The sequence below is a fragment of the Kitasatospora sp. NPDC004272 genome (assembly GCF_053603035.1).
The window spans coordinates 1-56042 of sequence record NZ_JBSGET010000007.1 but is presented as its reverse complement, the minus strand read 5'-3'; the positions used below and the strand labels follow the sequence as shown (position 1 = coordinate 56042).

Genomic DNA, 56042 nt, shown 5'->3' with positions numbered 1-56042 from the left:
GCGGTGAGCAGCCGGACGGTGTCGGCGAGGATCAGGATCCGGCGCCGGTCGTGCCGGTCGGCGACCGCGCCGCCGTGCAGGCCGAACAGCACCGAGGCCCCGAACTGGACGGCGCCGAAGGCCCCGGCGACGGTCGGGGAGCCGGTCATGGCGAGCAGCAGCAGCGGGTACGCGGTGTCGGCGACGCAGGTGCCGAGCATGGCGGCCGCGGAGCCGGCCCAGAGGGTCTGGAAGCGGCGGTTGCGGCGCAGCGGCACCGCGGTGGTTCCCGGTCCTTCGAGCGTCGCGGTCATCCCTCGCACCCCGTTCATGTCTTCGTCCATGTTCATGGTTCAGCAACCATTCATGTCTGCGTGAATAGTTGCACGGCCGAGAATGATTGCGCAAGCGTTGACGCTGTGGCTGAATGTGAGCGTGGTGGATCGGATGAAGGAGCGCGAGGTCACGGACGTCGCGACGCTGAAGGCCCTGGCGGACCCGCTGCGGCTGGCCGTCCTCGGGGTGCTGATGAAGCGCGACCCGGAGCCGGCGTCGGTGAAGGAGGTCGCCGCCGAGCTGGACGAGGCGCCGACCAAGCTGTACCGGCACGTCAAGCAGCTGGAGCAGGCCGGGCTGGTGTACGTGGCGGAGACCCGGCTGGTCTCCGGGATCGTGGAGAGCCGCTACCGCTCGGCGCAGCACTCACTGCGGCTGTCGCCGCAGGTGTTCGCGGAGGGCGGCGAGCAGCCGGCCGTGCTGGAGGCGGTGCTGGCCGCGATGGAGCTGGTGCGCTCCGAGTTCCAGCGGTACTTCCTGGCCGGGCGGGTCGACATGTCCCCGGAGCAGCGGGCCGGCAAGTTCGCGCACGCCTCCTTCCGGCTCAGCCCGCAGCGGCTGCGGCGGCTGCGCGAACGGCTGGACGAGGCGCTGGACGAGGTGCTCGCGGAGGGCGACTCCACCGGGCCGGACGCCGTCGAGGCGACCCTGTTCGCGCTGCTCTACACGGTGGACCCGCCGGAGTCCGCCGGGGAGTGACGGACGGTCAGACGTACCGCTCCAGGATGGAGGACTCGGCGAGCCGGGACAGCCCCTCGCGGACCGAGCGGGCCCGGGTCTCGCCGACGCCCTCCACGGTCTGCAGGTCGTCGATCGACGCGGCGAGCAGCTTCTGCAGGCCGCCGAAGTGGTCGACCAGCCGCTCGATGACGGTGTTGGGCAGCCGCGGCACCTTGGCCAGCAGCCGGAAGCCGCGCGGGGAGACCGCGGAGTCCAGCGACTCCGGGGTGCCGGTGTAGCCGAGCGCCTTGGCGACGGTCTGCAGGTCGAGCAGCTCGGCGTGGGTGAGCGCCTCCAGGTCGGCGAGCACCTCGGTGACGGTGCGGCCCTTCTTGGCGGCGCGGTCCGGGAAGTAGTCGCGCACCACGAGCTCGCGCTCCGGCTCGACCCCGGCGATCAGCTCGTCCAGCTGCAGCGACAGCAGCCGGCCGTCGGTGCCCAGCTCCAGCACGTACCCGGCGATCTCGCCGGCGATCAGCCGGACCATCTCCAGGCGCTGCACCACCGCCGAGACGTCCCGGACGGTGACCAGGTCCTCGATCTCCAGCGCGGACAACGTGCCGGCCACCTCGTCGAGCCGGAGCTTGTAGCGCTCCAGGGTGGCGAGCGCCTGGTTGGCCCGGGACAGCACGGTGGTGGAGTCCTCCAGCACCCGCCGCGCGCCGTTGACGTAGATGGCGATCAGCCGCATCGAGTGCGAGACCGCGACCACCGGGTAGCCGGTCTGCCGGTTGACCCGCTCCGCGGTGCGGTGGCGGGTGCCGGTCTCGTCGGTGGGGATGTTCGCGTCCGGCATCAGGTGGACGCCCGCGCGCAGGATCTTGCCGAGGTCCTTGTCCAGGATCACCGCGCCGTCCAGCTTGCACAGTTCGCGCAGCCGGGTGGCGGTGAACTCGACGTCCAGCACGAAGCCGCCGGTGCAGAGCGCGTCCACGCTCTTGTCGAAGCCGAGGACGATCAGGCCGCCGGTGTTGGCCCGGAGCACCCGCTCCAGGCCGTCCCGCAGCGCCGTGCCCGGCGCGATCGCACTGAGGGAGGCCCGCAGCAGGGCCTCCTCGCGGGAGGACTTGTCCGCCCGGTCGATGGCTGCCACGTGACTCCTTGGGCCGACCCGAACCGTGTGCCGCGGCGGCCGGCGGTCTGTCGGACTGTCTGTTGTTGCTGCGAATGATGCCTATGAGCAGCTGAAGTCTAACTGCGTACGGCCGCCGCGGGGCGTGGGTCAGCCCAGTTCGTCCGAGTCGACCGGCTCCCAGCCGGCCATCAGCTCCTCCGGGAAGGCCGGGACGGGGGCCCGGTCGCGGGCCCGGGCGAGCGCCTGGGCGCCCGGGTCCGCGGCCGGGCGGGCGGGCGGGGCGGCGTCCGCCTTGGGCTTGGAGCGGGGGCGGCGGCCCGGGATCGCGCGCAGCGCCTCGCCGATGTCGGCGACCTCCACCACCTTCATGCCCGCCGGGACCTTGCCCGGGTCCGGCGGGACGAGGGCGTGCGTGAACCCGAGCCGGTGCGCCTCGGCGAGCCGACGCTGCACGCCCGTCACCCGCCGCACCTCGCCCGCCAGGCCGACCTCGCCGATCGCCACCAGGTTGTTGGGCAGCGGCGTGTCGGTCGAGGAGGAGGCCACCGCCAGCGCGATCGCGAGGTCCGCCGAGGGCTCGGTGAGCTTCACGCCGCCGACCGTGGCCGTGTAGATGTCCTGCTTGCCGAGCTTCACGCCGCCGTGCCGCTCGACCACGGCCAGGATCATCGCGATCCGCGGCGACTCCAGGCCGGAGGTGGTGCGCCGCGGCGAGGGGATCTGCGAGTCGACCATCAGCGCCTGCACCTCGGCCACCAGCGGGCGCTTGCCCTCCAGCGTCACCGTCAGGCAGGTGCCGGCGACGGCCTTGTCGCGGCGGGTCAGGAACAGGCCGGACGGGTCGGCCAGGCCGACGATGCCCTCGTCGTGCAGCTCGAAGCAGCCGACCTCGTCGGTCGCGCCGTAGCGGTTCTTGACGCCGCGGATCAGCCGCAGCCGGGCGTGCCGGTCGCCCTCGAAGGAGAGCACCACGTCCACCAGGTGCTCCAGCAGGCGGGGGCCGGCGATCTGGCCGTCCTTGGTGACGTGGCCGACCAGCAGCGTCGCCATGCCGCGCTCCTTGGAGGCCCGGATCAGCGCGCCCGCCACCTCGCGGACCTGCGCGGGGCCGCCGGGGGCGCCGTCCAGTTCGGCGGAGGCGATGGTCTGCACCGAGTCCAGGATCAGCAGCGAGGGGTTGACCGCCTCGATGTGGCCGAGCACCGCGCCCAGGTCCTGCTCGGCGGCCAGGTAGAGGTGGTCGGAGAGCGCGTTGATCCGGTCCGCGCGCAGCCGGACCTGGCCGGCCGACTCCTCGCCGGTGACGTACAGCGTGCGGTGCCGGTCGCTGGCGGCCTTCGCCGCCACGTCCAGCAGCAGCGTGGACTTGCCGACGCCGGGCTCGCCCGCCAGCAGCACCACGGCGCCCGGCACCAGGCCGCCGCCGAGCACCCGGTCCAGCTCCGGGACGCCGGTGGAGCGGGCGGTGGCCACCTGCCCGTCGACCTGCCCGATCGGCTTGGCGGGCGCGGAGACCGGCCCGGCCGCCGTCGTCCGGATCGGCACCGCGCCGTGCTCCTCGACCGTGCCCCAGGCGTTGCACTCGGAGCAGCGGCCGACCCACTTGAGCAGTTGGGCGCCGCACTCGGTGCAGCGGTACGAGGGGCGCGCCTTGGCGGTGGTCTTGGTACGGGCAGCCATGCGGGCCACGGTAGCGCCTCGCACCGACATCGCCCGGACGTCACTCGAACGGCGTCACCCGGGCGAACAAGGAATCGGTCCTGTTACCCGAAAGAAGGACAAACGGCCGAAACCCCCCGGGCGGCGGGTTTCGGCTGCCTACCGTCGGTCGGGTGACCACCGTCCAGCCCCACCCCGTCGGCCCCTCCCCGGTACTCCGGGCGTACGGCGCGTGCGTCGACGGGCTGTTCACCTACTGCCTGTCCGTGCTCTGCGAGCACGAAGCCGCCACCGCGGCCGTCCTGGAAGTCCGCGACCTGGCCCAGCGCCACGGCGACCGGCTCGACGACCCGGCGCTGCTGCGCGCCTGGCTGTACGCGCTGGCCCGGCACCGCTGCCTGGCCCGGCTCGAAGGCGCCGTCGAGGAGGACGGCGCCCCCGCGGGCGGGCCGCCCGGGCCCGGCGCGGTCCGCGAGCGGCGGCGCGAACTCGCCTCGCTGGCCTGGCCGGAGGCGGCCGGCACCGACCCGGAGCAGCGCGAGGCGCTGGAACTGGCGGTGCGGCACCGGCTGGACGGCACGGAGGTCGCGGCGGTGCTCGGCCTGAGCACCGGGGCCGCCGCGGCGCTGCTGGACGCGGCGGGCGCCGAGGTCGGCCGGACCAGGACGGCGCTGCTGGTGCTCGGCGTCGGCTCCTGCCCGGAGCTGGCCCAGCTCGGCGGCGTCGGCGCGGAGTCCTGGCGGGGCTGGGTGCTGGGCCCGGCGCTGCGCCGGGAGCTGGTGCTGCACCTGGTGGAGTGCCCGACCTGCCGGGGCACCGCGGAGCGGGTCGCGGGCCAGCTCGGGCACGGCCTGGCCGGGCTGCCGGGCCTGCCGCTGCTGGCCGCGCCGGGGCCGCTGTGCCCCGCCGCGGCGCCGAGCGGCGGGGCGGCGTTCCTGGCGGGCGCGGCGGCCGGCCGGCGGATCGCGCAGGGCCCGGCGGAGCCCCGGTTCGACCAGCGCGGCTTCCCCCGGCACCGGATGCCCCCGGCGGCCCGCGGCTCGGCGGTGCGGCAGCGGGTGGTGACCACCGGCGTGCTGGCGGCGGTGCTGGCCGCGCCGGTGGTGGCGCTGTGGAGCGCGCACCGGGGCGGCGGGGAGGACCACGCCTCGGCGGTGTCCTCGGTGCGGGTGGACCCGACGGTGGGGCCGGGGCAGCGCGTCCCGGTGCCGGAGCCGACCGCGGTCGCGGTGGCGGCGCTGCCGCCGGCCGCCCAGGTGACGACGATGGAGCTGGCCGGTGCGGTGACCGCAGAAACGTCCCTGCCGACGGTTCAAGGACCGGCGGTCCCGGTCCCCTCCGCCGGGGCCGCGCCGCTGTCCAGCCCGGCGCTGACCGCCGAGCCCGTCCCGCCGCCGTCCGCCGCCGCCGGGAACCGGCTGACCGTGGAGGCGGGCGCGTACGGCAGCCGCACGGTGCTGACGCTGACCAACTCCGGTGACGCGCCGCTGTCCTGGCACGCCGTGCTGGACGTGGACTGGCTGCGGCTGAGCCGGGACTCCGGCACCCTGGCCCCCGGCCAGCGGATCACCGTGACCGTCTCGGTGGACGAGTCGCGCGCCCCGCAGGCCCGCTGGACGGCGCACCTGGCGCTGCCGCCGTCCAGCGCCGTGGTGACCCTGGAGGGCGGCACCGAGCACCGCGGCGTGCCCACCCCGGACGGCCCGGCGCCGAGCCCCTCGACCAGCACCGGGCCGGCCCCCTCGCCCTCCGCCGGCGGCTCCGGACCGGCCCCGTCGAGCCCCTCGCCGTCGGCCTCCGCCCCCGCCGACCCGTCCCCCTCGGCGCCCGCCTCCCCGTCCGCCCCTGCCTCCCCGTCGCCGGCCTCCCCGTCGCCGTCCGCCTCCGCCTCCGAGGACGGCTCGCCGTCCGCGCCGCCGTCCCCGTCCGCTTCGTGACGGCGGGTCAGTCCGCCGCGGTGCGCTCGCCCGCCAGCCAGCGCTCACCGCGGGCCACGGCCTCCTCCAGCGAGGCGTCCAGGACGGGGTCGGCGGGAACGACTCCGTCCGGGCCGAGCGCCCTGGCCAGGCCGGTGTGCCCGGCGAGCCGGACGAAGGAGGGCTGCGCCCCGGCGACGATCAACCGTCCGCCGCGGGCGCCCAGCTCGTCGTTCTTCCGCCGCAGCAGCTTGACCATGCTGGACGAGGGCACGTCGGGGACGGTGCGCACCACCAGCACCAGCACCGCGGGCCCGTCGGGGGCGCGCGGCCAGTCGGCCTCGATCAGCGGGAGTTCGGCGAACAGGCTGACCCCGCTGTAGGCGAGCACGGTGACCCGGCCGGCGGGCAGTTCGGCCGGGGCGTCGGCGAGCTCCCAGTGCCCGTCCGGGGTGCGGTGGAGCGCGGCCAGCTTCGCCTGCCGGGACGCCTGCACGCAGTACAGCAGCAGCGAGAGCACCGCGCCGAGGATGATCGCCTGCTGCAGCGGCAGCTGGGTGGTGCCCAGGAAGGTGACCGCCATCGCGGCGGCGGACAGCTTCGAGGTGCGCAGCACCAACTTGACGTCGGGCACCTTGCCGACGATCAGTTCGCCGCCGACCACGATGATCAGCCCGCCGATCACCGGCATCGGGATGTGCTCGGCCAGCGGGGCCAGCGCCAGCACGATCAGCGCCAGCCAGACGCCGGAGAACACGCCCGCCCAGCGGGTGCGGGCCCCGGCGGAGACCGCGACGCCGGTGCGCGAGAGCGAGCCGCCGACCGGCAGCGACTGGAACAGCGCGCCGGTGACGTTGGCCAGCCCCTGCGCGGTGAAGTCGCCGTTGACGCTGGACTTCGAGCCGTCCGGGTTGGGCACCGAGGGGCTGATCCCGGCGGCCTGGGCGAGCGCCACCAGCGCGATCGACAGCGCCCCGCCGAGCAGGTGCCAGGTCGCCGACCAGTCGGGGGCGGTGAAGTGCGGCAGCGCGGCGGGGATGTCGGCGATGCCGCCGACCAGTTCGACGTCGGTGCCGAGCGCCGCCACGCCCGCGCTGACCAGCACCATCGCCACCAGCAGCGCCACCGTCCGCAGCCGCTTCACCGCGTGCGCCAGCGCCCACACCGCGACGGTGGCCACCGCCACCAGGGTCGCGGCGGGCTCCCAGGACCCGGCGTGCACCAGCCAGTCACCGAACTGCACCAGCTTGTTGTGGCCCTGCGGCGCGTACCCGGTGGCGTCCTTGAGCACGCCGACCACGATCTGCAGCGCGATGCCGGTGGAGAAGCCGACCATCACCGCGTTGGAGACGAAGCTGAGCACCACGCCCAGCCGCAGCACGCCCATCAGCAGCATCACCACGCCGGACAGCACGCCGAGCAGCGCCACGTTCCCGGCGTCCTTCGGGTCGAGCCCGGCGTCGCTCAGCACGCTCTGCGAGGTCAGCGCGATGGCGCTGGTCAGGGTGGTGACCATCAGCACGGTGCGGGCGGTCAGCGAGCCGACGACCGCCGGGACGACGCCGGAGAACAGGCCCGCGACCGGGTTGAACCCGGCGATCGACGCGTACGCCATGCCCTCGGGGATCGAGAACAGGCCGGTCACCAGGCCGGAGGTGACGTCGCTCGGCTTCGGCCGCCCCAGCGAGCGGGGGGACGGCAGCCGCATCAGGTCAGGCCCGCCACGGCGTCACCGACGTACTTGGCGCCCAGGACCAGCAGCAGCACCAGCATGATCGCCGAGTTGTGCGCGGACATCCACGCCTTCCAGCCGCCCAGCACCTCGGTCGCCCGCGCCCCGCCGAGCAGGTAGACGCCCAGCGGCAGCAGCGTGCACAGCGAGCCGATCAGCACCAGCAGCGCCCCGGCCACCGCCTTGCCCCCGCCGCCCGCGCCGCTGGTGGCGATGGAGACCGCGCCGCCGACCGCCAGCACCAGGTTCTTCGGGTTGGCGGCGGCCAGCACCGCCGCCAGGCCCGCCGACTTCGCCGGGGTGAACCGGTCGACGGCCCGCATCCAGCCCGGCGGCTCGGCGACCTTCCCCTCCCGGGGCCGGCCCTGCCACTGCTTGGCCGCCAGCAGCAGGAACAGCACGCCCAGCGCGAGCTTCACCCAGTACGACCAGTCGGGCGTCCCGGCGCCGGTGTCGATGCCCGAACCGGCCAGCACCACCACGGTGGTGACCGCGCCGAGCGCCACCACCCAGCCGGCCGTGAACGCGATGCCGTTGGTCCGCCCGCGCGGGGTGGCCAGCATCAGGATCACCGCGATCAGCGGCAGCGGGCTGATCGCGATGCCGACCGCCGAGGCCAGCATCTGCCCGATCGCGTCTCCCATCTCCGTCCCCCTCCTGGTCAGCGCAGCCGGATGGCCGGCAGCCGGTAGCTGCCGTCGAGCACCGCGTCCTGCGGCTGGTACATCCGCACCATCGGCCGGAAGCCGCCCTCGGGGGCGGGCAGCCAGTTCGCCGCCTCGTCGGGGGCGGTGGGGCGTTCGTGCTGGAGGTAGAGGGTCAGCGAGCCGTCCTCGCCGTGCACCAGGCCGGGGGTGCGGTCGCCGATCGAGTACCGGCCGATCCCGTTGGGGACCAGCAGGTACTCCGGGGTGCCGTACATCGTCACCGACCAGAACGCGCCCACCGGCGGGGTCCGCTCGAACCGCAGGGTGTACGCGTGCGCGCCGCTCAGCGGGACGCCGTCGGCGTCGTTGTACGTGGTGGCGTACACGGCCTCGTAGGCGTGGTTGCCCCACAGGCCGGTCCGGGCCGCGACCGCGCGGGTCAGGTAGGCGGCGCGGCGGTCGGCGATCTTCCACTGCGGCTCGTCCCGGGTGCCGGGGCCGAGGAAGTCCAGGTTGTAGTCGAACAGGTGCAGGTTGGCCGCCCACTCCCCGGTGGGGTCGCCGGTGCCGAGGGTCGCCGCCTCCACCCGCTCCCGGCCCGCCGCCAGGCCCTTGGCCAGCGCCGCCGACCACTCGGCCGGGCCGTCCAGGTACGGCGAGCGGCCCCCGTCGAGCAGGCCGATCGGGGCGAAGCGCTGCTGGAACTCCAGGTCGGGGGCGGCGGGCGGGAAGGCCGCCATCCACAGCCGGAGCTTCTCCAGGAAGAGCAGCTCCTCCGGGACGCCCGCGTCCGGCTCCGGCAGCCCGGCGGCGGCGGTGCCGCCCTCCAGCGGGGTCAGCGTCAACTGCCGCTGCAGCTCCCGGACCCGGTCCAGGTCGTCCGGGCCGGCGCAGTAGTTGCGCACCGCGATCACCGCCACCGCGGTCGGCGCGGTGATCACCGGCACGCCCTCCGGGGCGGTGCCCCGCCAGCCGGGCGGGGCGACCAGCCAGGTCTGCTCGGCGGTGCCGGACGAACGGCGGCCCGCGTAGGCGAAGTTGTTCGTCCAGGCGTCGATGAACTGCAGCACGTCGTACGCGCCGCCGGTGTCCGGGACGTGCAGCAGCAGCGGCCCGGCGGACAGGTCCAGCGGGGCGACCGAGTACACCGTGTCGTTGTTCACCGACACGAAGTGCGAGGCCGGATCGGCGAGTTCGGCGGCGTGCCCGAAGGTGTTCCACGGCGTCGGGCCGATCGCGCTCATCCCCCGGCGGACGATGGTGTCCACCATGGTCAGGTTGGCCACCAGCGGGGATCCGTACACCAGGGCCTCGGCGGCCAGCATCTCGGGGGTGGCGTCAGCCATGCGAACGTCCTTGTCTGTTCCGGTGGTTCAGTGGTGGAGGAGCGGGGGGAGCTGCCAACTTCCGTCCAGCAGCTCGGGCTTCGGGCCGTAGGCGCGCACCGCCACGAAGTACGGGCCTTCGGGGGCGGGCAGCCAGTTCGCCGACTCATGGGCGGCGGTGGGGCGTTCGTGCTGGAGGTAGAGGGTCAGCGAGCCGTCCTCGCCGTACACCAGGCCGGGGGTGCGGTCGCCGACCGAGTACCGGTCGATCTCGTTGGCGACCAGCAGCCGCTCCGGGAGCCGGTACACGGACACCGACCAGAAGAACCGGGCCGGCGGGAGCTGCCCGGGCGGGAAGCGCAGCACCGCGGGCACCCGGCCGCCCTCCGCCGACTCCAGGCCGCCGTACCAGGCCTCCTCGGCGGGCAGCCCGTACAGGCCCGTGAGGGCACCGCAGGCCCGGTCCAGGTAGCGGGTGCCGAGCTGCTCCCGGGTGCCGAACAGGGCGCTGCCGGTGACCGCGCCCTGCCCGGCCGCGGCCAGCTCCCCGCGGGCGTCCGCGATGCCCGCCAGCAGCGCCTCGCGCACCTCGGCGGGCAGCGCCGCCGGCTCGAAGTCGCCGCTGCCGACGCCCAGTTCGGTCAACCGGCCGCGCAGGTCGGCGTCGGCGGGCAGGGTCGGGAAGAAGCCCAGCAGGAAGTCCAGTAGCGAGAAGAACTCCAGGGTGCCGAGCACCTCCTCGCCCCGCCACACCGGCCACACCGGCTCCGCCGCGACCGGCCGGGGCGTTCCCAGGTGCTCGCTCAACGGCCTGAGCAGGTACCCGGCCTGCACCCGCTCGACCTCCGGCACGTCCTGCGGCCCCGCCGAGAACGTCCGCCCGAGGATGCCGACCAGGTTGGTGTCGGCCCGCAGCACCCCGTCGAAGTCCTCCGGCGGGTTCGCCCGGTGCCCCGGCCCGGCGATCAGGTACCGGCCCGCGCCGTCCCCGGTGGTCCGGGAGCCGACGAAGCCGACGTACGCGGTGTCCAGGTCGTGCACCGGCAGCACGTGGTAGCGGTCGGTCGCGGGCTTCTCCAGCACCCACGGCTCGGCCCGCAGGTCCAGCCAGGCCCACGAGTACGGGGTGTCGTTGTTGGGCGTCACCACGTCCGTGTTGTCCGGGGTGAAGGGCTGCGGGTAGTGCCGGAACACGCCGAAACCCCCGACGTACCGGGGGTCCGCGTCGTCGATCGCCTGCGGGTAGACCGTCCGGTAGTTCTCCAGCAGCGGGTACCCCCAGATCCACGCCTGCGCCGCCGTCCGCCGCACCGCCCGCGGATCCGCACCGGCCGGGTTCCCCATCTCGCCCACCCTTCTTCCCCCACGAAAGGGATCATTCAGACATAGCGGTACATCGGGATGCTATGTGCTCCCCCCTCGATCGGCACTCCGACCGGCGGCCCCCGGCCCTCTGACCGGCCGTCCGGTCAGCTGTCCGGTCAGCTGTCCGATCGGCCCTCCGGTCGGCCGTCCGGTCGGCCGTCTGCTCCCGGCGAAAAAGCTCCGCCCCCGGCGAACGCGGCGCATGGGCGGTCGGCGGCCCGGAGACCCTCCAGGGCATGGACATCCTTCTGCTCGGCGGCTCCAAGTTCCTCGGCCGCGCCTACGCCACCGAGGCGCTCGCCCGCGGCCACCGCGTCACCACCTTCAACCGCGGCGTCAGCCGCACCGACCCGCCCGGCGTCGAAGCCGTGCACGGCGACCGCGCGAACCCCGACGACCTGCGGCGCCTCGTCGACGGCCGCCGGTGGGACGCCGTCGTCGACACCTCCGGACAGCAGCCCCACGACGTCGCCACCGCCGCCCGGCTGCTCAGCGGCCGCGCCGGGCACTACGGCTTCGTCTCCTCCGTGCACGCCTTCGCCGACTGGCCCGCCCGCCCCGTCGACGCCGACTCCCCCACCCTGGACTGCCCCGGCGACCTCCCGCCCGACCAGCCCTTCGCCAACGCGCTCAAGGCCGGCTGCGAACGCGCCCTGGCGGCGAACTTCGACGGACCTGCCGCGATCCTCAACTGCGGCCTGCTGATCGGCCCGCACGAACCCATCGGCCGCCTCCCCTGGTGGCTCGACCGGATCGCCCGCGGTGGCCGCGTCCTCGCCCCCGGCGCCCCGGACCGCCCGCTCAGCCTGATCGACGCCCGCGACTTCGCCGCCTTCGGCCTCGACCTCGCGCAGCGGCGGGCCGCCGGACGCCACCTCACCACCTCGCCCGTCCGCTCGGCGACCACCGGCGAGTTCCTCGACGCCTGCCGCACCGCGACCGGCTCCGACGCCGAACTCGTCTGGACGCCGGACGCCACCCTGCTCGCCGCCGAGGTCTCCCCCTGGGTCGAACTCCCCCTCTGGGCCCCCGCCACCGAAGGCTGGCACGGCACCTGGCAGGCCGACCCCGCCACCGCCCTCGCCGCGGGCCTGCGGATCCGACCCCTGCTCGACACCGTCACCGACACCTGGGCCTGGCTCGAAGCCGGCGGCCGCGCGGAGGTCGCCTACCGGCAGCTGGACACGCCGCTGGGGATCGACCCGGAGAAGGAGCAGCAGATCATCGACGGGGTTTGAGCATTCAGGGGCTCGGGGAACGGCGAGGCCCGGTCTGCGGGCGGTTCACCACCGGAGCGCGCATCGGCTTCCGGTTCCGTTCACTGCACGCAGCAGCCCCGACCTTCGATGGGCTCCGGCCGTCAGCAGCACGGACTCGCCGTTCCCCGAGCCCCTGATTTCGCGCCCCGGCTCAGTAGGTGCGGCGGGTGACCAGCTCGGCGAGGGCCAGCAGGTCGTCGGCGCGGGCGGGGTCGGGGACGGCGGTGGCGAGGTGGGCGATCGCGGCGGCCATCCGGTCGCAGCTCTCGGCCTGGGCCCAGGTGCGGCCGCCGGCCCGGTCCACCGCGTCGGCGGCGGCGGCGAGTTCGGTGGGGCTGAGCGGTCGGCCGGTGGCGTACAGGGCGGCGAGTTCCGCGCCCGCGGGGGTGCCGGAGGAGAGGGCGTGCACGACCGGGAGGGACTTCTTGCGGGCGGCGAGGTCCGCGCCCACCGGCTTGCCGGTGACCGCGGGGTCGCCCCAGATGCCGATCAGGTCGTCGATCAGCTGGAAGGCCAGCCCGATCTCGCGGCCGAAGGCGTCCATCGCGTCGGCGGTCTCCGCGTCCGCCCCCGCGTACAGCGCGCCGAGCGCGCACGCGCAGCCGAGCAGGGCGCCGGTCTTGCCCTCGGCCATCGACAGGCACTCGGCGAGCGTGACGTCGGCGCGCTGCTCGAAGGAGCAGTCGGCCTGCTGGCCCGCGCAGAGCTCGACCACGCAGTCGGCGAGGCGGCGGACCGACCCGGCGGCGGCCGGGTGCGGGTCCTCGGCGAGGACCCGCAGCGCCAGCGAGTGCATGGCGTCGCCGGCCAGGATCGCGCCGGTGGTGCCGAACACCCGCCAGGCGGTGGGTCGGTGGCGGCGGGTGTGGTCGCGGTCGAGGACGTCGTCGTGCAGCAGGGTGAAGTTGTGCACCAGCTCGACGGCGGCCGCGGCGCGCACCGCGTCCTGCGGGCGGCCGCCGACCGCGGTGGTCGCGGCCAGCACCAGCGCGGGGCGGATCGCCTTGCCCGCGCCGACCGCGCTGGGGGCGCCGTCGGCCTCCAGCCAGCCCAGGTGGTAGCCGGAGACCAGCCGCATCGAGTCGGGGAGGGTGTCGACCGCGGCGCGCAGCGCGGGATCGACGACGGTGCGGGCCCGGGCCAGCAGGGCCATCGCCTCGGCGGTGTCGCGCCCGCCGTCGGTGGCCGCGGCCGGCGCGCCCTCGCCCTGCTGCCCGCGTTCGGGCACGGTGATGGCCATGGTGAAGTCCTCCCCCTCGGCGGCCCCGGCTGCGGGGCGGCAGGAACGCGCGCTGACGGGCCGTCAGGCGGTGGAGCGGGCGGGCCCAGGACGGTGGGCCCGCCCGGTGGTCAGTGCTGCCAGTGGGCGACGTTCACGTTCTCCAGGACGCCGATGGCGTCGGGAACGAGGATCGCCGCCGAGTAGTAGGCGCTGACCAGGTACTTGACCACGGCCTTCTCGTCGATGCCCATGAAGCGGACGTTCAGCCCGGGCTCGACCTGGTCGGGCAGCGCGCCGGGGCGCAGGCCGATCACGCCCTGGTTGTCCTCGCCGACGCGCATCGCCAGGATCGAGGTGGTGCCGTTGACCACCGGGATCTTGTTGCAGGTCAGGATCGGGACGCCGCGCCAGCTCGGCACCGTCTTGCCCTCGAACTGGATCGCCTCGGGGTACAGGCCGCGGCTGTTGCACTCCCGGCCGAAGGCGGCGATCGCCTTCGGGTGGGCCAGGTAGAACTTGGTGCTGCGGCGGCGACAGAGCAGCTCGTCCAGGTCGTCCGGGGTGGGCGGGCCGGAGTGGGTCTGGATCCGCTGGCCGTACTCGGCGTTCGCCAGCAGGCCGAACTCCGGGTTGTTGACCAGCTCGTGCTCCTGGCGCTCGCGCAGCGCCTCGACGGTCAGCCGGAGCTGGTGCTCGGTCTGGTCCATCGGCTTGTTGTACAGGTCGGCGACCCGGCTGTGCACCCGCAGCACCGTCTGGGCCACGCTCAACTCGTACTCGCGCGGCTTGAGTTCGTAGTCGACGAAGGCGGTGGGCAGGTCGAACTCGCCCTGGTGGCCGGCCGACATGCCGATCGCGGCCTCGCCCTTGTGGGTCTGCGGGAGCTGCGAGTCGGCGATGAAGGCCAGGATCTGGTCGCGCAGCGCCTCGGAGCGGTCGGCGAGCTCCTGGAAGGCGGGCCAGGCGAGCACCATCGCGGTGCCGGCCGTGGCGGCCTTGACGCTGTAGGGCCAGCGGCGGTCGGCGACGGTGAGCGCCTCGTCGCCGATGTGGTCGCCGTCCGCGAAGGTGCCCAGGACGGTCGGGTCGCCGTACTTGCCGGTGCCGATCTTGTCGACCTTGCCGTGCGCGACCAGGAGGACCTCGTCGATCTCGGCGCCCTGCTCGATCAGCACCTCGCCCGCCGCGAAGTCCCGCTGGACGAAGCGGGCGGCCAGCTCGGCCAGCAGCACGTCGTCCTCGAAGCCGCGCAGCACCGGGACCTCGCGCAGCGTGGGCGGGACGACCGAGACCTCGCGGCCGACCTGCACGAAGCTCACCCGGCCGCGGCCCACGGCGTACGACAGCCGGCGGTTGACCCGGTAGGTGCCGCCCGAGACCTCGACCCAGGGCAGCGCGCGGAGCAGCCAGCGGTTGCTGATCTCCTGCATCTGCGGGGCCGACTTGGTGGTCGACGCGAGGTTCTTGGCGGCCGCCACCGAGAGGCTGCTCTGCTGCCTCGCCTCGGGAATTCCGGCGGTGGTTTCGGTCGTCATTTCGGCGGGGCCCCTGATCGTGTCGACGGCACTTTGCGGCAACCATGCTGACGGCCGTTCAGGTGAGGCGGCAATCACTCGTGGGGGTGATTCAGGCGCATGGACGCAATAGTGCGACCAGCGCACTGGATCGATCATCCTTCGATCCGCACGCCCCTCCGCGGGGCCGACCGGAGGCTTGTCGGGGGCCTGTCGGGGGCTTGTCGGAGGCTTGTCGGAGGTCGTACAGAACGCCTTTTCCGCCCCCCGTTCCAGGCGTCCGCGCTGCTCACCCACCCCCTGTTCGAATCGCTCCGGAACAGCGCTAAGGTGGCCCCCTCACCGCGTGGTGACCGCCGCCACAGCGCAGGCGAACCGGTCGGTGACCTCCCCATTGGCACGCCCTCCTCCAGGGAGACCCTCGTGACCGCGCCCGTCCGCGTCTGGCTGAACCGCACCTACGCCGAGAACGTCTTCTTCATCGACCTGCTGCGGACCGCGCCGCGCCCGGTCCACGTCCTGGCCACCCACGTCGACCCCGACTCCCCCGTCATCGCCGCCGCCGACCTGGGCGCCCTCGAACCGGACGGGCTCTCCGCCGAGGCGTACGTGGAATTCGCGCTGGAATTCTGCGCCCGCCACGACGTGGACGTGTTCCTGCCGCGCCTGCACCAGCTGGCGATATCGCTGCGCCGCCGCGACTTCGAGGCCCTGGGCACCGTGCTGGTCTGCCCGCCCGCCTCCGCGATCTCGCTGTTCGCCAGCAAGGTCGACGGCTACCGGGCGCTGGACGCGGTCGGACTGCCCACCCCGCTGTGGCGGCAGGCCGACACCGCGTCCGAACTGCTCGCCGCCGTCGAGGAGATCGAGGCGACCGGCTCGGCCGCCTGCCTGAAGCCCGCCTCCGGCGCGGGCGGCGAGGGCTTCCGCGTCCTCACCCGCGAACCGTTCGGCCTCCACCGGCTCGCCGGGTACGTCGACGCCCGGGTCCAACTCGACCAGGTGCTGGACGCGCTGGAGCGGTCCACCGCCCCCGCCGAACTGCTGGTGATGCCCTACCTGGACGGCCCCGAGGTCTCGGTGGACTGCCTGGCCGAGCAGGACGGCCGGGTGCTGGCCGCGGTCGGCCGCACCAAGCAGGGCCGCCGCCGCGGCTTCACCGTCGACCCGGCCTACCTGGGACCCGCCCGCCGACTGGTCGAGGAGTTCGGCGTCGGCCACCTGTCGAACGTGCAGTTCCGGCACGAGCGGGGCACCGGACACCCGGTCGTCCTGGACATCAACACCCGCCCGTCCGGCGGCCTGCACCAACTCCGCGTCTGCGGACTCAACCTGCCCGCCGCGGCCGTCGAACTCGCCCTCGGCGCACGGCCGTTGCTCCCCGCCACGGACGAACTCACGCTCGGCGAGTACACCCTGGTCTCCAGCATCCAGGCGGTGCTGCCCCGGCAGTCCGCGGCCCCCGCGCTGGAACGCATCGGCAGCACGGAACGGCGTACCGCCGCCGCGGCCGTCTCCGCGTAGCGCCGCTCGCCCCTCGCCCCCGCCCGACCGCTCAGACCGTCGGCCCGGACCAGTCCAGGGTCGGCGGCAGCGCGCCCTCCAGGGTGAGCAGCCAGCGCTTCGTCTCCACCCCGTGCCACGCCCCGCCGAACCCGCCCAGCCCGTCCGCGGCCACCACCCGGTGGCAGGGCACCAGCAGCGGCAACGGGTTCGCGCCCATCATCTGCCCCACCGTCCGGGCCGGCACCCCCGGCTCGGACGGGTCGGCGAACACCCCGCTGCGAGCGGCGAGCTCGCCGTAGGTCACGGTCCGCCCCCAGCCGACCGTCGCCAGCAGGCAGCGCAGCACCACCAGATGGGGGCCGGCGGCACCGCTCCAGTCGATCGGCAGCTCCAACTCCCGCCGCGCACCGGCGAAGTACTCGTCGACCCGGGACCGCACCAGGTCGGCCCGCCGCGCATCGGTGCACTCCGGGACGGGCGTGTCGCAGAGGTAGCTCGCGGCGGCCACGCCCCGGTCCGTCACGCCGAACCGCATCGGCCCGCTGGGCAGCGGGGTCGGGACGGTCACCCAGGAGAGCTGCATCCCTTCACTGTAGGGGGCACCGCCAGGGGCACACGAGAGCACCACCAGGGGCTCGGGGAACGGCGAGGCCGTGGCTGCTGGCGGTGCACTGCCGTTGCGCGCCATTGGCTTCTGGTTCGGTTACTACACACAGCAGCACCGACCTTCGATGGGCTCCGGCCGTCAGCAGCATCGACCCGCCGTTCCCCGGGCCCCTGATTTCGCGCCCGCTTGCGGAAGAGGTCAGAGGTGGTCGCGGAGGTAGGCCGCGAGGTTGCGGGCCCAGGTGGCGAGTTCGGCGCGGTCGGGGGCCTCGCCGGCGCCCAGGGCGGCCAGTTGTTCGGTGGGGAGGCGGCCGCCGGCGGCCATCGCGGAGAGGCCGGCGAGGACGGCCGAGAGGCGTTCGGCGTCGTCGTGGCTGAGCATCACCAGGGCGTCGGTGTGGCCGATGGTCATGGAACCGGGCATCGCGTCCTCCTCGATCGGTCCTCCGTCCACCGTACGACCGCCGGGGCCCCGCTCGCCCGTTCGGCCCACCCCGATGGCCGGGGTTCGGGTGGCCGACGGACGGTCGGAGCAGGTGTGTCCGCCGGGTGACAGGGAGCGCAGATGCCAGCACAGGCCGCCGGTACGTCCCAGCCGCCCAGCCTGCGCGAGCTGCTCCGCAGCCCCGGGTACGGGCGGCTGCTCCTGGTGTCGGCGCTGGTCGGGGTGCCGGTCTCGCTGGCGGCGTTCGGCTTCGTCAGCCTGGAGCACGAGTTGCAGCACTGGGTGTGGGAGACGCTGCCGAAGGAGCTGGACTACGCGCGCGCGCCGTGGTGGTGGCCGCTGCCCGCGCTGGCGCTGGCCGGTCTGCTGCTGGCGCCGATCGTGACCCGGATGCCGGGGCGGGGCGGACACGTGCCGGTGCTGGGGCTGGGCGGGCCGCCGACGCTGCCGGTGGAGGTGCCGTCGGTGGTGCTGGCGGCGCTGGCCGGGCTGCCGCTGGGTGCGGTGCTCGGTCCGGAGGCGCCGCTGATGGCGATCGGCAGCGGGTTGGCGCTGCTGACGGTGAGTGCGGCGAAGCGGGCGGCCAGTCCGATGGTCGGGCCGATGCTGGGGGCGGCCGGGTCGACGGCGGCGATCGCCACGATCTTCGGGAGCCCGCTGGTGGCGGTGGTGATGATGGTCGAGGCGGCGGGCCTGGGCGGGGCGCAGCTGACCATGCTGCTGCTGCCGTGCCTGCTGGCCTCGGGGGTGGGCGCGCTGGTGTTCACCGGGTTCGGGCACTGGACGGGCCTGTCGATCGGCGCGTTGAGCCTGCCGTCGGTGCCGAAGGCGCAGCTGCCGGACGCGGGGGACTTCCTGTGGGGGGTGCCGCTCGCGGTGGTGATCGCGGTGGTGCTGGTCGCGGGGCAGACCCTCGGGCACCGCTCCGCCGCGTTCACGGCGCACCGGACGGCGGTCCGGACGGTGCTGTGCGCGGTCCTGGTGGGCGCCTGCATCGCCGGGTACGCGCTGGTGACCGGGCGGTCTCCGGAGGAGGCGGCGCTGTCGGGGCAGGCCACCCTCGGGCAGTTGGCGGCGGACCCGCAGAGCTGGTCGGTGGGCGCGCTGCTGGCGCTGGTGCTGTTCAAGGGGCTGGGCTGGGGCGTGGCGCTGGGCTCGCTGCGCGGTGGCCCGATCTTCCCGGCGGTGCTGCTGGGTGCGGCGCTCGGGGTGGCGGTGGGCGGCCTGCCCGGGATGGGGATCGAGTCGGGGCTGGCGGTGGGGCTGGCGGCGAGCAGCTCGGCGGTCACCCGGCTGCCGGTGACCAGCACGGTCCTGGCGGCGGCCCTGCTGGGCGGCCAGGCGGTGGATTCGATGCCGCTGCTGATCGTCTCGGCGGTGGTGGCGTTCCTGACCGCGACCTTCGTGCACCGGGTGGCGGCGCCGGACCACTCGGTGGCGCCGGAGCACGCGGAGGTGTGAGGGCGGTGTCCGGGCGGGCGGCGGCAGGTGGCGCGGCCGTCCGTGCGGGCGGCGGCGGGACGGCGGTGGGCGGTGTCCGGGTGGGCGGAGGCAGGGAACGGCCGGGCCCCCGGCCGTGGCGGGCTGCCACGGCCGGGGGCCGGTGGGTCGGGGCGGAGGGGGGTCAGCCGGTGGGGAGGGCGGTGGTGAGGGCGGCGGTGAGGGCGGTCGGGACGGTGACGACGTCGCTGAAGGAGTAGCCGCCGGTGCCGAACTCGGCGGCCGTCATGGCCCGCTTGTGGCCGTTGTCGACGACCTGCCAGACGGTGGTGCTGTCCGGGGAGAGCAGCATGGTGCCGTCCGCGGGGACGGTCTTGGCGATGGCGGCGGCCTCCCAGGTGCCGGGGACGCCGCGCAGCGGCTGCTTGTCGTAGCCGAGGGCGGTGTAGTCGGCGGTGGTGAGCGGGACGGCCTTGCCGCCCGCCATCACGTACCGGGTGGTCTCCCGGCCGGTGGCGTTGGTGACGACGGTGCCGTTGGCGAGCGGCTTGCCGGTCAGGCCGGACAGCCACTCCTCGGGGGCCCCGGTGATCGCGCCGCTCGCCCAGACGTCGGTGTACTCGGCGGCGGTGAGCGGCAGCGCGGAGCCGTTGACGGTGACGGACACCGTCGGGTCGGCGCCGCCCTTGCCCTTGACCAGGACGCCGTCGGCGGGCTCGGCGGCGGTGGCGCGGGCCAGCCACTCGCCGGGAACGCCCATCAGGGTGTCCTCGACGAAGTGGTCGGCGTTCCACTCGCCGGCGGAGATGTGCGCGGCGGCCCCGCCGATCATCACGTACCGGGCCGGGTCGTTGCCGGTCTGGTTCATCACCACCAGGCCGTCGGGCACCGGCCGGGCCGCGGCCTCCTGCAGCCACTGGCCGGGGACGGGGACCACCCGGCGGGTGTTGTAGCCGGCCGCGGTCCACTCGCTGCCGGAGATGGGCAGCGCGGAGCCGCCGATCATCACGTACCGGGCCGGGTCGTTGCCGGTCTGGTTCATCACCACCAGGCCGCTGGCGAGGGTGCCGCGGACGGCGTTCTGCAGCCAGGAGGTGGGCACCCCCATCAGGGCGCGGGTGTCGTAGCCCGCCGCGGTCCAGTCGTCGGCGCCGATGTGCAGCGCGACGCCGTCCTGGACCACGTACCGGGCCGGGTCGTTGCCGGACTGGTCCATCAGCACGGTCCCGTTCGCGGGCACCCCGGGCAGGGCGTTGAACGAGGCGTCGTCGACGGTGACGACGCGGCTGAGGTCGTAGTGGTCGGCGCTCACGTCGGACGCCTGCAGGACCAGGCCGCCGCCGCCGACGATGACCTTGACCACGGGGCTGCTCGCCGACTTCACCAGGGTGCCCGGCGGCAGGTTCGACGGGTTGGTGGCGGTGAACTGCGGGGAGATGTAGCCGCTGATGCGCTGGCCGGTCTCGGTGGAGCCGACCGCGTAGTTGTTGATGCTGTAGGTGGTGACCTGGCCGGCCGAGACCTGCCGGGTGTTCTGGTTGCCGCCGACCACGGTGATCGAGCCGGAGTTGACGGCCACCACCAGGTTGACGTGGGCGGCCCAGTCGCTGCCGGCGCTGTAGTTGTAGACCACCGCGTCGCCGACGTGCGGGGTGCTGCTCAGGGTGCCGTGGGCGACGCCGTAGTCGTAGAAGCTGGCGGCGCCGCTGGAGAGGGTGTTGGCGTCGCGGACGCCGTTGCGGGCCCAGACCCAGCCGGCGAAGTCGGCGCACCAGGACTCCTGCTTCTGGCCGGTGCTCGGGTTGCAGGAGTGGCCGCTGCCGTCGGGCGCGCTGTACCCGTTGCCGCCGATGGTGCAGGGGCCGCTGCCGAGCTGGCCCTTCGCGGTGGCGGCGATCCCGGCGGCGTCGGCGTGGGCCTGGCCGGCCGAGAAGGTGGTGAGGGCGCCGGCCGCGACCAGTGCCGCCAGGCCGACCTTGCCGGCCTGGCCGACCCGGCTGGTCTTGTCGGCCTTGCCGGCCTTGTCGAACGCGCCGACCTTGCAGAACTTGTGTTCGATTTCCATGGTGCGGTTCTCCTCGGGATTCCACGGCCTCGGGCCGTGCTGCGGAAGGGGGGTGGGTACGTGGTTGGTGCTGCGGGGTGCTGCGGGATGGTGCGAGAAGGGCCGAGAGGGTCAGAGGGTGGTGGCGAGCAGTTGGGAGGAGCCGTCGGGGAGGCCCGCGATCGCCACCCGCTGGGCCGCGAAGGTGGCGGCGCCACCGCTGCCGGGAACGGGCTGGAAGCCCGCCCAGACGCCGCCCGTGGACCGGGCCTCGTGGTAGAGCAGGTGGTCGGAGCCGACCGCCGCGACCTGCGAACTGCCGTCCGGCAGGGCGGCGATGGCCACCGCGGAGGCCGCCATGGCCGATCCGTCGAGGTGGGTCAGCGGCTTGAAGCCGGTCCAACTCCCGCTGGTCAGCCGGGTCTCGTGGTACACGTTGCCGTCGTTGCCGACCGCCACCACCTGCGAAGTGCCGTCCGGCAGGCCCGCGATCGCCACCTTGGACGCCTGCATGGTCGGCGTGCCCACGCCGTTCAGCGGCGCGAAGCCCGTCCAACTCCCGCTGGTCAGCCGGGTCTCGTGGTACACGTTGCCGTCGGAGCCGATCACCGCGATCTGCGAGGTGCCGTCCGGCAGCGCGGTGATCGCGACCTCCTTGGCCTGCATGGTCGGGGCGCCGGAGAGGCCGTCCAGCGGCTTGAACCCGGTCCAACTCCCGCTGGTCAGCCGGGTCTCGTGGTAGACGTTGCCGTCGTTGCCGACCGCCACCACCTGCGAAGTGCCGTCCGGCAGACCCGCGATCGCCACCTTGGACGCCTGCATGGTCGGCGTGCCCACGCCGTTCAGCGGCGCGAAGCCCGTCCAACTCCCGCTGGTCAGCCGGGTCTCGTGGTACACGTTGCCGTCGTTGCCGATGCCCACCACCTGGGCGGTGCCGTCCGGCAGGCCGGTGATCGCGGCCTCCGGGCCCCGGAAGGTCGGGTCCCCGGCGTAGCCGTCGAGGGCGCCGAAGGAGCTCCAGGAGCCGTTGGCGGACCGGACGTCGTGCGAGAACACGCCGTTCGGGGCGGCGGTCGCGGTCGGGGCGACCTTGACGTCCAGGTAGTCGGCGTCGATGTTCAGCGCGTAGCCGTGGTAGGTCTCGGTGACGTTGCCGGCGTACTGGTGGACGCGCTGGTGGTCGTTCCAGTACCCGGCGGGCAGGGCGCTGTCGGACGTCCCGGCGGTGCCGTTCCAGCGGGCGAAGTACACCACGTCGGGCATGGTGTAGCCGGTGACGTGCTTCGCCAGGTCGGCGATGCCGCTGTCGGCGCTGCTGTACACGCCGGAGCTGTAGCCGAGGGCGTGCAGCCGGTCGGTCCAGGCCGACAGGAAGGCCAGCACCTTGCCGCTGTTGGCGGAGGAGTACGCCTCCATGTCGTAGTAGAGGACGCTGCCCGGGCCGAAGCCGAGGGCGGTGGCGCGGTTGACCGCGTCGTTGGCGGCGTCGGCGCCCTGGCTCGCCGGGGAGCTGATCTCGCCCGCCTGGATCCCCACGTACAGCGGCATGAAGTGCCAGCCCGCGGTGGCCTGTTGGCTCACCCAGGCGGGGGTGAGGTTGGGCTGGGACGGGCAGCCCAGCCGGGCACCGCCGATGTAGACGCCGACCGCGCGGTACGGCGAGTCGGCCAGCCAGCCGGCCATCAGGGAGCTGCTGGGGGCGGCGCAGGCGTCGAAGCCCTTGCCGGTGAAGTCGGTGCCGCTCGCGGCGAGGGTCGCGGCGGTGGCGGTCAGGGCGGACCTGGCCCGGCCGGGGGCCGGGGCCGGGGCGTCGGCGGGGAGGGCGGCGGCGGTCAGGATGCCGGTCACCAGGGCCTGGTCGGTGTCGTAGGTGGCGGTGACCCGCACCGTGCCGTCGGCGGCCCCGATCTCCCGGGCGGTGGTGTTCACGGTGGTGCCGGGGGCCTCGCCGGCCGCGGGCTGGACGAGCAGGGCCTCGGTGCGGCCGACGAGGTGGCTGGGGCAGTCCTGTTCGGTGCCGGGGGCGCCGAGGTAGAGGGCGTGCCGGTCGAAGCGGACGCAGGTGCGGGGGTCGGCGGACAGGTCGATCACCGGCCAGTCGGCGGGGATCCGGAACGTCCGGCCCAGGTAGTCCACGTCCCGGGTGGGACCGGTCGCCGCCGAGGCGGCGGTGGGGACGGTGCCGAGCGCGGTGGCGGCCAGGGCCGCGGCAGCGGCGGCGGTGGCCAGGTGGCGGCGGGTCTTCATGGCGGGTTCCTCGGGTGTCGGAGCGGGTGTCGGAGCGGACGGGGCGGGCAGGGCGGGGCGGGCAGGGCGGGGCGGGCCCGCCGCCGTCGGTGCGGCGGGCCGGTGGGGCGCGTTCTTCGGTTCGGGTGCGGATGGGCTTGGTCGGAGCGGGGGACGGGAGGTGCCGGCGGCCGGGGTCAGCGGGCCGGGGCCACCCGCCGGGCGGGGCCGGTCAGTGGAAGGAGCGGACCAGTTCGGTTCCGCCGTTGGGGAGGGCGGTCAGGGCGACGCGCTCGGTCGCCGGGGTGCCGTCGAGCTCGCGGGGCACGGCCTGGAAGCCGCTCCAGGAGCCGCTGGTCATCCGGGTGCTCAGGTAGGTGCGGCCGTCGGGCGCCACGGCGGCGACCTTCGTGGTGCCGTCCGAGAGGCCCGCGACGGCCACCGCGGACGCCTGCATGGCCGGGGCGCCGGAGAGGCCGTCCAGCGGCGCGAAGCCGGTCCAACTCCCGCTGGTCAGGCGGATCTCGTGGTAGACGTTGCCGTCGTTGCCGACCGCCACCACCTGCGAGGTGCCGTCCGGCAGGCCGGTGATCGCCACCTTGGACGCCTGCATGGTCGGCGTGCCGACGCCGTTCAGCGGCGCGAAGCCGGTCCAACTCCCGTTCGCCCGGCGGATCTCGTGGTACACGTTGCCGTCGGAGCCGATCACCGCGACCTGCGAGCTGCCGTCCGGCAGCGCGGTGATCGCGACCTCCTTGGCCCGCATGGTCGGGGCGCCGGAGAGGCCGTTCAGCGGCTGGAAGCCGGTCCAGCTCCCGTTGGCGAGCCGGGTCTCGTGGTAGACGTTGCCGTCGTTGCCGACCGCCACCACCTGGGCGCTGCCGTCCGGCAGGCCGGTGATCGCCACCTTGGACGCCTGCATGGTCGGGGTGCCGACGCCCGCGAGCGGAGCCAGCGGCGTCCACGTGCCGTCGGGCAGGTGGCGGTCGTGGTAGACGTTGCCGTCGTTGCCGACCGCCAGGAACTGCGAGGTGCCGTCGGGCATCCCGGCGACCGCCCCCTCGGAGCCCTGGAAGATCGGGGCGCCGCCGAACCCGTCGACCCCGGCCGGCTGGGACCAGACGTCGTCGGCCGTCCGGACCTGGTCGAAGAACTGGTGGGGCGCCGGACCCGAGTAGGTGACCAGGGCCGCGTTGAAGCGCGCCCGCATCGGCCGGAACTCGCCGTGGCCGGCGAAGTAGGGGTAGGGGATGGCCCGCTGGACCACGCCCTCGGTGGTGAACTCGTAACCCTGGTAGGAGGTGTGGGTGCTGTCCGTCCAACCGGCGAAGAGCACCACGTGACCGTCCGGGGCCGGGTTCAGCAGGGCGTCGCCGACCGTGAGGTCGTTCTTGTTGGTGATCGGCACCAGCGTCTCGGCGGAGATGAACTGGGAGGGCTCCAGCGACGTGTCCAGCCCCCACGCCATGGACGCGTAACCGCCGGCGTCGGTCCGGTAACCGCCGTACGTCCCCTCCGGGGAGCAGCCCAGGCCCATGCCGAGCCAGGTCCGGGCCCGGGCGACGGCGTCCACTCCCCCGGTCACGTCCTCGTTCACCACGATCCCGACCTGCGGGGCCAGAACCTGCGGGTGGCAGCCGTCCTCGGCGTGCGCCGGCGCGGCGGTCAGCAGGACGGCCGCGGTCCCCGCGGCGAGCAGTGCGGCGACGCTGCGACGGGCGGTACGCGTGCGGGGCATGGCGGTCTCCTGAGCTCTTCCCGGTGGCCGGCCCCGCCGTGGCGCGGCAAAGGCCGTTATTCCTGACAATCCGCCAGAGGCGTTCACCTGCTGACAGGAAAGAGCTTGGAGCCCACACATAATCCGCCGATAACATCGCCCTAACGCGTGTCGCCAGGGTGGGGGCGGAGGCGTTCGAGGCGGACACGGGGGTACGGCGGTGCGGTTCGGCTTGCTCGGCAGCCTGCAGGCGCACGACGGCGCGCAGGACTGCCCGATCCGCGGCCCCAAGGCCCGTACGCTGCTGGCCGTCCTGCTGCTGAACGCCAACCAGCCGGTCTCGCTGGACCGGCTGATCGACGCCCTGTGGGGCGACGAGACCCCCAACACCGCCGAAGCCTCGCTGCGCAACCTGGTCGCCCGCACCCGCAAGTCGCTCGGCGACGACACCGGCGAACGGCTGCGCGCCGTCCCCTCCGGATACCAACTCCTGGTCAAGGACGAGGAACTCGACAGCGCCCGGTTCGAACTGGCCGTCCAGCGGGCCCGCGCCGCGCACGAGGCCGCCGACTGGCCCCGCGTCCTCGCCGAGACCGCCACCGCCCTGGAACTGTGGCGCGGCGAACCGCTCGCCGACCTGCCCGAGACCGCCGCCGGACACTCCCGCTGCGAACAGTGGCGGGAGAACCGGCTGCAGGCCCTGGAATGGCGCTTCGACGCCGAACTCCACCAGGGCCGCCCGCACGGACTGGTCGCCGAACTCACCCGGCTGGTCGGCGAGCACCCGCTGCGCGAAGCCTTCCACGGCCAACTGATGCTCGCCCTGCACGGCTCCGGCCAACGCGCCCAGGCCCTCACCGTCTACCAACGACTGCGCCGCGCCCTGGTCGACGAACTCGGCATCGAACCCGGCCCCGCCGTACGCGAGTCGCACGCCCGCATCCTCGCCGACCAGCCCGAACCCGCCCCCGCCCCCACCCCGCGCACCGGCCGCCCCATCCCCGCCCAACTCCCCTCCCCGCCACCGCACTTCGTCGGCCGCCGCGAACAACTCGACGCCCTGCGCACCGCCCTGCTCTCCGGCACCGACCGCCCCGGACTCGCCGTGCTCAGCGGCATGGCCGGCGTCGGCAAGTCCGCCCTCGCCGTCCACTGCGCCGAGACGCTGCGCGGCCGCTTCCCCGACGGCCAGCTCTTCCTCAACCTGCGCGGCGCCACCCCCGGCCTCACCCCGCTCGGCGTCCACCAGGCGCTCACCGCCCTGCTCCGCGGCCTCGGCACCGGCCCCGCCGACATCCCCGACGAGGCCGACGGCGCCGCCGCCCTGCTCCGCAGCACCCTCAGCGGCACCCGCACCCTGCTGCTGCTCGACGACGCCGCCGACCTCGCCCAGGTCCGGCACCTGCTGCCCTCCGGCCCCGGCTGCGGCGTCCTGATCACCAGCCGCACCCCGATGCTGGCCCTCGACGGCGCCACCCACCTCCGCCTCGGCACCCTCACCAGCAAGGAGAGCATCGCCCTGGTCGAGCTCGCGGCCGGACGCGCCACCGCCGGACGCGAGGTCGTCAGCATCGAACACGCCGACCTGGCCCGGCTGGTGGAACTCTGCGGCCGCCTCCCGCTCGCCCTGCGCATCGTCGCCGCCCGCCTCGCCGCCCGGGCCACCCTCCCCGTCCGCAACCTGGCCGACCGGCTGGAGGACCCCGAGGACCGGCTCGACGAACTCGAACTCGACGACCTCAGCGTCCGGCAGTCCCTCGGCCTCGCCCACGACGCGCTCCGCGGCTCCGACCGCAAGCTCGACCGCCGCGCCGCCGACGCCCTGGCCGCCGTCGGCGCCCTCGACCTCCCCGAGTACTCGGCCGGCCTGCTCTCCGGCGTCCTGCGGATCAGCCCCGGACAGGCCGGCGCCGCCCTCGACCGGCTCGCCGACATCGCCCTCCTCGACGAACCCCGCAGCGGCCTGTTCGTCCCCCACGACCTCGTCCGCGACTACGCCCGCGAACTCACCGCGGACCCGGCCGAACGCGACCGCAGCGTCGCCGCCGCCCTCCACTGGTACCTCGACGCCGCCGCCGGCTCCGCCCGCGTCCTCGACCCCGGACTCCACCGCAAACGCCAACTCCCGCCCGGCCACGGCCACGACGACGACCGCGACACCGCGTTCGCCTTCGGCGACAACGAATGCGCCAACCTCACCGTCCTCGTCGAACGGCTCGCCGACCAGCCCTGGGCCGCCCCCCAACTCCTCACCCTCGTCCAGGCCCTGCCGCCCTTCCTCCGGGCCCGCGGCCGCACCCCCGAACTCCTCCAACTCAACGAGATCGCGCTGCGCGTGGCCCGACGCGAACAGCACAGCGTCGCCGAGGGCATCGCCCTCGTCGACCTCGCCACCGCGCACACCGACACCGGACGCTTCACCACCGCCCTCGACCTCGTCGACCGGGCCATCCCGCTCTGGCGGCGCACCGGCCACCTCGAACGGCTCCAGACCGGCCTCAACAACCGCGCCACCATCCTCCAACTGCTCGGCCGCGACCAGGAAGCCGCCGACACCCTCCACCAGGCCCTCGACCTCGCCGTCCGCAACGACGACGCCTTCAACGAAGCCTTCGCGCTCTCCACCCTCGGCAACCTCGCCGAAGCCGACGACCCCCACCTCGCCATCACCCACCACACCCGCAGCATCGACGCCGGCCGGCGCACCCGCGACCCCGTCCTCTTCGAAACCGCCGGACTCTGCAACATCGGCAACGCCCACCTGCGCCTCGACCAACCCGCCGAAGCCCTCCACCACTACCGCACCGCGCTCGCCCGCTCCGAGAACACCCACTGGAACACCAAGCGCGAGTGCCGCCTCGGCGAGATCGAGTCCCTCCGCCGCCTCCGCCGCCTCCAGGACGCCGCCGACCGCGGCCGCGAACTCCTCGCCCTCACCACCGAACTCGCCGACACCTACGGCACCGGCCTCGCCGAACACGCCCACGGCCTCGTCCTCCGCGACCAGGGCCTCCCCCACCAGGCCCTCACCCACTGGCGCGCCGCGCTCGACCGGCTCTCCGGCACCGACAACCCCATCGTCGCCGAACTGCGCGGCCTGATCACGTTCACGGAGGCGACGGCGGGGGTGGCGTGAGGAGGTCAGCGGCGCTGGATCACCACGCCGGGCGGGAGGTGGTGGGCGTTGCGTAGCACCGCGCTCTCCGGGATCTCGATCGTCAGGCCGGAGGCTCACGCGGGACTCAGAGCAGCGCGCCGCCGTCGACGTGCAGCAGGGCGCCGTTGACGAAGGTGTTCTCCAGCAGGTGGAGCACGGACGCGGCGATGTCGTCCGGCTGCCCGATCCGGCCGACCGGGGTACCGGCGGCGGCTGCGGCGAAGAACGCGGCCCGGTCGTCCTCGGGGAGGAAGTCCCACAGCGGGGTGTCGACCAGGCCGGCCACCAGGACGTTGACCCGGACCGGGGCCAGTTCCAGGGCGAGCGAGCGGCCCATCGCACCGATGCCGACGTTGGCGGCCGCGGTGACGCTCATCCCGGAGAACGGCTTGTAGCCGCCCGCACCGGCCAGTAGGACGATCGAGCCGTCCGCGGCGAGCCGGTCGTGCGCGTGCCGGACCGCCAGCAGTTGGCCGACCAGCTTGGTGTCCAGGCAGGCCCGGATCGCGTCCGCGCCGACCTCCAGGACGGAACCGTTGGCCATCTCCCCCGGGCACAGCACCAAGTGGTCCAGCTCTCCGGTCGCGGCGAACAGCGCCCGCACGCTCTCCTCGTCCGTCACGTCCACCGGGTGGGTGGCGACGCCGAGTTCGGCGGCGGTCGCGGCGAGCTTGCGCTCCGAGCGGGACGCCACGGTCACCCGCGCACCGGCCGCGCGGGCCCGGGCCGCCACCGCCCGGCCGATGCCGGAGCTTCCTCCCACCACCACCACGTGCCGATCCGTCAATTCCTTGCCGGACATGCGCCCTCCCAGGGGTTTCGTACCGAACGGCGCTCCAACTGCGCCTGCGCACAATCTCGTTCACCCGGGCGGTGGCGAAAAGATGGGCACTTATCCTGGGTTCCGGACCACCAGGAACCGACCGACGGGAGAGCTCCGATGAGCGGATCGCCGCAGCGCCGAAAGGAGTTGGCGGCGTTCCTGCGCAGTCGGCGGGAGCGGCGCACGCCGGAGGCCGCGGGGCTGCCGGGCAGCGGCCGGCGTCGGACGCCCGGGCTGCGCCGGGAGGAGCTCGCAGCCCTGGCCGGGGTCAGCGCCTCCTGGTACACCTGGCTGGAGCAGGGGCGGCGGATCCGGGTCTCCCGACAGGTGCTGACGGGGCTGTCGGGCGCGCTGGGGCTGGACCAGGTGGAGCGCGCCCACCTCTTCCGGCTCGCCGAGGAGGTGCCGCCCGGGGCACAGCCGGGTGCGCCGACCGGGGAAGCGACCGGGGTGACGACCGGCCCGCTGTCCGCCAACTACCGCCTACTGCTGGACCAGTTGGACCCGAACCCGGCCTTCATGACCGGCCCGCGCTTCGACGTCCTGGCCTGGAATCGGGGCCAGCAGGCGCTGTTCGACGGCTTCGACCGGGTGGCGCCCGCCGACCGCAACATGCTGTGGCTGATGTTCATGTCCCCCGAACTGCGGTCCCTGCACGAGGACTGGGAGCAGGAGGCAGCCCACACCGTCGCCCTGTTCCGCTCCCAGGCGGGCGACCGGCTGCTGCGGGCCGAGTACGCCGCGCTGGTCGCCCGGCTGCGGGAGGCCAGCCCCGAGTTCCGCGCGCTGTGGGAGCGGCACGACCTGGTCGGTTACACCCCGCGCAGCCGGACCTTCGTCCACCCCCGGTACGGGCGGTTGACCCTCGACTACGTCAAGCTGCACGCCGCCGACGGGGAGCCCACCCTGGTCGCCCACCTGCTGCCGCCCGGCTCGGCGGTGGCCGCCGAGATCGGACGACTGGTCGCCGCCGAGCGGGCTGCCAGCACGCCGTGAGGGGCCGTCGGAGGCCGTCAGGAGGTGGCGTTCCGGTAGAACGGGGCGTCGTCCGGGCCGGTGAACTCGGGGCGGTACCAGGTGGCGGGGCGGAGCGCGCCGGGGATCGCGTCGGCGACGCCGAGGACGGAGGCGAACAGCGCCATCCGCATCGGGACGCCCGCGTCGGCCTGCCGGAAGATCGCCAGCCGGGGTCCCGGTTCAGGTCGGTGGCGAGGTCGTTGGAGCCGGGACGGCTGTCCCGGGGCAGCGGGTGCATGATCACCGCGTCCTCCCGGCAGGCCCGGGAGACCAGCGCCCGGTCGACCCGGAACTCGTCGCTGTACGGGAGCGGGCGGTCCGCGAAGCGCTCGGTCTGCAGGCGGGTCGCGTAGACCGGGTCGGCGTCCTTGAGGCCGGTCTCCGGGTGGTCGCTCAGTTCGATCCGGTGGCCGCGGCGCTCGGCCAGTTCCAGCAGTTCGGCGGGCAGGCCGAGCGGTCCGGGGGTGGCGCAGACCACGGTCAGGTCCTCGTACCGGGTGACCAGCTTGATCAGCGAGTGCACCGTGCGACCGTGCCGCAGGTCGCCGACCAGGGGGATCCGGGAGCCGTCGAGGGTGCGGCCGGTGCGGGCGAACTCCCGGTGCAGGGTGAACATGTCGAGCAGGGCCTGGGTCGGTTGCTCGCCCGGGCCGTTGCCCGCGTTGACCACGGGGACGTTGGTGGCCGCCGCGAACTCGTGGACGGCGCTCTCCTCGGGGTGGCGCATCACCACCAGGTCGCCGTAGCCGCTGACCACTGGCTGGTGTCGGCCAGCGACTCGCCCTTGGAGATCGACATGATCCCGGCGCCGGTGCTGGAGACCACCGAGCCGCCCAGCCGCGCGAACGCGGACTCGCAGCTCAGCCCGGTGCGGGCGCTGGCCTCGAAGAACAGGCTCGCCATCACCGCGCCCTCCAGCACCCGGACCACCTGCCGTCCCCGGGCCACCGGCGTCAGCAGGTCCGCCAGGTCTCCCACTGGTCGAGCTCGTGCGAGAGGTGGCGCCGCGGCAGGTGGCGGAACTGCTCCGCCTCGGCGTCGCTGAGCGCGCCTTCCGGCGGCGGTGCTCCGGCGCCCTGGGCTTCCGTGCCCGGCACGATAGCGCGCGGGGCACCACCCCGCTGGGAGCCCCCTGTCGGGTTCGAACCGACGACCCCCGCTTTACAAGAGCGGTGCTCTGGCCAACTGAGCTAAGGAGGCGCGGTGGCCGTCCGCGGGATCCACGGCGGCACCAGTGGGCAGTGTACCGGGCAGGGGCGCGGGGATGCGGGTGGTTGCGGGGGTGCGGGGGGAGGGTCGCGGAGGGTGGTGTGACCGGATCGATGCGAACTGGAGGGCGGCAGAGGGCTGACAAAACGATGAACTGCCAGGTAGCGTCACGGGGAACCGTGCTCGATGCCAGTGGTCGGGACCAGTGGTCGAGACCAGTCGGCGCGGTGGGAAACATCCACCTTTACTCGGATCGTCCGGCACGTTCCTGCCGGTGAAGGAGCGAAGCACCATGGCTTCTGTGACGTACGACAAGGCCACCCGTGTGTACCCGGGTGCCGACAAGCCCTCCGTCGACCAGCTCGACCTGGAGATCGCGGACGGCGAGTTCCTCGTCCTGGTCGGCCCCTCCGGCTGTGGCAAGTCGACCTCGCTGCGCATGCTGGCCGGTCTGGAGGACGTGAACGAGGGCGCCATCCGCATCGGCGACCGCGACGTCACCCACCTGCCGCCGAAGGACCGGGACATCGCGATGGTGTTCCAGAACTACGCGCTGTACCCGCACATGACCGTCGCCGAGAACATGGGCTTCGCCCTGAAGATCGCCGGCGTGAACAAGGCCGAGATCCGCACCAAGGTCGAAGAGGCCGCGAAGATCCTCGACCTGACCCAGTACCTGGACCGCAAGCCGAAGGCGCTCTCCGGCGGTCAGCGCCAGCGCGTCGCGATGGGCCGCGCGATCGTCCGCCAGCCGCAGGTCTTCCTGATGGACGAGCCGCTGTCGAACCTGGACGCCAAGCTCCGCGTGTCCACCCGTACCCAGATCGCCTCGCTGCAGCGCCGCCTGGGCATCACCACGGTCTACGTCACCCACGACCAGACCGAGGCCATGACCATGGGTGACCGCGTCGCGGTCCTCAAGGACGGTCTGCTCCAGCAGGTCGACGCCCCGCGCGCCATGTACGACCGCCCGGGCAACCTGTTCGTGGCCGGCTTCATCGGCTCCCCGGCGATGAACCTGATCGAGGTTCCGCTGGTCGACGGCGGCGTCAAGTTCGGCGGCTCGGTCATCAGCATCGCCCGCGAGGACCTGGCCAAGGCCGGCGACGCGAAGAGCGTCGTGGTCGGCATCCGCCCCGAGCACTTCCAGGTCGTCCCGGCCGGCGGCCTCGAAGGCGTCGCGGTCACCGTCAACGTGGTCGAGGAGCTCGGCGCCGACGGCTTCGTCTACGGCACCACCCAGGTGTCCGGCGAGGACAAGGAGATCGTGGTCCGCGTGCACAGCCGCGAGATCCCGCAGCGCGGCGAGACCATCCACGTCGTGCCGGTCGGCAACGAGCCGCACGTCTTCACCACCGAGGCCAACGGCGGCGTGCGCCTGAGCCGCTGACGACGGCACCGGAGGGGCGCCGCACCTGACGGCGGCGCCCGTCCCACCGTTCTTCCACGGAACCCCCTGCCCACGGCGGTCGGCAGGGGGTTCCGGCGTTCCCCGGCCCGCCCCGTCAACCCGATGGAGGGACAAAACGGGACACCCGTCACCCGATGGGGTAACGTGGCGCGCCCGCTCCGCCACGCACCGCTACTCTCCTGTGCGTGAAACAGCTCGTGCGCCGCATCGCCCAGACCGTTGCCCTCACCCTGCCGGTGATCCTGGTGACCACCGGCACGCTCGCCGTCACCCGCGTCCCGTGGGCCCCGCCGACCGGGCTGGACCAGCAGGTGGTCGCGGCCTCCAGCGGTGACGGCTCCATCGGCCGCACCTCGACCGCGCCCGACACCGACGGGATGGCCCCGCAGGACGCCCTCCGGGTCGACCTGCTGGAGGAGTTGAAGAACCACAACCCGGGGACGGCGCTCGACCTGCTGGAGCGCACCATGCGCGAGAAGCCCTCGCTGACCCCGTACTGCAGCCAGCTGGCCGGCGACCTCGGCCGCGCCGCGGTGAAGAAGTACCAGGGCGACGCGCAGCGCGCCCGCTCCTTCGCCCGCCCGGTCTGCGACGGCTCGTTCGCCGCCGGCGTGGTCAACTGACCCACCCGGCACGGCCGGTCGGCCCGCCGACACGCCGCACGGGCCCGCCCCCGGCCGGGGCGGGCCCGTTATCGTGGCGCGCATGACAGCAGACACCGGCACCGCCCCGGGCGCCGCCGCCCCCGCCGTCACCCAGGCGGTGATCCTGGCGGGCGGGCAGGGCTCCCGGCTGCGCCCCTACACCGACGACCGGCCCAAGCCGCTGGTGGAGATCCCCGGCACCGGCCGGCCGATCATCGGCCACCAGCTGGAGTGGCTGGCCGCCGAGGGCGTCACCGACGTGGTGGTCTCCTGCGGCCACCTGGCCGAGGTGCTCCAGCAGTGGCTGGAGCGGACCGAACTGCCGCTGCGCGTCCGCACCGTGGTGGAGGCCGAACCGCTGGGCCGCGGCGGCGGCTTGCGGCACGCGGCGGCCGCCCTGCCACGCCCCGCCGAGCCCTGGTACGCCACCAACGGCGACATCTGGACCAGGTTCAGCCTGCGCGAGATGGCCGCCTTCCACCACGAGCGCGCCGCCGTGGCCACCCTGGCGCTGGCCCGGCCGCGGATCCCGTGGGGCGCGGTGGAGACCGACCGGTTCGGCAACGTGCTGGACTTCATCGAGGCCCCGCCGTCCCCGTTCCTGATCAACGCGGGCCTGTACGTCTTCGCGCCGGGCTTCCGCGAGCTGCTGCCCGAGGTCGGCGACCACGAGCGCACCACCTTCCCGCAGCTCGCCCGCGAGCGCCGACTGGCCGGGTACCAGCTGCCGCAGGGCTGCTACTGGCGGGCCATCGACACCGCCAAGGACCTCAGCGAGGCCGCCAAGGAGCTGGCCGCGCACCGCGGTTGAGCGGGGGCTCCGGAACGCCGTAGGGCCCCTCCCCGGGCGGGGAGGGGCCCTACGGCGTTCCGGGGGCCGTCAGGCGGTGCCGACGGGCCGCTGCGGGCTCATGCCGAGCTCCAGCAGCGGCGGGCCGCTGCCCAGCAGCCCGCCGATCACGCCGTGCGAGGGCTGCGCGGTGCGCGGGGTGCTCGCGGGGGCGCCGCCGGAGCCGGTGCCCCCGGCCGAGCCGCCGTTGCCACTACCGCTGCCGCTGCTGCCCGAGCCGGTGGTGCCGGCCCCGCTGCCGCCGCCGCGCTGGGTCGTGCTGCTCCCGCCCGTCGGGGTGCTCGGGGGCTGCTTCGACGACTTGGCGCCGCGGCTGGAGCCGGGCGACGGCGTCGGGGACGCCGGGGCCTTGCTCTGGCCGGTGGTGGCGCTGGGCGTGGGCGTCGGCGTCGGCGAGGGGGTGGGCGTCGGCGAGGGGCTGTTGCTCGGCCAGACCGGGGGGCCGTAGTTCGTCGACGGCTTGGCCGGCGCCTCGGTGTCGCCGGTGCGGACCGCCGCGCCGAGCAGCGAGCCGGACAGCATGGTCAGGCCCACCACCACGGCGGTGACCACGCCGCGCCGGCGCAGCATCCGCCGCCGGACCGCGCCGGGCTCGGTCGGCCCGTGCCGGCGGAACGCCTCCAGGGCGATCCGGCCGTCCAGCGAGGCGAACGGGGCCCCGGCGATCAGCAGCGGGCTCCAGGCCGCGAGGAAGATCAGGTCGGGGGTGTCGTAGACCGGCACCGCCTTCCAGCTCACGGTGAACAGCAGCGCCGCGGACAGCGCCATCGCGGTGCCCGCCGCGAGCCGCTGCCACAGGCCCAGGATGGACAGCACGCCCACCACGATCTCCAGGAAGGAGACCGCGAGCCCGGCGCCCACCGGGTGGGCCATCGCGAGGTCCAGCAGCGGCTGGGCGACCTTCCACGGGTGCAGCGAGGACAGCCAGCGCATCATCGAGCCGCGCTCGCCGCCGTCGAAGTACACCGGGTCGCACAGCTTGCTGAACCCGGCGTACACCGACAGCGAGCCGAGCAGCACCCGCAGCGGCAGCAGCACCAGGCCGAGGTCGACCCGGCGGCCGGGGTACCAGGCGTGCTTGGAGCCCTCGCCGAGCGACGGCACCTCGGGCAGTTCGCCCTCGGGCCGCCAGCTGCGGCCGGCCCCGAGCCGGACCGACTCGTCCAGCAGTTCGGGGACGCCGACGTGCGGGACCTCCCCGGAGCCGGTCGACCCGCCGGTCGGCCCGTACTGCCGGGGGACGCCCTGCAGCTGCTGGGTGTCGTCGTCCGGGCGGCCCTTGGCGGGGGCGGGCACGGTGGTCAGCCGGACGGCTTCCAGCAGCTGGGTCGCGGCGGTGTCGCCGGGCCCGGCCTGGCCGCTCCAGGCGGTGACCACCCGGGCCCTGCGGCGGGGCGCCGCGCCGGTGACCGAGGCGGCGGTGATCCCGGCCAGCGCGGGCACCGACGCGGCGGGCACCACGACCTGCGGGGTGACGCCGCTGCGCAGGCCGTACGGGTCACCGAAGGCGGCACCGGCGGGGGCGTCGATCATCGGGGCCACCGGGGCGGAGAGCCGGATCCGGAAGCTGGCCTGGGTGCTGCTGAGCCTCGACGGGTCGGACGGCACCCGGACCGTGTTGAGGACCGGTCCGTCGTCTATCCCCGCGGGGCGCTGCCCGAGGCGCAGAGGTGTTCTGGTGTCCACACCCCTCTAACCGGGTGACGGGCCCGGAGGACACTCTCCCGGGTGGATTCCCGGAGGGGATTTGAAGTGATCATGGGAAAACCGATCGGGCCCGACCGGACCCGACCGGTTCCCCCACGAAAACGACGCGCCGGCCCGCGGTCAGCGCTTGGCGCGCAGCCGGGAGGCCTCGTACAGCACCACGCCGGCGGCCACACCGGCGTTCAGCGACTCGGTCTGGCCGGGCATCGGGATCCGCACCCGCAGGTCGCAGGTCTCCGAGACCAGCCGGGACAGGCCCTTGCCCTCGGAGCCGGCCACGATCACCACGGGGCCGGTCAGCGCGTCCAGGTCGCCGATCTCGGCCTCGCCGTCGGCGGCCAGGCCGACCACCATCAGGCCGGCCTTCTGGTACGCCTCCAGCGCGCGGGTCAGGTTGGTGGCGCGCGCCACGGGCAGGCGCGCCGCCGCACCGGAGGAGGTCTTCCAGGCACCGGCGGTCATGCCGGCCGCCCGGCGCTCCGGGATCACCACGCCGTGCGCGCCGAACGCGGCGGCGGAGCGGACCACGGCGCCCAGGTTGCGGGAGTCGGTGACGCCGTCCAGCGCGACGATCAGCGCGTCCTGCCCGGAGTCGGCGGCGCCCTCCAGCAGGTCCTCGGGGTGCGCGTACTCGTACGGCGGGACCTGCAGCACCAGGCCCTGGTGGTTGAGGCCGCCGGTCATCTGGTCCAGCTGCGGGCGCGGGGCCTCCATCAGCGGGACGCCGCGCTCGTTGGCGGCCTGGAAGGCGTCCCGGACCCGGTCGTCGGTGTCGATGAACTGCTGCACGTACAGCGCGGTCGCCGGGACGCCGCCCTGGAGCGCCTCGACCACCGAGTTGCGGCCCACCACCAGCTCGGCCGCGCCCGCGCCGCCGCGGCCGCTGCGCGAACCGGCGCCGGAGCGGCGCATGCCCGCGCGGGACTTGGCGTCGCGCTCGCGCTTGAGCGCGGCGTTGGCGGCGCGCTGCTTGGGGTGCCCCTTGCGGGCCTCGCCGGGCGGGGTCGGCCCCTTGCCCTGGAGCGCCTTCCGGCTGTGGCCGCCGGTACCGACACTCGCGCCCTTCTTCGATCCGGCGTTGCGTCGGTTCCTGCGCTGGCTGTTGCCGGCCATGGCTGTACTTCCTGTCTCTGCGTCTGCTGCGTGCGTCGGGGCCGCACCCCTACAAAGGTACGGCCCCTGCGCGCCCCGGGGGGCTACTGGTCCTACTGGTTGATCGTCCAGCGCGCGCCGGACGGGGTGTCCTCGATCGCCAGCCCGGCCGCGCCGAGCTGGTCGCGGATCGCGTCGGCGGTCGCGAAGTCCTTGCGGGCGCGGGCGGCCTGGCGCTGGTCGAGCACCAGCCGGACCAGCGAGTCGACCACGCCGGTGAGCTCCTCGCCCTGGCCGGCGCCGTCGGCCCACTGCTCGTCCAGCGGGTCGAGGCCGAGCACGCCGAGCATCGCCCGGACCTCGGCGAGCCGGGCCGCGGTCGACTCCTTGTCGTCCGCGCCGAGCGCGCTGTTGCCCTGCCGGACGGCGGTGTGCACCACGGCGAGCGCCTGCGGGACGCCCAGGTCGTCGTCCATCGCCTCGGCGAAGGCCGGCGGCACCTCGGGCGCCGCGTCGACCGGGCCGCAGCGCTCCACGGCCCGCTCGATGAAGCCCTCGATCCGGCCGAAGCCGGTCTCGGCCTCGCGCAGCGACTCCTCGCTGTACTCGATCATCGAGCGGTAGTGCGGGCCGGCCAGGTAGTAGCGCAGCACGATCGGGCGCCAGCGCTTGACCATCTCGGAGACCAGCACCGAGTTGCCCAGCGACTTGGACATCTTCTCGCCCGCCAGCGTCACCCAGGCGTTGTGCACCCAGAAGTTGGCGAACTCGTCGCCGAACGCCCGGGACTGGGCGATCTCGTTCTCGTGGTGCGGGAAGATCAGGTCGAGCCCGCCGCCGTGCACGTCGAAGGACCGGCCGAGGTACTTGTGCGCCATCGCCGAGCACTCCAGGTGCCAGCCCGGGCGGCCGCGGCCCCAGGGCGTCTCCCAGCTCGGCTCGCCGGGCTTGGCGGCCTTCCACATCGCGAAGTCGCGCGGGTCGCGCTTGCCGGTCTCGTTGTCGCCGGAGGGCTGCCGGAGGTTCTCCAGCTCCTGGTTGGAGAGCGCCAGGTACTCCGGGAAGGTGGTGACCGCGAAGTACACGTTGCCGTCGGACTCGTACGCGTGGCCGCGCTCGATCAGGCCGCGCATCATCTCGATCATCTCGGGCACGTGGCCGGTGGCGCGCGGCTCGGCGCTCGGCGGGAGGCAGCCGAGCGCGGTGTAACCGTCGTTGAAGGCGCGCTCGTTGGCGTACGCGATCTTCCACCACTCGGTGGACTGCTCGCGCCCCTTGGCGATCACCTTGTCGTCGATGTCGGTGACGTTCCGGACGAACGTGACGTCGTAGCCGCGGTAGCGGAACCAGCGCTGCATCACGTCGAAGTTCAGGCCGGAGCGGATGTGCCCGATGTGCGGCGGTGCCTGGACCGTGGCACCGCACAGGTAGATCGAGACACAGCCCGGCACCAGCGGGACGAAGTCGCGTACCTGGCGGGTCATGGTGTCGTACAGGCGAAGGCTCACAGCGACCAGGGTAGTGGGCGGCGGGGGGTGCCCCGCCACCTTCCGAGCCCTTTGGCGCGCCCTCGTTCAGCCGATGTTGCCGACGATCTTGCGCGGGCTGAGCCGGACCACCACCCGGACGTCGTCCGGCCCGTCGAAGCCGTAGTCCTGGCCCCGGTACTTGCGCGACAGCTCGTCGATCAGCTCCCGGCCGCCCTCGGTGGTCAGGGTGACCTCGCCGCGCGCCTCGAAGTAGGTGTACGGGTCGTCCGCCGGGTTGACCAGCAGGCTGATCCGCGGGTCGCGCGCCAGGTTGAGGTGCTTGCGGCGGCCCTGCACGGTGGAGAACAGGATGTCGTCCCCGTCCCGCTTCACCCAGACCACGGAGGACTGCGGGCTGCCGTCGGGCTGCACCGTGGACACCACCGCGTAACTCTTCGCGTCCAGCAGTTCCTTGACCTTGCCGCTGAGCTCGACGCCCATGTCGCCTCCTACGTCCGGTTCTTGACGATCTGTCGGAACCCAGGCTAGGCGGCGGGAAGTTCGTAGACCAGCGCCGTGGCGATCGCGGCGAGTCCCTCCGCGCGGCCGGTCAGGCCGAGGCCGTCGGTGGTGGTGCCGGAGACCGAGACCGGGGCGCCGACCGCCGCCGACAGCGCGGCCTGGGCCTCGGCCCGGCGCTTGCCGACCTTCGGGCGGACGCCGATCACCTGGACGGCGACGTTGCCGATCTCGAAGCCCGCCTCCCGGACCAGCCGGGCCGCCTCGGCCAGCAGCGCCACCCCGGCCGCGCCCGCCCACTCGGGGCGGGAAGTGCCGAAGTGCGCGCCGAGGTCGCCGATCCCGGCGGCGGAGAACAGCGCGTCGCAGGCGGCGTGCGCGGCCACGTCGGCGTCCGAGTGCCCGGCCAGGCCGGTCTCGCCGGGCCAGTCCAGGCCGGCCACCCGCAGCGGGCGGCCCTCCTCGAAGGCGTGCACGTCGGTGCCGATGCCGACGCGGGGGAGGACCGGTCGGTCAGTAGCCATCGGTGGCCCTCCGGCGGGCGAGCACGGCCTCGGCGAGCACGAGGTCCAGCGGACGGGTCACCTTGAACGCCTCCTCGTGGCCGGGCACCACGACCACCCGGCCGCCGAAGCGCTCGATCAGCCCGGCGTCGTCGGTCACCTCGGCGCCCTCGGCGAGCGCCCGCTCGTGCGCGGCGACCAGCCCGGGCAGGTCGAAGCCCTGCGGGGTCTGCACCGCGCGCAGGGTGGAGCGGTCGGGCGTGTCCAGCACCGGCTCCGGGCCGGACGGCTGCGGCTCGACCCGCTTGACGGTGTCGGCCAGCGGCACCGCGGGCACCACCGCCGCCGCCCCGGCGCGGACGGCGGCGGCCACCGCGTCCACCACCTCGACCGGCACCAGCGGGCGGGCCGCGTCGTGCACCAGCACCACCCGGGTGCCCGCCGGAACGGCGGCCAGGCCGAGGCGCACCGACTCCTGCCGGCTGGCGCCGCCGGGCACCACCCGGACGTCCTTGCCGTCCAGGCCGTGGCTGTCCAGCAGCGAGACCACCTCGGCCACGCCGTCCGGCGGGGCGCACACCACCACCAGGCCGACCGCCCGGCTGCGGGCCAGCGCCCGGACGGCGTGCACCAGCAGTGGGACGCCGCCGAGTTCGCGCAGCGCCTTGGGGGCGCCGGGGCCGAGTCGCTCGCCGCGCCCGGCGGCCGGGACGACCGCTGCCGCGAGCTGTGCTGAGGCGTTCAGGTTTGGCTCCTCGGTAGTGATGGGTATGGCCCGTGCCGAGCGCGGATTACGCGAGCGGGCAGGCCCCCTTCCTGACTGCACGTTAGTGGAACCGCGCCCGCCGTTCCGCCATGTCACCGACCCCTTTCGGGCATGGCGAAGCGCCCGAGGTGCCGTTCGGGCACCACCGGGCGCTGCGTCACACCTGGCTCAACACCCCTGGTTCGACGTCTGGCTCAACGTCATTGCGGGGGTTGGAAGATCAGGAATGAACCGACTCCGCACCGAGCGGGTCGGCTCAGGAGGCGAGGACCTCGTCGAGCAGCGTCTCGGCCTTGTCCTCGTTGGTGTTCTCGGCGAGCGCGAGTTCGCTCACCAGGATCTGCCGGGCCTTGGCCAGCATCCGCTTCTCACCGGCGGACAGACCGCGCTCGCGCTCGCGGCGCCACAGGTCGCGGACGACCTCCGCGACCTTGATCACGTCGCCGGACGCGAGCTTCTCCAGGTTCGCCTTGTACCGGCGAGACCAGTTGGTGGGCTCTTCGGTGTACGGTGCCCTGAGCACCTCGAACACGCGGTCCAGACCCTCCTGGCCCACCACGTCGCGGACGCCGACGAACTCGGCGTTCTCCGCGGGAACGCGAAGCGTCAGATCTCCCTGCTGCACCTTCAGCACCAGGTAGGTCTTGTCCACACCTTTGATCTGGCGAGTTTCGATGGCCTCGATCAGCGCAGCCCCGTGATGGGGGTAGACCACCGTGTCGCCAACCTTGAACGTCATGTGACAGGACCCCTTCCGTGGCTTTCCAGAATAACACGCTTTTCGGCTGACTCGAAGGGCGTTTTCGCAGGTCAGGGCGGGTTCCAGGGCTTGACAACCACCCCCGTCGCATGCTGCGACCGGTGTTCGATCCGGGCTTCCCGCAGGTCGGAGGCGGTCTGACCGCGCGACGAAACCTCTGGTCACCGTCCCGAAACCATGATTGGATCTTGAGTTTTTGCCCCCGACGCGCCGGACGCCCCGGATCGTGATCGGACCGCGACACGGGGCCACCCCGTGAGAGCCGGATATGTGTGGTCGGTAGTCTGACCCTCGACCACCGACCGTGATCCGTTTTCCGCTGGATCGTCCCCCCATCAAGGAGAAGTCGCCGCCGTGAGCCGGAGCCTTCGACGCGGCGCTGTCGCCGCCATCGTCCTCGCCGCGATCGTCCCGCTGGCCGCCTGCGCCGCGGGCAACGACGCGAGCACGCTGCAGATCAAGCCGGACAACGCGGCGACGGCGATCGGTACCGACGTCAAGCTCAACAACATCGTGGTGGTCACCCCGAAGGGCACCGCCGGCGCGTACTCGGGCGCCGCGAACCTCACGGTCAACATCGCCAACACCGGCACCGCCGAGGAGGTGCTGACCTCGGTGAAGATCGACGACGCCGCCGCCAAGCTGACCGACGAGAGCGGCGCCGCCGTCTCGGACATCACGCTCGCGCCCGGCGAGTCGGTGCTGATCGGCGCCGAGGGCGGCCCGACCGCCTCGATCCCGACCTCGGACCTGTCGGTCGGCGGCTACGCCAAGACCGCCTTCACCTTCAAGAAGGCCGGCGAGGTCTCCGCCAACGCCAACGTGCAGCCCGCCGACGGCCTGTACGAGGGCTTCGGCCCGAAGTCGGCCGCCCCGTCCGCGGCCGCCTCCCCGTCCGCCGAGGCCACGGGCTCGGCCTCGCCCGGCGCGAGCGGCTCGCCGTCGGCCGGCGCCACCGCCAGCGGCTCGGCCTCGCCCGGCGCCACCGCGAGCGGCTCGGCCGGTGCCCCGGTCAGCCCGTCGAGCTCGGCCCCGGCCCAGTAGGACCCGTACGACGCCCCGGCCCGGCCGGGGACGGACGCGGAAGGGCCCCGCCGAGGCGGGGCCCTTCCTGCTGGGTGCGGGGGTCGCGGCCTACGGCTCGAACTTGTAGCCCAGGCCGCGGACGGTGACCAGGTAGCGCGGGGCGCCCGGGTCCGGCTCGATCTTCGCCCGCAGGCGCTTCACGTGGACGTCCAGGGTCTTGGTGTCGCCGACGTAGTCCGCGCCCCAGACCCGGTCGATCAGCTGCATCCGGGTCAGCACCCGGCCCGCGTTGCGCAGCAGCATCTCCAGCAGGTCGAACTCCTTGAGCGGCAGGTCGACCTTGGCGCCGTCCACCGTCACCACGTGCCGGTCGACGTCCATCCGGACCGGACCGGCCTCCAGCGCGCCCGGGGCGGCCGCGCCGTCGCCGCCGCCGTCCTCGCCGCGGCGGCGGAGCACCGCGCGGATCCGGGCGACCAGCTCGCGGGTGGAGTACGGCTTGGTGACGTAGTCGTCGGCCCCTATCTCCAGGCCGACCACCTTGTCGATCTCGCTGTCCTTCGCGGTGACCATGATCACCGGGACGTTGGAGCGGACCCGCAGCTGGCGGCAGACCTCGGTGCCGGGCAGGCCGGGCAGCATCAGGTCGAGCAGGACGAGGTCGGCTCCGTTGCGCTCGAACTGCTCCAGCGCGTCGGGCCCGGTGGCGGCGACCGCCACCTCGAAGCCCTCCTTGCGGAGCATGTACGACAGGGCGTCGCTGAACGACTCCTCGTCCTCGACCACCAGTACACGGGTCACGATCGGGCCTCCGGGGCAGGAAGTGTGGTTGCTGCGTGGTTTTCGGGGTCCTCGACCGGGGCCTGCCCGGCGGGGAGCCGCAGAGTGAAGGTGGAACCCTGGCCCTCGACGCTCCACACCGACACGGTGCCGCGGTGCGAGGCGGCGACGTGCTTCACGATGGACAGGCCGAGGCCGGTGCCACCGGTGAGGCGGGAGCGGGCGGGGTCCACCCGGTAGAAGCGTTCGAAGATCCGCTCGCGGTCCTTCTCCGAGATGCCGATGCCCTGGTCGGTCACCGAGATCTCGATCAGCTCGCCGTCCGCCTCGCCCAGCGCCGCGGCGCTGGAGATCCGGCGGGTGGCGAGGGCGACCCTGGTGCGCGGCGGACTGTAGTTCACCGCGTTCTCCACCAGGTTGCCGAGGGCGGCGGCCAGCTGGCCGCGGTTGCCGACCAGGTACAGGCCGGTGGTGCCGCCCGCCGCGATGACGATCTGCTTGGCCGCGGCGGTCTGCCGGCAGCGGTCGATCGCCTCGGCGATCAGCTCGTCCACCGCGACCGGCTCCGGGTCGACCTTGAGCTGGTCGTCCTGCACCCGGGACAGGTCGATGATCTCCTGCACCAGGCTGGCCAGCCGGGTCGCCTCGACCTGCATCCGGCCGGCGAAGCGCTGCACCGCCTCCGGGTCGTCGGAGGCGTCCGCGACGGCCTCGGAGAGCAGCGAGAGCGCGCCCACCGGGGTCTTCAGCTCGTGCGAGACGTTCGCCACGAAGTCGCGCCGGATCGCCTCGATCCGGCGGCGCTCGGTGCGGTCCTCGACCAGCACCAGCACCAGCCGGGAGCCCAGCGGGGCGACCCGGACCGAGACCGCCAGCGGCTCGGCGGTGCGGGCCGAGGCGCCGGGGCGGGTCAGCTCCAGCTCGATCTGCCGGATCTCGCCGTCCCGCCGGGTGGAGCGGGCCAGCGACAGCATCTGGTCCACGGCCACCTTGCCGCCGCGGACCAGGCCCATCGCGTAGGCGGCGGAGGAGGCCTTCACCACCTCGTCGCCCTCGCCGAGCACGATCGCGCAGGAGCGCAGCACCGAGAGCACGGTGTCCACGCCCGGGGGCAGCGCCGGTTCCTGGTCCAACTCCGCCGTCGCGCCGGTCCTGCTCGTCCTGCCGGTCCTGCCGCTCCTGTCGCGGGCCTGCTCGCGCTCGCTCCAGCGGAAGGCGATGGAGGCGGTGAGGCCGACGCCGAGCCCGGCTATGGCGCAGGCAGCGGCGGCGGCCACGTTCACGTCCATGCCAGTCAGCGTAAATGGTGCTCGGGCGCGCTCCGTAAGGGTGCGATCAAGGCATCGGCCTGACGTTGCCGAGAATTCACCTTCAAGCTGCCGGTGGTTCACCGCAGAGGCCGTGGGAGGTCGCCCGAACGGCCCAGTCTGGGCCGGGCAAGCCCGTGCGGGCGGTGACGCGGCTACCATTCGCGCCACCAGCAGCGGCCGCCCGCGCCCACCGCCCTCCGGCGGACCGGTCCGGGGCGTCCGGTCGGCACCGCCACCGACACCGGTACTGGAGGAGAAGAGCGCATGCGCGACGCGTACCACGAGGAACTCGACTCGATCAGCGACAGCCTGGTCGAGATGGCACGCCTGGTCGGCTCGGCGATGGGCCGGGCCACCACCGCCCTGCTGGACGCGGACCTCGACCTGGCGGAGAGCGTGATCGCCGCCGACGAGAAGATCAACGGCCTGCACCACGACCTGGAGAACCGCGCCATCGACCTGCTGGCCCGCCAGCAGCCGGTCGCCACCGACCTGCGGATCGTCGTCACCTCGCTGCGGATGAGCGCCGACCTGGAGCGCTGCGGGGACCTGGCCCGGCACGTCGCCAAGGTCGCCCGGCTGCGCTACCCGGAGACCGCCGTCCCCAACGACCTGCACCCGATCGTGCTGGAGATGGGGCAGCTCGCCCAGCGCCTGGTCGCCAAGGCCGGCCTGGTGATCGCCACCAAGGACGTCGACAAGGCGCTGGAGCTGGAGGCGGACGACGACGCCATCGACGCCCTGCACCGCGAGCTGTTCTCGCACCTGCTGGACGACCGCTGGCACCACGGCATCGAGACCGCGGTGGACGTCACCCTGGTCGGCCGCTACTACGAGCGCTTCGCCGACCACGCGGTCTCGGTCGCCAAGCGCGTGGTGTACCTGGTCACCGGCGAGCACGTGGGCGACTTCGTGGCCACCGCGGAGCCCGCCCAGTAGGACCTGCCGCCCGGGCGAGGGGGCGCACGGGGGCCGAACCGCCAGCCCCCGCGCGCCCGTTGACGTGCCGTCGACCGACGGGTTTCACTCGAAGGGACGGGCACTCCCCTCGGGCTGCCCGGCTCCGCCCGGACGAGGAGGCAGCGCGATGAAGACGACCGGCACCCCGACCACTCCCCCGCCCGGCCCGACCGCCCCGGCCCAGGCCCGGCTGCTGCCGGTCCTCGCCGCGGGCTGCGGCTGCGGCCCCGGCTGCGGCTGCGGCTGCCAGTCCGGCGCGCCCTGCCAGTGCGGCGGGGCGACCGGCGGCTGCTGCGGCGGCCACTGACGGCGGCCGCCGTCAACGGTGTTGATACCGAAGGCCGGACGGCCGGGCGCCCCCTCTGGAAGGGTGCCCGGCCGTCCTGCTTCCTCCCCGGCGTCAGGAGAAGTTGACGTCCATGCACTGGTAGAACGCGTTGCCGGTGTCCGCGATGTCCCAGACCGCCAGGATCACCTGGTGGCCGGTCAGCCCGGAGGGCAGCGTCGCGGTGTGGCTGAGCGTGGCCGGGGGCTGCTTGCCGCCCATCGGCACGGTCAGGAACGGGGTCAGGTTCAGGTTCGACCTGGTGATCTTGGTGGTGGCGTCGTAGCCCGGCTTGGTGAGGAAGTACCGGAACGACGTGGTGGCGTGCCGCGCCTCGATGCTCCAGGTCAGCGTCAGCTGCTGCCCGGCGGTCACCTTGGTGGTCGGCCAGGCGCCACCGCGCGGGTCGTCCAGCTGGGCCCAGCGCGAGTCCGCGCCGGCACACAGCGTGCCGTCCGCCGGACCGGCGTTCGGGAAGCCCTTCGGCCCCTCGACGCTCTGCGGCTCCCACTGGATCTCGCCGCACTTCTTCACCACGCCGGCCCCGCACAGCCCGGCTCGGCTGGGCGGGGTGGTGATGTAGCCGTGCGAGCTGGCCGGGATGGCGGTGGCCAGGACCGCCGCGGCGGCCGCGAAGCCGACCGCGAAGATGTTGCGCTTGCGCATGGTGCTCCTCCGTGGGGGTGGATGGAGTGCACGACCGCGGGCACGCGGAAGGCCGCGTGGGGGGCGACCAAGATTGTCATGCCCGCGCCGACAGTGCTCCCACGCTAGAAGCCCCGCCTTCCCCCCGTCAATGGTCTGAACCATTCACGAACCTTAAGAAGGCTTTGCCGAACCCGAGTTGACGGCGCGTCCGATCACCTGACGACCGGCAGTGCGTGCGCCCGGACCCGGGCCGCCCGCCGCAGGCCGGTCAGGTCACCGTGGAAGCCGCCGCCCTCGTTGCCCGCCAGGTTGAGCGGCAGGTCGAGGGTGGCGATCAGCCGCGACTCCAGGTCCCAGGGCTCGGGCCGGACCGTCCAGCAGACCCGGGCGTGCTCCGCCATCCACGCGCTCAGCTCCGCCTCACCGGCCCGGCCGAAGGTCGTCCGGCCCCGCTCGCTGACCCGGCGCAGCTCCAGGCCGAGCAGGCAGCCGAGGCTGTAGCGAAGCGTCGACCCGGCCGCGTTGCCCCGGTAGTGGTAGCGGATCCGGGTGCGCAGGCTCTGTCTGCTGGGCCGCCCCGGCGGCATCCGACGGGGCGCGATCCCGGTGTACAGCAGCCGACCGACCGGCAGCGCCGGGTGCGGGGCGGCGGTGAAGTGCCAGCCGTAGACGCCGGGTTCGGCCGGCACCGGACAAGGGGCGGCCAGCACCTCCGCGGCGGTCCAGAGGCGGTCGGGGTCGGTGAGCGGGGTGTGCACGGGGCCTCCGGCGGGGTGCGGTGGGTACGGCGGACGCGGCGGACGTGGCGGGCGTGGCGGCTCGGGCGTGGCGGTTCGGGCGTGGCGGGAACGGCGGAAACGGCGGGCGTGGCGGGAACGGCGGAAACGGCGGGCGTGGCGGGAACGGAACAGCCCCCTGGGCCGGGGCGTCGTTGCGCCGGGCAGGGGGCTGAGAGGTGTGGGCGAGGGCGAAGGGGGTGTTACTTCTTGCCCTGGTTCTTCACGGCCTCGATGGCGGCCGCGGCGGCGTCCGGGTCGAGGTAGCGGCCACCGGCGGTGACCGGCTTGAAGTCGGCGTCGAGCTCGTAGACGAGCGGGATGCCGGTGGGGATGTTGAGGCCGGCGATGGCCTCGTCGGAGATGCCGTCGAGGTGCTTGACCAGGGCGCGCAGGCTGTTGCCGTGGGCGGTGACCAGGACGGTGTTGCCCGCGGCGAGGTCCGGCACGATGGCGTCGTACCAGTAGGGGAGCATCCGCTCGACGACGTCCTTGAGGCACTCGGTGTTCGGGCGCAGCTCGGACGGGATCTCGGCGTAGCGGGCGTCGCCGGCCTGCGAGTACTCGGCGTCGTCGGCGAGGGCCGGCGGCGGGGTGTCGTAGGAGCGGCGCCAGAGCTGGAACTGCTCCTCGCCGAACTCGGCGAGGGTCTGGGCCTTGTCCTTGCCCTGGAGGGCGCCGTAGTGGCGCTCGTTCAGGCGCCAGCTGCGGCGGACCGGGATCCAGTGCCGGTCGGCCTTGTCGAGGGCGATCTGCGAGGTGCGGATGGCGCGGCGCAGCAGCGAGGTGTGCAGCACGTCCGGCAGCAGGCCCTCGGCGAGCAGGAGCTCGCCGCCGCGGGCGGCCTCCTTCTCGCCCTTCTCGTTGAGGTCGACGTCGACCCAACCGGTGAACAGGTTCTTCTGGTTCCACTGGCTCTCGCCGTGGCGGAGCAGGATCAAGCGATAGGTCGTGTCAGCCATGGGGCCAAGCCTAGTGGAGGGGGAAATCCGGTCGCTCGGGTGTCCACTCGGGATGTAATGTTCGCTCATCGGTTTCGACTCTTACCGTTCCACCCGCCCCGCGGGCGGCCGCCCCACCCTGCCCGCGGCCGTTCGGGGCCGTACCGCCCGGGAGCCTCCCCATGCCCCTCCTCGCCCGCCTGGCCGCCGAAGCACGCAGAGCGGGCGGCGGGCTCCCCCGCCAGTTCTGGTGGCTGTGGACGTCCACCCTGGTGAACCGCCTCGGCGGCTTCGTGGTCACCTTCCTGGCCATGTACCTCACCCACGACCGCGGCTACTCGGCGGCGTACGCGGGCCTGGTGGCCTCGCTGTTCGGGCTCGGCTCGGCGGTGGCCGCGATCGGCGCGGGGGTGCTGACCGACCGGCTGGGGCGGCGGCCGACCCTGCTGGCGGCGCAGCTGTCCACCGCGCTGTTCACCGCGGTGCTCGGGTTCACCGACGGGCCGGTGGCGATCGCCGCGGTGGCCTTCCTGGTCGGTCTGGCCAGTAACGCGTCCCGTCCGGCGGTCAGCGCGATGATCGCCGACCTGGTACCCGCCGCGGACCGGGTCCGGGCGTACGCGCTGAACTACTGGGCGATCAACATCGGCTTCGGCGCCTCCGCCGCGGTGGCCGGGGTGATCGCCCTGCACGACTACCTGACGCTGTTCCTGCTGGACGCGCTGACCACGCTGCTGTGCGCGGTGGTGGTGTTCGTGAAGGTCCCCGAGACGCGGCCGGAGGCCGCGCCGGCCGCGGTGAGGGAACCGCGGGTCGGGCTGGGCTCGGTCTTCCGGGACGGCCCGTTCATGGCCGTGGTCGCGGTGAACCTGCTGCTGGCGCTGGTCGTCCAGCAGGGCTCCACCACACTGCCGGTCGACATGGGCGAGCACGGCCTCTCGGCCGCCCGGTTCGGCCTGGTGATCAGCCTGAACGGGCTGCTGATCGTGCTGCTCCAGCTCCCGCTGACCAGGCTGATGGAACGGCACGACCGGACCGCCCTGCTGGTGGTCGGCGCACTGCTGACCGGCTGGGGCTTCGGCCTGACCGCACTGGCCGGCTCCTCCGCCGGGCTGTACGCGCTGACGGTGGCGGTCTGGACGGTCGGCGAGATCGTCACCTCGCCGACCATGATGGCGCTGGTCGCCGAGCACTCCCCGGCCCGGGCCCGCGGCCGCTACCAGGGCGTCTACTCGCTCTCCTGGTCACTGGCCTCGTTCGTCGGCCCGCTCGGCGGCGGCCTGCTGCTCCAGTACGCGGGCAGCTGGGCCCTGTGGGGCAGCTGCGCGGCGGCGGGCACCCTGGCCGCGCTCGCCTTCGTGGCGATCGGGCGCCGCCGCCCCCGGCCGCCGGCGGTCGACGGGACGGTCGTCCCGACCCCGGTGGAGGCGGCGGCCTGACGGGCGCTCAGCCCGCCGCGCCGCCGGCCTCGCTCTGGCGCAGGCGGACCCAGGAGTCGTGGTCGTCCTCCAGGATCGCCTGGTACTCGTCGATCAGCGGCGCCAGCCGGGACGGCTCCGGCACCGCGCTGCCGTACTCGGCCTTCAGCAGGCCGAGGCGGCGGCGCAGCGAGTTCAGCCGGTGCACGGTGTCGGAGCGCTGGATCCACAGCGTGCGGTAGCCGAAGAACGCCGCCCAGGCGGCCAGTACGGTGACCAGCGCGCCGGAGACGAGTGCCACGTCCGCCAGCCGGGCCGCCAGCGGTTCGCCGACCTTCAGGCCCAGCAGCACGGTGACCAGCGCGGACAGGCTCACGGTGGCCAGTTGCAGGGTCAGCGCCCGACGCCGGTCCCAGTCGCGGCGGCGCCGGCGGTCCTTCAGCTCGGCTTCGAGCTCGGCCTCCAGCCAGGCCAACTTCCGCTGGGCGGCGGCGGATTCGGCGGATCCGGCGTATTCGGTGTCCATGGTTTCCTCCCCGGCCGGGAGGATACCCGGATCATGCCCCGGCGGGAGGGGTCTTCCCGTCCGCCAGGTGCGCGAAGGCCGCCAGGTTGCGGGTGGACTCGCCGCGCTTGGTGCGCCACTCCCACTCGCGGCGGATCGCGGTCGCGAACCCCAGCTCCAGCAGGGTGTCGAACGGCTCGTCGGCGTTCTCCAGCACGCTCCCCAGCAGCCGGTCCACCGCGTCGGGCGTCAGCGCCTCCAGCGGCAGCCGGCCCACCAGGTACACGTCGCCGAGCCGGTCGACGGCGTACGCCACCCCGAACATCCGGGTGTTGCGCTCCAGCAGCCAGCGGTGGAACGCCTCGTGGTTCTCGTCCGGCCGCCGGATCACGAACGCGTTCACCGAGAGCGTGTGGTCGCCGACCCGCAGCGCGCAGGCGGTGGAGAGCTTCCGCGTCCCGGGCAGCGCGGCGACCACCGTGTACGGGTCGGCGGCGGCCGGCTCCCAGGCGACACCCGCCTGGTCGAGCGCGGTGCGCAGGAGGGTCAGTGCGTCGTCCTTGGCAGCCATGCACCCCACGCTAGCCTCCTGGCCGGCGGGCCCGCGTGCCCAGGGGCTCAGGAAGAACGGCGAGAGGCGCAACAGGGGCTCGGGGAACGGCGAGGCCCAGGCTGCGCGAGGTTCACTGCCGTTGCGCGCATCTGCTTCCGGTTCCTGTTACTACGACGCAGCAGCACGAACCTTCGATGGGCTCCGGCCACCAGCAGCACGGACCCGCCGTTCCCCGGGCCCCTGACGGGGCCGATGCGCAGCACGGACCCGCCGTTCCCGGGCCCCCGGCTGGGGCTCTCAGGCCCGGGCGACGGCCGTCATCGCTCCCGTGTAGACCTCGGCGGTGGCTCCGGCCGCGGTGAGCCAGCCGAAGGCGGCGGCGTGGTCGGCGGCGGCGGCGCCGCGGACGGGGGTGAGGGAGGGGTCGGTGACGTAGGGGTGGAGGGCCCGGGCCCAGGCGTCGGGGTCGTGGCCGGGGACGAGGGTGCCGGTGCGGCCGTCCCGGACGGCGACCGGGAGGCCGCCGACGGCGGCGGCGACCACGGGGGTGCCGCAGGCCTGGGCCTCCAGGGCGACCAGGCCGAAGGACTCGCTGTGGGAGGGCATCACCAGGGCGGTGGCGGCCCGGTACCAGTCGGCGAGGCTGCGCTGGTCGACCGGGGGGTGGAAGCGGACCACGTCGCCGATGCCGAGCTGGGCGGCGAGCTTGTGCAGGCTCTCGGGGCGGGCCAGGCCGGTGCCGGAGGGGCCGCCGACGACCGGGACGACCAGGCGTTCGCGCAGGCCGGGGTGCCGGTCGAGCAGCCGGGCGACGGCCTTGAGCAGGACGTCGGGCGCCTTGAGCGGCTGTATTCGGCCGGCGAACAGCAGCACCGCGGCGTCCTGCGGGAGGCCGAGCCGGGCCCGGGCGGCGGCCCGGGAGCCGGGGCGGAACACGTCGAGGTTGACGCCGGGGTGGACGACGGCGAGCTGGTCGGGGCGGGCCGCGTAGTGGTGGGCCAGCTCGGCGGCCTCCTCCGCGGTGTTGGCGATCAGCCGGTCGGCGGCGCCGACCACCTGGGTCTCGCCGATCACCCGGGCGGCGGGCTCGGGGGTGTCGCCCTCGGCGAGGGCGGCGTTCTTGACCTTGGCCATGGTGTGCATGGTGTGCACCAGCGGGACGCCCCAGCGCTCGGCGGCCAGCCAGCCGACCTGGCCGGACAGCCAGTAGTGCGAGTGCACCAGGTCGTAGTAGCCGGGGCGGTGGCCTGCCTCGGTGCGCAGCACGCCGTGCGTGAAGGCGCACAGCTGGGCCGGCAGGTCCTCCTTGATGAGGCCCTCGTACGGGCCGGCGGTGACGTGCCGGACCAGGACGCCGGGGGCGAGCTCGACGGCGGGGGCGTCGTCCGAGCTGACGGCGCGGGTGAAGACCTCGACCTCGATGTCCAGGTCGGCGAGGCGCTTGGCCAGCTCCACGATGTACACGTTCATGCCGCCGGCGTCCCCGGTGCCGGGCTGGTGCAGCGGCGAGGTGTGGACGCTCAGCATCGCGATCCGGCGCGGTCGGCGGGCGGGCCCGGCGAACGCGGCGGGGGCGGCGGGGACTGCGGGGGCGGCCCGCCGCGCCCCCCGGCGGGGCGTGCGGACGAGGGGCTGGGTCACCTGCGGATGCCTCCCTGCGCGCCGGCCGTCTGGTCTGCTCTTCTCGTGCCGCCGCCCGCGGCCGGCGGCAGCGGGCGGATGGACTTCAGCCAGGGCAACGGGGCAGCGCGCCGTCCTATTCCCGCCAGCGGATCCGGGTGCCGCCGGCGGCGGAACGGCTGCGTACGCTTGGTGACCATGGCAGCGAGCGACACGCCGTCGTCCCGGGGCCGGTCGGGCCGGCCGGTGGGGACGATCACCCGGGGCACCACCAACACCAACCGGCTGCGGCGGATGGACCGGTGGATCGCGCACGCGGCGGGCCGGGCGCTGCGGGCCCCGGTGGCCCCGCCGGTCGCGGTGGACCTCGGCTACGGGGCGGCGCCGTGGACGGCGGTGGAGCTGTCGGCGCGGCTGCGGGCGGTGCGGGCGGACGTCCGGGTGGTGGGGATCGAGATCGACCCGGCCCGGGTGGCGGCGGCGCTGCCGATGGCCGAGCCGCCGCTGCTGGAGTTCCGCCGGGGCGGGTTCGAGGTGCCGCTGGACGGCGGGGCCAGGCCCCGGCTGATCCGGGCGGCGAACGTGCTGCGGCAGTACGACGAGGAGCAGGTGGCCGAGGTGTGGGCCCGGCTGTGCGGGCGGCTGGCGCCGGACGGGCTGCTGGTGGAGGGCACCTGCGACGAGATCGGGCGGCGGCACGTCTGGGTGGCGCTCGGCCCGGAGGGGCCGCGGACGGTGACCTTCGCGGCCCGGCTGGCCGACCTGGAACGGCCGTCCGAACTGGCGGAACGGCTGCCGAAGGCGCTGATCCACCACAACGTGCCCGGGCGGCCGGTGCACTCCTTCCTGCGCGACTTCGACCGGGCCTGGGCGGCGGCGGCGCCGCTGGGGGCGTTCGGGGTGCGGCAGCGCTGGGCGGCGGCCTGCGCGGCGCTGGCGGCGGACTGGCCGCTGCGGGACGGGCCGAACCGGCGGCGGCAGGGCGAACTGACGGTGGACTGGGCCGCGCTGGCGCCGCGTTGAGCCCGGGGCTCCCCGACCCGGGCCCCGACTCGGACGCGTGCTCGGACGCGTGCTCGGACGTCGGAACTCCCGTCCCCCGAGCAGCCGTTCGACGGTTCACTCGAACGAGTTATCGATTTACTCTGGCGTGTTGACGCCCCGTCACGCCACCATGGAGCCGTTCGGGTGGCTGTTGGCGCGGTCCCCCGGGCACCCGTCAGCCCGTCCGCCCTTCGACCTCGTTCCGCACCCGCTCGAACGCCGCGTACGCCTCGGCGTCGAACAGCACGAACCGCACCTCGTCCAGGTCCGGGCCCGTCGCGGCCACGGCCCCCAGGGCGATCCGGGCCGCGTCCACCAGCGGCCAGCCGAAGATCCCGGCCGAGACGGCCGGGAAGGCCACCGTCCGGGCGCCGAGCCCGACCGCGACCCGAAGGGATTCCCGATAGCAGGAGGCCAGTAGCTCCGCACGCTGCGGATAGTCCTCCGCCCGGTACACCGGACCGACGGTGTGCACCACCCAGCGGGCGGGCAGCTGTCCCGCCGTGGTCGCCACGGCCCGGCCGGTGGGCAGCCCCTTGCCGTAGTGCGAGGCGCGCAGCCTGCGGCACTCGGCCAGGATCTCCGGTCCCCCCTTGCGGTGGATCGCCCCGTCCACTCCGCCACCGCCCAGCAAGGAGCTGTTGGCGGCGTTCACCACCGCGTCCACCTGCTGTTCCGTGATGTCACCCTGCACCAGCGTGATCTGCGTCACCGCTGCTCACCTCCGGTCAATTCCGGTCCTCCAGTGGCGGAAACCTGTGGAAACCCTAGGCAAAGCCGCCACCAGGCGCGTGGCAATAACCACATCGGCGCCGCCCAGTCGAAGAAATCCTCGGAGATCACGTTATGGTCGCGGGAAGCTCCCCGATGCCCGGTGCCTCCCGGGCACTGCGGACGGACACCAGCCGTTGGTCTGTCGGGGAAAGGAAGGACCGACCGATGCCCGCTACGGGAGACGGGCGGGCACCCGACGCGACCACCAGCGCCGGTACCGCCGAACGCAGCCGCGGCCGCCGCGCGCACAGCGCCCCGCGCCCCGACCGGACCGCCGGTCCGCTCGCCGGGCAGCACGGGGGCCCGGCGCCGATACCGCATCCCCGCAGCACCCCCGGCAGCACCGAACCCGCCCGTCCCGCCGCGGGTTTCCGGGTCCTGGTGGTCGAGAACGACGGCCCCGGCCACACCCTGTTCGACTCGCTGGCCGCCGAACTCGGGCAGCACGTCGAACTGCACCGGGTGGACGGCATCCGGGAGGCCCTCGCCGCGCTGCCGCCGCAGCCCGGCTCCGGCCGCCGCGGCCAGCGCGCCCCTGACTTCCAGTGCGTCCTGCTCGACCTCGGCACGCCCGGCGAGCACCTCGACGCGCCCGGCGACGACCCGTCCGGAGATCCGTCTGAGGACCCGTCCGAGGACCCGTCCGACGGGCTGGACGGCCTGCGCAAACTGCTGCTGCGCGCGCCGCACACCGCCGTGGTGGTGCTCACCGACGCCGCCGGGGCCGAACTCGGCGCCGCCGCGGTCGCCGCCGGCGCCCAGGACTTCCTGCTCCGGCAGGACACCGGCGGCCCGCTGCTGGCCCGCGCCCTGCGCTACGCGGTGGAGCGCAAGCGCGCCGACGAGTCGCAGCGCCGGCTGGTCGAGGCCGAGATCCGCGGCCAGGAGAACGCCCGGCTCCAGCGCCACCTGCTGCCCACCCCGCTGCTGGACGGCGCCGGCCTGGCCTTCACCCGCCGCTACCGCCCCGGCCGCCGCCGCGCCCTGCTCGGCGGCGACTTCTACGACGCCGTCCGCACCAAGGACGGCCGGGTGCACGTGGTGATCGGCGACGTCTGCGGCCACGGCCCGGACGAGGCCGCGCTCGGCGTCGCGCTGCGGATAGCGTGGCGGACGCTGGTGTTCGCCGGGCTGACCGGCCAGCACCTGCTCACCACCCTGCAGCACGTGCTGGAGCACGAGCGCCGCAGCGACGAGATCTTCGCGACCCTGTGCATGGTCGTGCTGGACGCCCCGCCGGAGGACGGCGGCCCCGAGTCCGCCGATCTGTACCTGGCCGGGCACCCCGCGCCGCTGCTGCTCGGCCCCGACGGCCCGCCGGTGCTGCTCCCGCTCGACCAGGCCGGGCCGGCCCTCGGCCTGCTGCCCTGCGACGCGACGCACTCGGTCTGGCCCGCCCTGCGGGTCGAGCTCTCCCCCGGCTGGCGGCTGCTGATGTACACCGACGGCCTGGTCGAGGGCAAGGTCGGGGCGGGCTCGCCCCGGCTCGGCCAGGAGGGCCTGATCGAGCTGATCACCGACCACCAGGCCGCCGGGCTGACCCGCGGCCGGCTGGTCGACTCGGCGATCGCCGAGGTCGAGGAGCTGAACGGCGGGGCGCTCACCGACGACGTCGCGGTGCTGCTGCTGGAGCGCAACCCGGTGCCGGTGACCATGGGCTGAGCGGCCCGCCCGCCGTCCCCGGAACGCCGGACCGGAACGCCGGAAGGGCGGCCCCCCGCACGGGGGGCCGCCCTTCTCCGCGTCACTCCGTCACCAGGGGCCGTACGGACCCTGGTTGCTGCGCCCGCCACGGCCGCGGCCGTCGGTGAGCAGCTTGATCGCGGGACGGACGTCCACCACGTAGACGATCGAGGCGACCAGGCCGACCAGCGTCATCAGGCCGCTGACCGGGTTGGCCCCGAAGATCAGGTCCCAGACCAGGGAGAGGCTCAGGATGATCACCCAGAAGCCCTTGGTCTTCTTGTCCGCCGCCCGGTACGCGTCCTCCCGGCGGAACAGGGCGTCGCCGAGCGCGAACACCTTGAAGCAGATGATCGCCGCGGCGATCCACCAGAAGGGGTTCAGCAGGTCGACGTACAGGATCACCTTGAGCTCCTCACTCTCGTCTCCATCCTGACACGGCCACTGCCCCAGTCAACGGCCCCCGGCGGCGCGGCGTTCCGGCCCGGCCGCGCCGAAGGTCGGACCGGGCCGGCCGTGCCGAGGTCGGACCGGGCCGGCCGTGCCGAGGTCAGACCGGGCCGGCCGGGTCGCTCCACCCGGTCTGCTCCACCCGGGTCACTCCGCCTTGGGCGCGGCGCTCTTCCGGGGGCGGGGGGCCTTCTTGGCGGACGGCTTAGAAAGTGTGGGGTAATTGATCAACTGCGTGGCGTGATCCAGTGGCTGTGATCTTCGCGGTCGGGTGTCCGCGAAGATCGCCGCCATGTGCGTCTGTGTCTGTAAGTCTTCGTATGACTCGTCGTTGACGGATGCTCAGTGGGCTGTGATCGAGCCGCTGCTGCCGCGGCGCGATCCGCGCCGGGCGGGCCGGCCGCTGAAGTTCCCGCGTCGGCTGGTCGTGGACACCGTGCTGTACGTGCTGGTCACGGGTTGCGCGTGGAGGTTGGTCCCGCACGATCTGGCTCCGTGGGACGCGGCCTATCGGTGGTTTCGTGCCTGGAGTGCGGACGGGACCTGGAGCCGGGTCCACGACGCGCTGC

At 74.1% G+C, this 56042-nt stretch carries 50 protein-coding genes, 1 tRNA gene and 1 pseudogene (1 of these 52 running past the window's edge); 17 read left to right on the top strand and 35 right to left on the bottom strand.

Annotated elements, in window-relative coordinates:
* On the bottom strand, window positions 1-329 hold the beginning of the coding sequence (locus ACWEO5_RS04335) for an MFS transporter (protein WP_452159994.1). It extends 946 nt beyond the left edge of the window; the window shows 329 of its 1275 coding nt (coding positions 1-329); the start codon lies at window positions 327-329; the stop codon falls past the left edge of the window.
* 79 nt (window positions 330-408) lie between these two features.
* Between ACWEO5_RS04335 and ACWEO5_RS04330 the strand changes: the two genes are divergently transcribed.
* A complete protein-coding gene (locus ACWEO5_RS04330; RefSeq protein ID WP_452159992.1) occupies window positions 409-1014 on the top strand; it encodes a helix-turn-helix domain-containing protein in 606 nt (201 codons plus the stop codon).
* A 7-nt stretch (window positions 1015-1021) separates the two neighbouring features.
* Here the strand turns inward: ACWEO5_RS04330 and disA are convergent, their stop codons facing one another.
* A complete protein-coding gene (disA, locus tag ACWEO5_RS04325; RefSeq protein ID WP_344554344.1) occupies window positions 1022-2128 on the bottom strand; it encodes a DNA integrity scanning diadenylate cyclase DisA in 1107 nt (368 codons plus the stop codon).
* Window positions 2129-2257: 129 nt separating this feature from the next.
* Entirely contained in the window at window positions 2258-3790 is a 1533-nt protein-coding gene (gene radA, locus ACWEO5_RS04320) for a DNA repair protein RadA (protein WP_452159990.1), read from the bottom strand.
* A gap of 152 nt (window positions 3791-3942) precedes the next feature.
* Between radA and ACWEO5_RS04315 the strand changes: the two genes are divergently transcribed.
* Entirely contained in the window at window positions 3943-5706 is a 1764-nt protein-coding gene (locus ACWEO5_RS04315; protein WP_452159987.1) for a BACON domain-containing protein, read from the top strand.
* 7 nt (window positions 5707-5713) lie between these two features.
* On the opposite strand, the gene ACWEO5_RS04310 is transcribed toward ACWEO5_RS04315, so the two are convergent.
* From ACWEO5_RS04310 to ACWEO5_RS04295, 4 genes are read right to left on the bottom strand one after another with little or no spacing between them, the layout of a single operon-like run.
* A complete protein-coding gene (locus tag ACWEO5_RS04310) occupies window positions 5714-7393 on the bottom strand; it encodes a SulP family inorganic anion transporter (protein ID WP_452159985.1) in 1680 nt (559 codons plus the stop codon).
* Complete coding sequence (locus ACWEO5_RS04305) at window positions 7393-8061, bottom strand: GAP family protein (protein WP_452159983.1); 669 nt, start codon at window positions 8059-8061, stop codon at window positions 7393-7395. Before ACWEO5_RS04305 ends, ACWEO5_RS04310 begins: the two co-directional genes overlap by 1 nt.
* A 17-nt stretch (window positions 8062-8078) precedes the next feature.
* Window positions 8079-9410 (bottom strand): DUF1254 domain-containing protein, encoded by a 1332-nt coding sequence (locus ACWEO5_RS04300; protein WP_452159981.1) that lies wholly within the window; start codon window positions 9408-9410, stop codon window positions 8079-8081.
* Window positions 9411-9437: 27 nt separating this feature from the next.
* Entirely contained in the window at window positions 9438-10733 is a 1296-nt protein-coding gene (locus ACWEO5_RS04295; RefSeq protein WP_452160041.1) for a DUF1254 domain-containing protein, read from the bottom strand.
* Between the two features lie 257 nt (window positions 10734-10990).
* Here ACWEO5_RS04295 and ACWEO5_RS04290 point away from each other — a divergent pair, with 257 nt between their 5' ends.
* The gene (locus ACWEO5_RS04290; RefSeq protein ID WP_452159979.1) at window positions 10991-11992 is read left to right on the top strand and encodes an NAD-dependent epimerase/dehydratase family protein; all 1002 of its coding nucleotides are present in this window, start codon (window positions 10991-10993) and stop codon (window positions 11990-11992) included.
* Window positions 11993-12164: 172 nt separating this feature from the next.
* Here the strand turns inward: ACWEO5_RS04290 and ACWEO5_RS04285 are convergent, their stop codons facing one another.
* Window positions 12165-13253: a family 2 encapsulin nanocompartment cargo protein polyprenyl transferase gene (locus ACWEO5_RS04285; protein ID WP_452159977.1), complete on the bottom strand. Its 1089-nt coding sequence runs from the start codon at window positions 13251-13253 to the stop codon at window positions 12165-12167.
* 110 nt (window positions 13254-13363) lie between these two features.
* Complete coding sequence (locus ACWEO5_RS04280) at window positions 13364-14770, bottom strand: family 2B encapsulin nanocompartment shell protein (protein WP_452159975.1); 1407 nt, start codon at window positions 14768-14770, stop codon at window positions 13364-13366.
* A 402-nt stretch (window positions 14771-15172) separates the two neighbouring features.
* Here ACWEO5_RS04280 and ACWEO5_RS04275 point away from each other — a divergent pair, with 402 nt between their 5' ends.
* On the top strand, window positions 15173-16273 hold the full coding sequence (locus ACWEO5_RS04275) for an ATP-grasp domain-containing protein (protein ID WP_452159973.1): 1101 nt from the start codon (window positions 15173-15175) through the stop codon (window positions 16271-16273).
* 31 nt (window positions 16274-16304) lie between these two features.
* On the opposite strand, the gene ACWEO5_RS04270 is transcribed toward ACWEO5_RS04275, so the two are convergent.
* A complete protein-coding gene (locus ACWEO5_RS04270) occupies window positions 16305-16838 on the bottom strand; it encodes a methylated-DNA--[protein]-cysteine S-methyltransferase (RefSeq protein WP_452159971.1) in 534 nt (177 codons plus the stop codon).
* A 222-nt stretch (window positions 16839-17060) separates the two neighbouring features.
* Window positions 17061-17285, bottom strand: coding sequence for a hypothetical protein (locus ACWEO5_RS04265; protein WP_452159969.1), 225 nt, complete (start codon window positions 17283-17285; stop codon window positions 17061-17063).
* Window positions 17286-17426: 141 nt separating this feature from the next.
* On the opposite strand from ACWEO5_RS04265, the gene ACWEO5_RS04260 reads away from it, so the two are divergent.
* On the top strand, window positions 17427-18767 hold the full coding sequence (locus ACWEO5_RS04260; protein ID WP_452159967.1) for a chloride channel protein: 1341 nt from the start codon (window positions 17427-17429) through the stop codon (window positions 18765-18767).
* Window positions 18768-18930: 163 nt separating this feature from the next.
* Here the strand turns inward: ACWEO5_RS04260 and ACWEO5_RS04255 are convergent, their stop codons facing one another.
* The 3 genes from ACWEO5_RS04255 to ACWEO5_RS04245 all read right to left on the bottom strand — a co-directional run bounded on the left by ACWEO5_RS04255 (window position 18931) and on the right by ACWEO5_RS04245 (window position 24754).
* Window positions 18931-20811 carry a CHAP domain-containing protein gene (locus ACWEO5_RS04255; RefSeq protein WP_452159965.1) on the bottom strand — a complete coding sequence of 627 codons (1881 nt, stop codon included), beginning with the start codon at window positions 20809-20811 and terminating at the stop codon, window positions 18931-18933.
* A 111-nt stretch (window positions 20812-20922) separates the two neighbouring features.
* Window positions 20923-23037, bottom strand: a complete 2115-nt coding sequence (locus ACWEO5_RS04250; protein WP_452159962.1) for a glycoside hydrolase domain-containing protein — start codon at window positions 23035-23037, stop codon at window positions 20923-20925.
* A gap of 211 nt (window positions 23038-23248) precedes the next feature.
* Window positions 23249-24754, bottom strand: a complete 1506-nt coding sequence (locus ACWEO5_RS04245; RefSeq protein WP_452159960.1) for a hypothetical protein — start codon at window positions 24752-24754, stop codon at window positions 23249-23251.
* A 199-nt stretch (window positions 24755-24953) separates the two neighbouring features.
* Between ACWEO5_RS04245 and ACWEO5_RS04240 the strand changes: the two genes are divergently transcribed.
* Entirely contained in the window at window positions 24954-27869 is a 2916-nt protein-coding gene (locus ACWEO5_RS04240; RefSeq protein ID WP_452159958.1) for a BTAD domain-containing putative transcriptional regulator, read from the top strand.
* 106 nt (window positions 27870-27975) lie between these two features.
* On the opposite strand, the gene ACWEO5_RS04235 is transcribed toward ACWEO5_RS04240, so the two are convergent.
* On the bottom strand, window positions 27976-28692 hold the full coding sequence (locus ACWEO5_RS04235) for an SDR family oxidoreductase (protein WP_452159956.1): 717 nt from the start codon (window positions 28690-28692) through the stop codon (window positions 27976-27978).
* Between the two features lie 138 nt (window positions 28693-28830).
* Between ACWEO5_RS04235 and ACWEO5_RS04230 the strand changes: the two genes are divergently transcribed.
* The gene (locus ACWEO5_RS04230; protein ID WP_452159954.1) at window positions 28831-29709 is read left to right on the top strand and encodes a helix-turn-helix transcriptional regulator; all 879 of its coding nucleotides are present in this window, start codon (window positions 28831-28833) and stop codon (window positions 29707-29709) included.
* Window positions 29710-30007: 298 nt separating this feature from the next.
* On the opposite strand, the pseudogene ACWEO5_RS04225 reads toward ACWEO5_RS04230, so the two are convergent.
* The 3 genes and pseudogenes from ACWEO5_RS04225 to ACWEO5_RS04215 form a co-directional block, all read right to left on the bottom strand.
* A pseudogene (locus tag ACWEO5_RS04225) lies at window positions 30008-30651 on the bottom strand (aspartate carbamoyltransferase); the annotation flags it as partial.
* 32 nt (window positions 30652-30683) lie between these two features.
* Entirely contained in the window at window positions 30684-30827 is a 144-nt protein-coding gene (locus tag ACWEO5_RS04220) for a hypothetical protein (protein WP_452159952.1), read from the bottom strand.
* Between the two features lie 29 nt (window positions 30828-30856).
* A tRNA-Thr gene (locus tag ACWEO5_RS04215) sits at window positions 30857-30930 on the bottom strand.
* A 301-nt stretch (window positions 30931-31231) separates the two neighbouring features.
* Between ACWEO5_RS04215 and ACWEO5_RS04210 the strand changes: the two genes are divergently transcribed.
* The 3 genes from ACWEO5_RS04210 (at window position 31232) to ACWEO5_RS04200 (ending at window position 33805) form a co-directional block, all read left to right on the top strand.
* The gene (locus ACWEO5_RS04210) at window positions 31232-32329 is read left to right on the top strand and encodes an ABC transporter ATP-binding protein (protein WP_452159950.1); all 1098 of its coding nucleotides are present in this window, start codon (window positions 31232-31234) and stop codon (window positions 32327-32329) included.
* Window positions 32330-32535: 206 nt separating this feature from the next.
* On the top strand, window positions 32536-32973 hold the full coding sequence (locus ACWEO5_RS04205; protein ID WP_452159948.1) for a hypothetical protein: 438 nt from the start codon (window positions 32536-32538) through the stop codon (window positions 32971-32973).
* A gap of 82 nt (window positions 32974-33055) precedes the next feature.
* Window positions 33056-33805, top strand: a complete 750-nt coding sequence (locus ACWEO5_RS04200) for a nucleotidyltransferase family protein (protein WP_452159946.1) — start codon at window positions 33056-33058, stop codon at window positions 33803-33805.
* 69 nt (window positions 33806-33874) lie between these two features.
* On the opposite strand, the gene ACWEO5_RS04195 is transcribed toward ACWEO5_RS04200, so the two are convergent.
* The 7 genes from ACWEO5_RS04195 to ACWEO5_RS04165 all read right to left on the bottom strand — a co-directional run bounded on the left by ACWEO5_RS04195 (window position 33875) and on the right by ACWEO5_RS04165 (window position 40639).
* Entirely contained in the window at window positions 33875-35452 is a 1578-nt protein-coding gene (locus tag ACWEO5_RS04195) for a DoxX family protein (RefSeq protein WP_452159944.1), read from the bottom strand.
* A gap of 219 nt (window positions 35453-35671) precedes the next feature.
* Window positions 35672-36664: a 23S rRNA (guanosine(2251)-2'-O)-methyltransferase RlmB gene (gene rlmB / locus ACWEO5_RS04190; RefSeq protein ID WP_452159942.1), complete on the bottom strand. Its 993-nt coding sequence runs from the start codon at window positions 36662-36664 to the stop codon at window positions 35672-35674.
* A 92-nt stretch (window positions 36665-36756) separates the two neighbouring features.
* On the bottom strand, window positions 36757-38151 hold the full coding sequence (gene cysS, locus ACWEO5_RS04185) for a cysteine--tRNA ligase (RefSeq protein WP_452159940.1): 1395 nt from the start codon (window positions 38149-38151) through the stop codon (window positions 36757-36759).
* A 66-nt stretch (window positions 38152-38217) separates the two neighbouring features.
* Window positions 38218-38613, bottom strand: a complete 396-nt coding sequence (locus tag ACWEO5_RS04180; protein ID WP_344558882.1) for a PPOX class F420-dependent oxidoreductase — start codon at window positions 38611-38613, stop codon at window positions 38218-38220.
* 44 nt (window positions 38614-38657) lie between these two features.
* Window positions 38658-39155, bottom strand: coding sequence for a 2-C-methyl-D-erythritol 2,4-cyclodiphosphate synthase (gene ispF, locus ACWEO5_RS04175; protein WP_344558880.1), 498 nt, complete (start codon window positions 39153-39155; stop codon window positions 38658-38660).
* Complete coding sequence (gene ispD / locus ACWEO5_RS04170) at window positions 39145-39906, bottom strand: 2-C-methyl-D-erythritol 4-phosphate cytidylyltransferase (protein ID WP_376059978.1); 762 nt, start codon at window positions 39904-39906, stop codon at window positions 39145-39147. The genes ispF and ispD overlap by 11 nt, the downstream gene beginning before the upstream one ends.
* Window positions 39907-40156: 250 nt before the next feature.
* On the bottom strand, window positions 40157-40639 hold the full coding sequence (locus tag ACWEO5_RS04165; protein ID WP_014136563.1) for a CarD family transcriptional regulator: 483 nt from the start codon (window positions 40637-40639) through the stop codon (window positions 40157-40159).
* A 375-nt stretch (window positions 40640-41014) separates the two neighbouring features.
* On the opposite strand from ACWEO5_RS04165, the gene ACWEO5_RS04160 reads away from it, so the two are divergent.
* On the top strand, window positions 41015-41704 hold the full coding sequence (locus ACWEO5_RS04160; RefSeq protein WP_452159937.1) for a DUF461 domain-containing protein: 690 nt from the start codon (window positions 41015-41017) through the stop codon (window positions 41702-41704).
* 90 nt (window positions 41705-41794) lie between these two features.
* On the opposite strand, the gene ACWEO5_RS04155 is transcribed toward ACWEO5_RS04160, so the two are convergent.
* Window positions 41795-42487 (bottom strand): response regulator transcription factor, encoded by a 693-nt coding sequence (locus tag ACWEO5_RS04155; protein ID WP_033250991.1) that lies wholly within the window; start codon window positions 42485-42487, stop codon window positions 41795-41797.
* On the bottom strand, window positions 42484-43755 hold the full coding sequence (locus ACWEO5_RS04150) for a sensor histidine kinase (RefSeq protein WP_452159934.1): 1272 nt from the start codon (window positions 43753-43755) through the stop codon (window positions 42484-42486). Before ACWEO5_RS04150 ends, ACWEO5_RS04155 begins: the two co-directional genes overlap by 4 nt.
* 285 nt (window positions 43756-44040) lie before the next feature.
* Here ACWEO5_RS04150 and phoU point away from each other — a divergent pair, with 285 nt between their 5' ends.
* Together phoU and ACWEO5_RS04140 are read left to right on the top strand one after the other, a co-directional pair.
* Window positions 44041-44715, top strand: coding sequence for a phosphate signaling complex protein PhoU (gene phoU, locus ACWEO5_RS04145; RefSeq protein ID WP_452159932.1), 675 nt, complete (start codon window positions 44041-44043; stop codon window positions 44713-44715).
* A 148-nt stretch (window positions 44716-44863) separates the two neighbouring features.
* Window positions 44864-45043, top strand: coding sequence for a hypothetical protein (locus ACWEO5_RS04140; protein ID WP_452159930.1), 180 nt, complete (start codon window positions 44864-44866; stop codon window positions 45041-45043).
* Window positions 45044-45136: 93 nt separating this feature from the next.
* On the opposite strand, the gene ACWEO5_RS04135 is transcribed toward ACWEO5_RS04140, so the two are convergent.
* The 3 genes from ACWEO5_RS04135 to ACWEO5_RS04125 all read right to left on the bottom strand — a co-directional run bounded on the left by ACWEO5_RS04135 (window position 45137) and on the right by ACWEO5_RS04125 (window position 47447).
* Window positions 45137-45727: a lytic polysaccharide monooxygenase auxiliary activity family 9 protein gene (locus tag ACWEO5_RS04135; protein WP_344558872.1), complete on the bottom strand. Its 591-nt coding sequence runs from the start codon at window positions 45725-45727 to the stop codon at window positions 45137-45139.
* A gap of 194 nt (window positions 45728-45921) precedes the next feature.
* Window positions 45922-46467, bottom strand: a complete 546-nt coding sequence (locus ACWEO5_RS04130; RefSeq protein ID WP_452159927.1) for a GIY-YIG nuclease family protein — start codon at window positions 46465-46467, stop codon at window positions 45922-45924.
* A gap of 221 nt (window positions 46468-46688) precedes the next feature.
* Window positions 46689-47447 (bottom strand): phosphoglyceromutase, encoded by a 759-nt coding sequence (locus tag ACWEO5_RS04125; RefSeq protein ID WP_344558870.1) that lies wholly within the window; start codon window positions 47445-47447, stop codon window positions 46689-46691.
* A 161-nt stretch (window positions 47448-47608) separates the two neighbouring features.
* On the opposite strand from ACWEO5_RS04125, the gene ACWEO5_RS04120 reads away from it, so the two are divergent.
* The gene (locus ACWEO5_RS04120) at window positions 47609-48865 is read left to right on the top strand and encodes an MDR family MFS transporter (RefSeq protein ID WP_452159925.1); all 1257 of its coding nucleotides are present in this window, start codon (window positions 47609-47611) and stop codon (window positions 48863-48865) included.
* 7 nt (window positions 48866-48872) lie between these two features.
* Here ACWEO5_RS04120 and ACWEO5_RS04115 read toward each other — a convergent pair whose 3' ends face one another.
* The 3 genes from ACWEO5_RS04115 to mshA form a co-directional block, all read right to left on the bottom strand.
* Entirely contained in the window at window positions 48873-49370 is a 498-nt protein-coding gene (locus ACWEO5_RS04115; RefSeq protein WP_452159923.1) for an SLATT domain-containing protein, read from the bottom strand.
* A 31-nt stretch (window positions 49371-49401) separates the two neighbouring features.
* Entirely contained in the window at window positions 49402-49920 is a 519-nt protein-coding gene (locus tag ACWEO5_RS04110) for a YbjN domain-containing protein (protein WP_452159921.1), read from the bottom strand.
* Between the two features lie 279 nt (window positions 49921-50199).
* Window positions 50200-51543, bottom strand: a complete 1344-nt coding sequence (mshA, locus tag ACWEO5_RS04105) for a D-inositol-3-phosphate glycosyltransferase (protein ID WP_452159919.1) — start codon at window positions 51541-51543, stop codon at window positions 50200-50202.
* A 177-nt stretch (window positions 51544-51720) separates the two neighbouring features.
* Between mshA and ACWEO5_RS04100 the strand changes: the two genes are divergently transcribed.
* Window positions 51721-52545 carry a class I SAM-dependent methyltransferase gene (locus ACWEO5_RS04100; protein ID WP_452159917.1) on the top strand — a complete coding sequence of 275 codons (825 nt, stop codon included), beginning with the start codon at window positions 51721-51723 and terminating at the stop codon, window positions 52543-52545.
* A gap of 196 nt (window positions 52546-52741) precedes the next feature.
* On the opposite strand, the gene ACWEO5_RS04095 is transcribed toward ACWEO5_RS04100, so the two are convergent.
* Complete coding sequence (locus ACWEO5_RS04095; RefSeq protein ID WP_452159915.1) at window positions 52742-53278, bottom strand: O-acetyl-ADP-ribose deacetylase; 537 nt, start codon at window positions 53276-53278, stop codon at window positions 52742-52744.
* A 227-nt stretch (window positions 53279-53505) separates the two neighbouring features.
* Here ACWEO5_RS04095 and ACWEO5_RS04090 point away from each other — a divergent pair, with 227 nt between their 5' ends.
* Window positions 53506-55002 carry a PP2C family protein-serine/threonine phosphatase gene (locus ACWEO5_RS04090; protein ID WP_452159913.1) on the top strand — a complete coding sequence of 499 codons (1497 nt, stop codon included), beginning with the start codon at window positions 53506-53508 and terminating at the stop codon, window positions 55000-55002.
* A 90-nt stretch (window positions 55003-55092) separates the two neighbouring features.
* Here the strand turns inward: ACWEO5_RS04090 and ACWEO5_RS04085 are convergent, their stop codons facing one another.
* Window positions 55093-55428: a DUF2516 family protein gene (locus ACWEO5_RS04085; protein WP_344557862.1), complete on the bottom strand. Its 336-nt coding sequence runs from the start codon at window positions 55426-55428 to the stop codon at window positions 55093-55095.
* Window positions 55429-55825: 397 nt separating this feature from the next.
* Here ACWEO5_RS04085 and ACWEO5_RS04080 point away from each other — a divergent pair.
* Window positions 55826-56042 (top strand): transposase (locus ACWEO5_RS04080; RefSeq protein WP_452159910.1); only part of this gene is annotated, 217 nt, incomplete at its 3' end.

Bases quoted from the DNA above. Each gene is read 5' to 3' on its own strand.
- ACWEO5_RS04140 (WP_452159930.1), top strand. From the start codon at position 44,864: ATGAAGACGACCGGCACCCCGACCACTCCCCCGCCCGGCCCGACCGCC.
- ispF (WP_344558880.1), bottom strand. From the start codon at position 39,155: ATGGCTACTGACCGACCGGTCCTCCCCCGCGTCGGCATCGGCACCGAC.
- ACWEO5_RS04305 (WP_452159983.1), bottom strand. From the start codon at position 8,061: ATGGGAGACGCGATCGGGCAGATGCTGGCCTCGGCGGTCGGCATCGCG.
- ACWEO5_RS04285 (WP_452159977.1), bottom strand. From the start codon at position 13,253: ATGGCCATCACCGTGCCCGAACGCGGGCAGCAGGGCGAGGGCGCGCCG.
- ACWEO5_RS04290 (WP_452159979.1), top strand. From the start codon at position 10,991: ATGGACATCCTTCTGCTCGGCGGCTCCAAGTTCCTCGGCCGCGCCTAC.
- ACWEO5_RS04135 (WP_344558872.1), bottom strand. From the start codon at position 45,727: ATGCGCAAGCGCAACATCTTCGCGGTCGGCTTCGCGGCCGCCGCGGCG.
- ACWEO5_RS04165 (WP_014136563.1), bottom strand. From the start codon at position 40,639: ATGACGTTCAAGGTTGGCGACACGGTGGTCTACCCCCATCACGGGGCT.
- ACWEO5_RS04265 (WP_452159969.1), bottom strand. From the start codon at position 17,285: ATGCCCGGTTCCATGACCATCGGCCACACCGACGCCCTGGTGATGCTC.
- ACWEO5_RS04180 (WP_344558882.1), bottom strand. From the start codon at position 38,613: ATGGGCGTCGAGCTCAGCGGCAAGGTCAAGGAACTGCTGGACGCGAAG.
- ACWEO5_RS04300 (WP_452159981.1), bottom strand. From the start codon at position 9,410: ATGGCTGACGCCACCCCCGAGATGCTGGCCGCCGAGGCCCTGGTGTAC.
- ACWEO5_RS04270 (WP_452159971.1), bottom strand. From the start codon at position 16,838: ATGCAGCTCTCCTGGGTGACCGTCCCGACCCCGCTGCCCAGCGGGCCG.
- ACWEO5_RS04295 (WP_452160041.1), bottom strand. From the start codon at position 10,733: ATGGGGAACCCGGCCGGTGCGGATCCGCGGGCGGTGCGGCGGACGGCG.
- ACWEO5_RS04110 (WP_452159921.1), bottom strand. From the start codon at position 49,920: ATGGCTGCCAAGGACGACGCACTGACCCTCCTGCGCACCGCGCTCGAC.
- ACWEO5_RS04280 (WP_452159975.1), bottom strand. From the start codon at position 14,770: ATGACGACCGAAACCACCGCCGGAATTCCCGAGGCGAGGCAGCAGAGC.
- ACWEO5_RS04230 (WP_452159954.1), top strand. From the start codon at position 28,831: ATGAGCGGATCGCCGCAGCGCCGAAAGGAGTTGGCGGCGTTCCTGCGC.
- radA (WP_452159990.1), bottom strand. From the start codon at position 3,790: ATGGCTGCCCGTACCAAGACCACCGCCAAGGCGCGCCCCTCGTACCGC.
- ACWEO5_RS04210 (WP_452159950.1), top strand. From the start codon at position 31,232: ATGGCTTCTGTGACGTACGACAAGGCCACCCGTGTGTACCCGGGTGCC.
- ACWEO5_RS04125 (WP_344558870.1), bottom strand. From the start codon at position 47,447: ATGGCTGACACGACCTATCGCTTGATCCTGCTCCGCCACGGCGAGAGC.
- ACWEO5_RS04310 (WP_452159985.1), bottom strand. From the start codon at position 7,393: ATGCGGCTGCCGTCCCCCCGCTCGCTGGGGCGGCCGAAGCCGAGCGAC.
- ACWEO5_RS04235 (WP_452159956.1), bottom strand. From the start codon at position 28,692: ATGTCCGGCAAGGAATTGACGGATCGGCACGTGGTGGTGGTGGGAGGA.
- ACWEO5_RS04250 (WP_452159962.1), bottom strand. From the start codon at position 23,037: ATGAAGACCCGCCGCCACCTGGCCACCGCCGCCGCTGCCGCGGCCCTG.
- ACWEO5_RS04150 (WP_452159934.1), bottom strand. From the start codon at position 43,755: ATGGACGTGAACGTGGCCGCCGCCGCTGCCTGCGCCATAGCCGGGCTC.
- ACWEO5_RS04090 (WP_452159913.1), top strand. From the start codon at position 53,506: ATGCCCGCTACGGGAGACGGGCGGGCACCCGACGCGACCACCAGCGCC.
- ACWEO5_RS04100 (WP_452159917.1), top strand. From the start codon at position 51,721: ATGGCAGCGAGCGACACGCCGTCGTCCCGGGGCCGGTCGGGCCGGCCG.
- rlmB (WP_452159942.1), bottom strand. From the start codon at position 36,664: ATGGCCGGCAACAGCCAGCGCAGGAACCGACGCAACGCCGGATCGAAG.
- ACWEO5_RS04255 (WP_452159965.1), bottom strand. From the start codon at position 20,811: ATGGAAATCGAACACAAGTTCTGCAAGGTCGGCGCGTTCGACAAGGCC.
- phoU (WP_452159932.1), top strand. From the start codon at position 44,041: ATGCGCGACGCGTACCACGAGGAACTCGACTCGATCAGCGACAGCCTG.
- ACWEO5_RS04245 (WP_452159960.1), bottom strand. From the start codon at position 24,754: ATGCCCCGCACGCGTACCGCCCGTCGCAGCGTCGCCGCACTGCTCGCC.
- ACWEO5_RS04115 (WP_452159923.1), bottom strand. From the start codon at position 49,370: ATGGACACCGAATACGCCGGATCCGCCGAATCCGCCGCCGCCCAGCGG.
- ACWEO5_RS04200 (WP_452159946.1), top strand. From the start codon at position 33,056: ATGACAGCAGACACCGGCACCGCCCCGGGCGCCGCCGCCCCCGCCGTC.
- ACWEO5_RS04120 (WP_452159925.1), top strand. From the start codon at position 47,609: ATGCCCCTCCTCGCCCGCCTGGCCGCCGAAGCACGCAGAGCGGGCGGC.
- ACWEO5_RS04260 (WP_452159967.1), top strand. From the start codon at position 17,427: ATGCCAGCACAGGCCGCCGGTACGTCCCAGCCGCCCAGCCTGCGCGAG.